A 56,766-nucleotide genomic window follows, 5' to 3' on the forward strand; every position below is an offset into this window, starting at 1 on the left:
GGATGAAATAGGACCCGTCGCCGCGGGTCACGGTATTGGCCGAATAGGTGGCAACATCCCATTCCTTGCTGGTCAGGTGCTCGTCGATGTTGTCAGCGGTGACGATCTTGAAGGTGATCCCGACCTGGCTGGCGGAGTTCTCCATCACCTGGGCGATCTGGGGCAGCTCGGGCCGCGCCACATAGGTGACGATGTTCATGGTGAGGGGCTTGCCCTTGCTGGTCACCTTTCCGTTGCTGACCTCCAGCCCGGCCCGTTGGAAGTACCTGAGGGCCGCCTCCTTGCCGGACGGCCGGGTCACCTGCCCGGGAGAAACGGCGGTCTTGCCGGCGAAGGGATTGTCGGTGGCCTCGCCGTAGCCGCTCATCACGGTCTTGGCGATGGCCCGCCGGTCCAGCAGTGCGTCGATTCCCTGACGGAAGTCCTGCTTCCCCCAGAGTTCGGCCTGGGGGCCCTTGAAGTTGAACAGCAGGTGGTAGACCCGGGTTCCCGTCCGGGTCTCGACGGTGTACCGGTCGTCCTTCTTCAGTCCGTCAAGGGTCTCGGTGGAGGGCCGGTAGATCACGTCGGCCTCGCCGGACTGCAGCGCCAGTAGCCGGGCATTCGCGTCCTGGTTCGCGGTCATCGTGGCCCGCTCCAGCCTGGCCCTGCCATCCCAGTAGCCGTCGAAGCGGCTCAGTTCGGCCGCCCCGGTGGTCGTGAAGCTGTCGAACTTGAAGGGGCCGGTTCCGATGGGCTTCTCGATGCCGGCTTCGGGGTCGATGATGGCGGTGTTGAAATGGACGAACTCGCTCATCAGGCCCGCATAGGGCTTGGTGGTGGTGATCGTCAGGGTCTGACCGTCGGCCTTCATCGACGCGATGGGCAGCAGCGCCTTGACTCCGGGGTTCTTGCTGATGGCCCGCTCGATGTTCTGCTGCACCACCTGCGCGGTCAACGCCTTGCCGTTGTGGAAGGTGACCCCGTCGCGGATGGTGAGCTGCCAGGTATTGCCCTTCTGGGTCCACGCCGTGGCCAGACCGGGACTCAGGGTACCGGTCTTGATGTCCAGCTTGACCAGCGTCTCGACGGTGCCGGAATTGAGGATGAAGGCCGTCTGCACCATGTGCGGGTCGGTGGTGTTGGCCGGGTAGACGGTCACCAGGCGCAGCGTGTGCGCGGCTCCCGTCGATGCTGAGTCATCCTGGATGCCGCATCCAGTCAGGGCAACGGCGGCTGTCGCGAGGGCGACGAGGGTCTTCTTCATGGTGGTTTCTCTCCAGTGTCGTGGATGCCGGGGCACCCGGAAGAGAATCCAGGCAGCAGAACTCGGCCACAGGGCTGACCGATGACCGGCCAACAGTGGCTCGCAGCGGGCACGGGTGTGCGCCCATTCTCGTTCCCTCCATCTGCGTGGATTCCTGAACGAACACGCAGGCAGTTCTCCTGGCTCCAGTTCATTGGCCGCACTCGCCTTCCCAGCCCCGAAGGGCCAGTGGCATCGTGAGTGCGGCCTCCCTGTCACAGTGGCGAGACCGCGCCGGAATCACACCGGCTTCTCTGTTGGGCCCTGACGGGCACCTACGTGTACGTGGCGCAGCGTAGCAACGGGGAGAGCCAACTCGGCGTCGGTCATGGAAGCAGATGTGGTGACGCCGCCCTTGAACTGATCGTACCTACTGTCTATAGTGAATATAGACAGTAGGGGGGATCCATGGACATTGTGCTCTCGAACACCAGCGGCGTGCCGATCTATGAGCAGATCAAGGCCCAGATCAAGGCCGCGATCCTGCGCGGGGAACTCGCGGAAGGCGACGCCCTGCCCAGCATCCGTGGGCTGGCGCGCGACCTGCAGGTCAGTGTGATCACGACCACCCGCGCGTTCAGCGATCTGGCCGCCGAGGGTTTCGTCACCAATGTCCCGGGAAAGGGCAGTTTCGTCCTGCCCCGCGACTCCGAACTGGTCCGCGAGCAGGTGCTGCGTGACGTCGAGGCCCACCTCGGCAAGGCCATCGCGGCGGCACGGCTCGCGTCCCTGACCCCCACCGAGCTCCATCAGGTGCTCGACGCCCTTCTCACGGAGGAATCATGAACCCACTCGTGATGCACGCCATCACCAAGGACTTCCCCGGCTTCTCGCTGGGGCCCATCACCTTCGAGTTGCCCCGCGGCTACGTGACCGGCCTGGTTGGTGCCAATGGGGCCGGCAAGACCACCCTGCTCAAGATCGCCCTGGGGCTGGTGCACCCCACGTCGGGCAGCAGCCAGCTGATCGACCGCGAGCGCGTCGGCGTCGTCTTCGACGTCCCGAGCCTGCCCCGCAACTGGCGGCTCCGCGAGATTGCGCCCGCGTTGAAGCCCTTCTACCCGAACTGGAGCGACGCCACCTTCCAGCGGATCGCGGGCTGGGGTGGCCTGGAGATGGACAAGCGGGTCCACAACCTCTCGCGCGGCATGGGGATGAAGCTGCAACTGGCCATCGCCATGGCCCACGACGCCGAGCTGCTGCTCTTCGACGAGCCCACCAGCGGTCTGGACCCGCTGGCCCGCAGCGAACTGATCGACATGATCGCCGAGTACATGACCGACGAGAACCACACCGTCCTGTTCAGCTCCCACATCACCAGCGACATCGAGAAGATCGCCGATCATCTGGCCGTGATGAGCGCTGGCCGGCTGGTGGCCGGTGGTCCGCTGCAGGAGGTGATCGACGGCTTCCGACTGGTCAAGGGAGGGCGTGATTCCCTCGCCCCGGTTCAGCAGTTGGTGCTTGGTGCTCGCCAGCACGACGCCGGCTGGGACGGCCTCATGCGCACCGAGGACACCGTCGCGCTGCCGGATGGTGTGCTGAGCGAAGCGCCCAGCGTGGAGCAGGTCGTGATCGCCCTGGCCAAGGAGGGGCGACATGCGTGACTTTTCTGCAGACCCTTCCCGCAAGCAGAAAGGCTCGTCCATGATCAAGTTCCTCGTCCTGGACCTACGCATCATGAGGCCGGCGTTCCGGGCGCTCGGCATCATCCTGGGGATCTCGACGCTGGGGCTGGCGGCCGGAAACACCAGCTTCTTCCTCCCCTTCGTCACGGTCTTCGCGGTCATGGCGGTGATGAACCTGTTCGCGACCATCGAGCAGGGCGAGTTGACCCAGTTCCTCGGCGCACTGCCCGCCCGACGGGCCGACGTGATGCGCGGCCACTACCTGTTCGTGCTGGTGGCTGCAGCCGTGACCTTCCTGCCCTGGCTGGTCGCGTGGGTGGTGCACCTCGCCGCACCTGCCTTGGGGGTCGACTCTCCTCAAGTCTTCGGATGGTTCGCGGGGCTCGGCGGGGTGCTGACAATGCTCGCGCTGATGATCCCCTGCATCGTGAAGTGGGGCACTAGCCGGGGTGTTCTTGTCCTGGGGGTGATTGCGGCAGTGGGCATGGGCCTCACCGCGGCTGTCATCAAGGCCCTTGGCCCGCAGGCGCTCGAAATCGCCGACTGGTGGGCACTGGCGGCCTTTGCCGCGGGGCTGGCGGTGCTGGCCATCTCGCTGCCCATCTCAACCAGGATCTACCAACGCCAGGACCACTGAGCCCCGCGGCGTGACCCTGCGGGGCGGTCAGAGGGCGACGAATCTGGCCATGAGCAGGGAGACTGGTGTCATGCCCACGTACACGGTCCAGATGGCCACGACGCGTCTGTCGAGCATCCTGGAGGAGGTGGAGGCTGGGCAGGAAGCGGTCATTGTGCGTGGCCAGCGGCCCATTGCCCGGCTCGTTCCTGCGGTGTCACGCCGCTTTGGCCAGCTGGACTTCCACGTCTCGGACGACTTCGACGCGCCGCTGCCGGATGATGAGTTGGCCGCTTGGGAGTGACGTCCCTCCGGATCAGCGGGCCGCGTACTCGCCGTTCTCGTCGGCCTCCTGGATGGCCCACGTCGCCGCTCGCGCCACTGCTGCGCAGCCTACCTCGCCAGACTAGACCCGCCGCGCGGGGGCGCTCGGCTACCGTGGTTTTCATGACTCTTGCACTCGTCACCGGCGCCTCCGCCGGCATCGGATTCCAGCTGGCCTCGCAACTCGCGGAGCGCGGCTACGACATCGTCGGTGTGGGCGCCAGTGAGCGGATCAACCAGCTCGGTGAGCGGATCAGTGGCGTGGAGGTCTTCCCGGTGCAGGCGGATCTGGCTTCCGCCGAGGGGATCGAGCAGGTCTGGGCCGCCGTGGCGGGGCTCGGGCGTCCGCTCAACGTCGCCTGCCTGAATGCGGGCAAGAGCCTGGGTGGGGCCTTCCTGGACACCGATCTGGACGACGAGTTGCAGATGCTCGCCCTCAACGTCACCGGGCAGGTGCGGTTGGCCAAGCATGTCGTGCGGCACATGGCCGGGCGCAAGGCGGGCCGGATCCTGATCACGACGTCGTGCTCGGCGCTGACCCCGACGCCGTATGAGTCCATCTACGGCCCCACCCGCAGCTTCATGCTGAGCTTCGCCGAGGGGCTGCGCGAGGAGATGAAGGTGCACGGCGTCGGCGTCACGGCGCTGCTGCCGGGGGCCACCGCGACCGAATTCCACCACACGGCCGGCATGGACAACACCTTGTTCGGCTCGAACGACTGGAAGAACGATCCGGCGCTGGTGGCCCGTCAGGGGCTGGATGCGCTGTTCGCCGGCGAGGACCACGTGATCGGCGGGGACCAGGCCACCAAGGACGACGCCGCACTGAACCGCACCTTGAGCGACCCGGTGAAGGCCGAGAAGTTCGCCAGGGCCAGCCGCCCGGATGTGAAAGGAGTCGAGAAGTGACTGAGATGGATCGCATCGTGGACTGGTCGACGGGGGCGTGGACCAATGAGCCGGCTGATGTTCAGCGCGACGGCTCGTCGCTGCTGGTGACCGCCGTCGAGGGCAGCGACGCCTGGCGGACGACGTCCTACGGCTTCGTGCATGACACCGAGCATGGCCTGCTGACCGAGCTCCCGCAGGGTGCCGCCATGGAGGTCACCTTCCGGTTGGACTTCGCCGAACAGTTCGACCAGGCGGGGCTGTTCGTCCGGGTGGATGCCGAGACCTGGACCAAGGCCGGCGTCGAATTCAGCGACGGCGTCGAGGGCCTGGGTGCGGTGGTCACCCGCGGCATGTCCGACTGGTCGCTGGCGCCGGTGCCCGAATGGTCAGGCCGGGATGTCACCATCCGCGGCAGTCGCACGGGCGACGCGTTGACCATCCGCGCCCGCGTGGACGGTGAGGACTGGCGGATGGTCCGGGTCTCTCCCCTGGACCCGGACGCGGACGTGACGGCGGGCCCGTTCTGCTGCGCACCGACTCGCGCCGGACTGACCGTGCGCTTCGTCTCCTGGCGTCTGACCTCGGCCGATGCCAGCCTGCACCCGGAAACCTGAGGTCGGGAAGGCAGTCATTGCCATGGCGCGAGCGTAGAGCCACGGGGAATCAGGCGCTGATCCGCATCCACTTCCCGGAGCCGACGCGGTGCCGGACGATGACGAAGCGCGCCACCTCCTCCAGGCTGAGCAGCCCATAGACCCAGGGCAAGGGGAGGTGAAGAAGGAAGGCGCTGGCGAGGGCGAGGGGCACCCCGACGAGCCACGTGGCGAGGCTTTCGCTGAGCAGCTGGAAGCGGCTGTCCCCACCCGCCGGCAGGATGCCGCCCGAGATGACCTGATTGGACACCTTCACCACCAGATAGAAGGCCAGGATCCGCAGTACTGCCGTGGCCTGCATGGCCGTCGCGCCATCGACGGAGTAGAGGCCGACGTAGTGGGGTGCGAGGGCGAACAGTCCCGCGCCGATGAGAATCGCACCACCCATCCCCATCCGCAGCAGGAGCCGGGCGTCGGCGAGTGCGGCGTCGCGTCGCTGATGACCCAGGTGTTCTCCCAGGATCGGGATGGCGGCTGCCGCCAGGCCACCGGTGAGCCCGAAGATCATGCTCTGCAGGGGATAGGTGAGGGCCATCGCGGCCAGCGACTGTGTGCCGATCCGGCCGTAGACGCCGGTGTAGGTGTTCTCGCTGAGCACCCACAGCAGCTCGGTGGCCACTTGCGGTACGGCTGTCCCGGCGATGGCGCAGCTGGTCCTGCGGGGCAGCAGTGTCCAGCCTGCATGGCCGCCGACGAGGCGCACCAGACTGGCGATCACCAGCCCGAGCTCCAGCAACCGAGCGGACAGCGTGCCAATACCGGCGCCCAGCAGGCCGAGCCGTGGCGCGCCGAACTGCCCGAAGATCAACACCCAGTCCAAACCCAGGTTCACCGCGATCGCCGCCAGCGACGCGTACAGCGGCAGCCGGACGTGACCCATGGAGCGCAGGGCGGCCGTGCAGACGATGGTGAGGGCGGCTGGTAGCAGGGAGAGTGTCAGACAGCGGATGAAGGGTGAACTCACGTCGATCAGCTGGGCGTCATGGGTGAAGGGGCTCATGGCGGCCTGCGGGTTGAGGCTGCCGACCAGGGCCACTGGCAGGGCGAGGGTCAGGGCCGCGGCGGCGGCCAACAGGACGGTTCCCTTGAACTGTTCGGTGCGCCCGGTGGCGTGGTACTGCGCGGCATAGGCACTGAAGGCGGTTCCCAGGGTGGTGACGACGACGGTGACCAACATGCCGAGCTGGGCACCGATCCCCGTGGCGGCGACTGCCGAGCTGCCGAGTTGACCCACCATCAGTTGGTCGGTGAGGGAGAGCATCGCCATCAGCAGGCTCTGCAAGGAGATGGGGATCGCCAGCGCGAAGACGCGCCTCACGGGATCACCCCGTCGGGTGCGGGGCCGGTGCTGGAGCGCACGACCAGCTCGTGGGGGAGGATGATCTGGCGATCGCTGCGGTCCGGGTGCAGCAGCAACTCTCCCAGCAGCCGGCCCTTCTCGCGGATCGGCTGCCGGATGGTGGTCAGGCCCGCAGCGCAGGCGTCCGGCAGGTCGTCGAAGCCGGTGACCGAGACGTCATGGCCGGGGGTGAGGCCCCGTTCGGTCAGCTCGTCGAGCACGCCCAGGGCCAGCATGTCGCTCAGGCACAGCACCGCGGTGGGATGATCTGGACGGTCCAGCACCCGTGAGGCGGCCCGCTGTCCATGGTGGCGGGTATTCCTCGGGACGGTGACCACGTCGACGGACAGCCCGTCCAGCCCGTCGAGCACGCCCTGGTCGCGTCCCCACACCGGGTAGATCCCCTCGTCATCCAGCGCTTGCAGGCCTGCCCGGTAGTCCGCGGTGCTGAGCAGCCTCAGCTCGTGGCTGCCGGGGGCATCGGCGACGATGGTGATGCGCCGGTGTCCGAGGTGGCGCAGGTGGGCGGTGATGTCGAGACCGGCCTGACGGTCGTCGATGCCCACCCATGAGCCGTCCGCTTCCATCGGGTCACTGGTCACGACGCGCAGTCCACGGCGCCTGGCAACCTCCATCATGGGCCCGGTGGCGCAGACGCCCGCGAAGCCGTCGACGCTGGCCCGACGGATCGGGTCGAGGTCACCGTCGGGAATCGCCAGCAGCAGCAGGCTGGCTCCGGCGGGCTCCAGGACGGAGGACAGACCTCCCAGCCAGGTCACCGAGTAGGGATCAGTGAGGGCATGTTCGATGCCGGCGGTGAAGATCACGCCGAAGGCATGGGTGCGCCCGGAGCGCAGCTGGCGGGCTGACGCATTCGGGCCGCCGTAGCCCATCCTCTCGGCCCTCTCCAGGATGCGTTTGCGCAGGTCAGGGGACAGTTGGTCGGGGCGGTTGAAGGCATTGGAGACCGTCATGACGGACACTCCCATCACCTGGGCCACATCCTTCATGGTCACCATGATCGACTCCCCGCAGTGCTCTGTGCCCCGGTGCGGGCGCTCACTCCAGTCTGTTCTTTAACGTTAAAGTGGGCAATCGGGGTCCTCGGGCCCCATCTCCTGTCGAACAGCGGAACCGCGCCGTACTAGGGTCGATGGTCGGCCCCGGGGCACCCTGCGTGGTCCGCATCAGACAGGAGTTCCATGACCACACTGACATCGGGCAGCCCCAGCTGGGCGCTGGGTGAAGGCCCCGCCCGTCTGCTTGGCGACGACGGGCCGGCACGGCTGCGCACCGAACTCATGGGCACGCTCGAGCTGCGCACTGGGTGGCTGGCCTGCGTCGACCCCTACACGATGGATTCGCAGGTGGAGCTGGAGATGCCGGCGGGGGAGCACGAGGTCTACGTCACCGTGGCCGATGTTTCCGAGGAACAGGACGGCAGCCACTGCCGCAATTCCGCGCTCAGTCTGTTGCTGGCGCCCCTGGCGGAGGTCCGGACCTCGACGGCGAGGCTGGACACCCTGCTCGACGAGGACGGGGACGTACAGGCCGTCGGGGTGGATGCCGGGGTGGCCGCCATGATGGAGCGCAGCACCTTCCGGGCTCTCCACGAGTCGGAGCGTGACCACGAGGAGGCCACGGAACGCTGGCTCGAGCTCTCCGAGTCATCGGTTTCCGCAGTGGACGGATTCATCGACGACGTCAGCGGCGCAGGCGTGGTTGGCGTCGGCGCCGGCTGGGGCGACGGGGGCTATGCCGTCGTGCGCGCCTTCGACGCCAACGGACGCCTGCTCGCGGTGCACCTCGACTTCGAGGTCATCGACGGCCTCCGGCCCGAGGAACTGCAGGACGAGGATGACGAGTTCGACGACGTCGACCCCACCTCGCCCACCGCGCAACAGCCGGCCGCCCCCATCTCGGCGTCCGTGCGCGCCGTCGGGGCCGTACTGCTCCTTGCCATGTTCTGCCTCCCCGGCCTGGTGTTCTGGAAGCACGTCCACGGGCGTTCCGGCAGCGGGCTCGCCTGGGTTGCCCTCCTGCCGCCACTCGCGCTGAGCGCGGTGTTGGCCATGGGCCGTCGCCGTCGGGGTGACGACGGACAGGAGGACGACGGCGCCGTCTCCACCATGCTCTGGTTCGCCGGGATCTTCCTGCTGGGCGGAATCCTGCTGGTGGAGGTGTTCTGGCCGGTTCCGGTGCTGTTGCACCTGCTGTCCGGTGGCGCTGCCGGCATGGCCGTGAGCATCCTGCTGGGGAGCCGCGATGGCACCAGGACCAATGTTCCCCTCTGGGCGCACGGCCCCTTGGCGCTGGCTGGCTCATCGCTGCTGCATCTGGCCGCTTGGGGGCGGTTGCCGTGGAGCCCGCAGTTGGGTGCGTGGGCGGCGATCCTGCTGGGTCAGGCCTTGCTGCCTGCGTGGCTTGCCCTGAAGCCGCTGAGTGTCTTTCCGGAGTTCCGCGAGGAGCTGGGTGAGCGTTGGCCAACGGTGGACGGGGTGCATCCCCATGACGCCCTGGTCTGGCACGTGGAGGAGAGCCGGCGTGAGCTGATGGGCATGCGTGCCCTGGTCCTGGCGCTGGTGGGGGCGCTGGTCGTGGTGCCGCTCAGTGTGTCCTGGCCGTGGACAGCGTGGGGATTCCTGGCGGTGGTGCTGGTGGCGACGGTACGGGATCGCCTGCGACTGGGGGCTGCTGAGCGGGCGCTCGGGGAGCGCCGCGCGGCCGTCAGGCAGCAGCTTGCCCGGCTCTACCCGAACCTGCGGGCGCATTCGGTGGTCACGGCCGTCGCCCAGGTGCTCCTCGTGGTGGCCGCCTTTCTCTGCTCGGTCACACCCCTGGCGACGCTGGGGCTCTGTGCCGTCGCGTCGGCGCTGTGGGTGGCGACCCATCTGTGCCTCTCTGTTGAGCCCAAAGCGCTTGCAAAGTGCTAGCATTCCGATCATGACAACCCTCTATATTCGTGAGGTTCCCGAAGCGGTTGCCGAGACATTGAAGACACGAGCCGCTGCACAGGGACAGTCCCTGTCCGCCTACGTGAATGCCCAGCTGACCACCCTTGCGGCCCGGCCCAGCAATGCCGAGATCGCCGCCCGGCTCCGCACTCGAGATCGCAGCGCGGGCGTGTCCACCCAGCGCATCGTCGACGAGGTCCAGGCGGCGCGTCGGTGATCGTGCTCGATGCGTCGGCCATGGTGGAGGCGCTGGTCGGGGCCGCACCATCCGATGAGCTCTTGGGCCTGCTGGAGGGAGACCTTCATGCTCCGCACCTTCTCGATGTCGAGGTGATGTCAGTGCTGCGAGGTCTTGAACTGGGTCGCGCCATCCCCCCAGCAAGAGCGGAGCAGGCGCTGGACGACTACTGGTCGTTCGGCATCGAACGTTACGATCTCGAGCCCCTGGGCGGCAGGATCTGGGAACTGCGTCACCAATTCACCTCGTATGACGCCTCGTACCTCGCGCTGGCCGAGGCGTTGAGGGCACCCGTGGTGACCTGCGACCGCAAGCTACGGACGGGCGGTCACCGCGCAGACATCAGGTTGATGTCTGGTACGACTTGATCTGCGGCTGGCCGGCTCAACCCGGCGAACCCGCCGACGTTCTCACGGAACCCGGTGATCGACCTGTCCCAACCGACCCGCTCAGCCAACACCGTCGCCGGCATGTCCGGGTGGGAGTGATGTACCTCCAGATCAGCGGCCCGCGTACTCCTCGTCGGTGACGTGCTCGGCCCAGGTGACCACCTCGCCGTTCTCGTCGGCCTCCTGGATGGCGACGTGGCTCATGAAGCGCTCGGGGGCGGCGCCGTGCCAGTGGTCCTCCCCGGGTTCGATGTAGACCACGTCGCCGGGGCGGAACTCCCGAACGCCCTCGCGGGTGCCGATCAGTCCGATGCCGTCGGTGACGTAGAGGGTCTGGCCCTTGGGGTGGGTGTGCCAGGCGGTCCGGGCGCCGGGGGTGAAGCGCACGTGGGCGCAGCCGACGGCGGACTGGTCGTCGGGGTTGCGGACACCGTCGATGAAGACAGTGCCGGTGAACCAGTCCTCCGGGCCTCGGACGCTGGTGCCGCTGCTCTGGGTGAACTTCATGGTGCGTCCTTTCGGGGTGTCAGGCCAGGTGGGTACGGAAGAAGGAGTCGATCCGGTCGAAGGGGATCGCGTCGTCCTCGCCACCGTCGTAGAGGTCGCAGTGGTTGGCCCCGGGAATGATGACCAGCTCCTTGTTGTCGCCCTTCAGCAGCTCGAAGGCATCCTCGCCCATGTAGCGGGAGTGGGCCTTCTCGCCGTGGACCACCATCACGGCATTCTCGATCTCGTCGGCGAACTGCAGCAGGTTGGTGTTCATCCACGACAGGTTGGACGTGGCATTCCAGCCGTCGGTGGAGTTGCCGGAGCGCTCATGGAAACCACGCGGCGTCTTGTAGTAGTCGTGGTAGTCGACGACGAACTGCGGGGCGCCCTCGGGCAGCGGGTCCACCACGCCACCGGCCCGCAGGTACTCCCCGGAGGCGTAGTCGGCGGTGCGCTGCTCGGCCAAGGCCCGTCGGGCCTCCATCCGCTTCTCGGCGGAGTCGTCGACGTCGTCGTAGCCCTTGGTGGCGACGCGCGTCATGACGTACGGGGTGGACGCGACGGTGGCCTTGATCCGCGGGTCGATGGCGGCGGCGTTCATGGCGATGCCGCCCCAGCCGCAGATGCCGATGATCCCGATCTGCTCTGCGTCCACCTCATCGCGTGTGGCCAGGAAGTCAACCGCCGCGGAGAAGTCTTCGGTGTTGATGTCCGGCAAGGAGGTGCGGCGGGGCTGTCCACCACTCTCGCCGGTGAAGGACGGGTCGAAGGCGACGGTGAGGAAGCCGCGCTCGGCCATGGTCTGGGCGTACAGGCCCGACGCCTGCTCCTTGACCGCGCCGAAGGGCCCACTGACGGCCAGCGCCGGCAGCGGGCCCGTGGCGTTGACGGGGCGGTAGAGGTCGGCGGCCAGGTCGATGCCGAAGCGGTTGTGGAAGGTGACCTTCTCGTGGGTGACCTGCTCACTGCGGGGGAAGGTCTTGTCCCAGTCGGCGGTCAGTTCGAGGGTGGTTTTCATGGTGGCTCCTGCGTAGGGGTGGATGCCGTACAGTCAGCACTCTAGAAGTTGAAGTGAGCTTGAAGTCAAGGGGTCATGATGGGACACACGATCGGTGAGGTGGCGACGCAGCTGGGGCTGGCCACCTCCACGCTGCGCTACTACGAGGCCGAGGGCCTGCTGCCGAGCGTGGAGCGAAGCGCCGGCGGGCGGCGGCTCTTCTCCCAGCGCGACGTCGAGGCCTGCCGGGTGATCGAATGTCTCAAGGCGTCTGGGCTGTCGATCCGGCAGATCAAGGACTTCATGGACATGGTGGCCGAGGGCGACTCTTCGTTGCCCGCGCGCCTGGAGCTCTTCCGCTCGCGTCGCGAGGCCGTGCGCCAGCAGGTGCGCGAGCTGGAACAGGTGCTGGCCGTGCTCGACTACAAGGCTTGGTACTACGAACAGGCCGTCGCGGCCGGCACGGAGGCCGGGGTCGGCCAGCTGGGGCCCGACGACCTCCCGGCCGAGCACCGAGCAGCCAAGGAACACCTGGGCAGCCAGATCGGCTGAACTCCTGTCAGCCGAGGGTCACGCGACTCTCGGTGCACAACCAGTCACCGCCGACGAGCGTGAACTGCTGAACCGCGTGCAGGGGCCACGCCTGGCCGCAGCCGTCGGCTCGGTGGCCTGTGATGATGTCCCCGGCCAGCTCTGCCCGGTTGCCGTCGACGTGCACGTCAACGCCCTTCTCGATGACCTGGTGGTAGACGAATTCCTGCCGACGGATGCCGTCGAGCCACTCGTCCAGCGGCTGGCGGTAGCCGGTCATGTGGACCAGGACGGCGTCGTCGGTGAAGCACTCCCGCAGCGCCTCGGTGTCGGCCTCGTCCATCGCAACCAGCTGCCGCTTCCAGTTGTCCAGGATCTCGTCGCGTGGCTCGGTCATCCCGGGCTCCTTCCGGTCAGGCTCCACTGTCACCATAGGCCGCGCCGGCCAATCGAGGCGGCCAGCGTTTCCAACGCAGGATTGTGGCCACGTCCAAGATGGCACCAGTAGGTGGGGTTGGCCTCGGCGTCCCTGATCGGCACGCGGACGCGGTGGTCGTCGGCCGCCTCGCCTCCGACGATGTCGGTGATGAAGACCGGAAGGCTGGACTGGCGCACGAGCGTGGCGAGCGCTTGCGGATCCTGCACCAGGAAGTTGGCCCGGGGCATCCGCTCGCGGACCAGGTCCGCCCAGAAGCCGATCTGCGAGTGCAGCAACATGGTCTCGCCGTCGAGCTCACGCAGCCACAGCTCCTTCCGCGTGGCCGCCGGGTGCGCGGGTGGGACGGACAGTTGCAGATGCTCCGCGCCGCAGCGGAAACCCGCCTCGGAGCGAGCCGGAGGCGTGATGGTGATCCCCAGCTGCGCCTCTCCCGACGCGAGCGCCTGCTCCACCTCCGCGACGCCGGTCAAGCGGGACGCGATCGTCATTCCGGGAAGAGCCTGCTCGATGCGGGGCAACAACCGCCACAGCGGAATCGGGGCGCAGGAGACAACGTCGATGGTTCGCTGGCGGCGTTCGATCGCTGCCACCTCGTCGGTCATGGCCTGCACCTGATCCAGTACCGAGCGGGCGTGCTTGGCCACCGTCTGACCCACATCGGTGACCATCAGGGTGTTGGCGGATCGCTCGAACAGTGGCAGCGGGAAGGCACGTTCCAGCCGCTGCATGGAGCGGGAGAGGGCTGGCTGGGTGACGTGCAGTTCATCGGCCGCAGCGGTGAGCGTCCCCCACTCCACGACGGCGAGGAAGTGGCGCAGCTGCTCCAGGGTGACCATGCCTTCATGTTATGCCTTTATGCGCAGGATGCAGTTTTCAAGGGGCGATTGGCGAGCCACCATGGGTGTCATTGAGACCGAGCGTAGGAGCAGACCATGAGCGATGAACAGACTGACAAGCGGATGACCACCCTCAACAATGGGGTGGAGATGCCCCTGCTTGGCTTCGGCGTCTTCCAGGTGCCGGATGCCGCCGAGTGCGAGCGCGTCGTCAGTGAGGCGCTGGAGGCTGGATACCGCCTGATCGACACCGCCGCCGCCTACGGCAATGAGGAGGCGGTTGGCCGGGCCATCGCCGCCAGCGGCATCCAGCGCGACGAGATCTTCGTCACCACCAAACTGTGGGTGCAGGATGCCGGCGAGGCCAATGCCCGCGCCGCCTTCGAGCGTTCGCTGGAGAACCTGGGCCTCGACCACCTGGACCTGTACCTGATCCACCAACCCCTGAATGACTACTACGGCTCCTGGCGGGCGATGGAGAAGTTGAACGACGAGGGCCTGGTGCGCGCCATCGGGGTGTCGAACTTCTATCCGGAACGCCTGGTGGACCTGTGCCTGAACGCCCGCATCATTCCCGCGGTCGACCAGGTGGAGCTGCACCCCTTCTTCCAGCAGGCCGACGCTCTGGCGACGATGGACGAGCTGGGTGTCCGTCCGCAGGCCTGGGGGCCCTTCGCCGAGGGCCAGCACGGGCTGTTCACCAATCCAGTCCTGACCGAGATCGGCCAGGCGCACGACGCGACCGCCGCCCAGGTGGCACTGCGCTGGAACATCCAGCGCGGTGTCAGCGTGCTCCCCAGGTCCGTCAATTCCGAGCGCATCGTCGCCAACATCGACGTCTGGGGCTTCGAGCTCTCCGGCGAGGAGATGTCCCGCATTGGGTCCCTGGACCTGGGGCGCTCGGAGATCGTCGACCACTCGAATCCGAACACCGCTCGGATGCTGAACGGCTTCCGCATCCACGACTGACACCGCACCCAGACCTACGAAGGAATCATCATGACCCACGAGATCGCCGTCCTGATCGGCACCGGAAGCATCGGCGTCGCCATCGCCCGCCAAGCAGCCGTCGGCCGCACCCTGCTGCTCGCCGACCGTGACGAAGAACAACTCCAGGCCCGCGCCGAGGAACTGCGCAACGAGGGCTTCACCGTCGAGACCCAGACCGTCGACGTGTCCGATCGCGACGCGGTCGAGACCCTTGCCCAGAGGGCCGACGAGCTGGGCGCCGTGACCCGCGTGATCCACGCCGCTGGAGTGTCACCCAACCAGGCCAGTCCTCAGCAGATCGTGGCGGTGGACCTGCTGGGCACCGTCTACGTCCTGGAGGCCTTCGGGGCGGTCATCGGCGACCGGGGCTCGGGCATCGTCATCGCGAGTCAGGCGGGCCACATGGGTAGCTTCCCGGCAGAGCTTGAGCGGCAGCTGGCCTTCGCTTCCGCGGATGAACTGGCGCAGCTCCCGGCCCTGGCGGAGGTCTCCGATTCCGGGGCTGCCTACATCCTCGCCAAACGCGCCAATGCGCTGCGCGTGCAGGCCGCCGCCGTCAGTTGGGGAGACCGGCGCGCTCGGGTCAACTGCCTCAGCCCCGGCATCATCTCCACCCCGCTGGGCCGCCACGAGATGGAGGGGCCGCAGGCCGAGGGCTACCGCTTGATGCTCGAGACCTCACCGGCGGGGCGGATGGGCACCCCCGCTGAGATCGGCAACCTGGCCGCCTTCCTGCTCGACGAGCGCGGCGCCTTCATCACCGGCTCGGACATCCTCTGCGACGGAGGTGTCATCGCGGCCATGCGAGCCGGCCGGATCGGCTGACCCGGGCAGACGGCACGACGTTGACCTGTCCGAGCCGCCCGACGGTGGGAGTCCCAGCGGCTTCACCATCAACAGGCAGGGGTTCTGCTCGCCCCACAGGTCGGTCTCCTCCAGCGGTAGGAAGCCCCTCTGCTCGTAGAAGTGCCGGGTGCGGGCGTAGTTCACGTCCGGGTGCGAGGCGCCCAGCGTCTTCACCTCCAGGAGGGTGGCGCCGCGACGACGAGCGTCGTCCTCCACGGCCTGCACGAGGGCGGTACCGACGCCCTCTCCGTGGTGGGCTCGGTCCACCACCATTGGTGGCGAGCGATTTTTCGCCCGTGGCGGCGGCCTCTTCTCCAGCCCCGGCAGCGGGCCAGCAGCGCGCTCTCTTCTCCGCTGCTGCCGGTCAGTGCTGCATGTCCACGAAACGCGAGTAGTGGCCCTGGAAGGCGGTCACCACGGTGTCGGTGCGGCCATTTCGGTGCTTGGCCACGATCAGGTCGGCCTCGCCCGCGCGGCTGGATTCTTTGTCGTACACGTCATCGCGGTGCAACAGGATCACCATGTCGGCGTCCTGCTCCAAGCTGTTGTGGACAATGATGCCGTCGGCAATGAAGTTGTGCGTGCCAAGCACCGTCGCGTCGTAGACCGGTTGCTCTCCCAAGGGCTCGACGCTCTTGATGGCGTCCCAGTAGACGTCGCTCGTCGCGTGCCGATCCAGAACTGGGTCGGCGAGGAGCGTGGCCACCCGGCCGAGACGCTCTCGGCTCGGAGCGTGCTTCCACAACGTCGAACCACAGAATTGGATGTCCATTGCCTGGGCGAAGGCGCGATGGGTCATCCCCTGATCAGTCAGTCGACTACGCACGAGTTCCCAGACGTCGCGAGGCACCGTGTCGAGGTTTGTATTGGCACGCACATTGGCCAAGGCCAGGTAGACCTCATCGCACTTGGCCCCGCGGACGCCGTGTACCCCAATTCGTTCGCAGAAGACCTTCTGTTGCTGAACGCCATTGATGATCACGTGGTAGCCGTCGCGATACCCACTCTTCCGTGCTGTCTTGAGACGGGCCACGATTCCGAAGCGGAGAAGGAGGCGTGCGATGTCATCAGCGAGTCGACGGCTGGTGGTTGCGTAGTAGATCCGTGCTTGGCCAGCCTTGTCATCCCAACGCACAGATCCATCGGTGGCCCACAGGTGCCGCAGGAATGCGGCGACCTGGGCGTTCGGAGTCTGGAAGACCTGAGTGGGAACGAACTTCTCGTGACTCCGCAGGCCGAACAGTCCCAGCTCGTCCAGCCAGACCGCGACGGGGTTGCGCCGACCATGGGTGAGCCGGAAGGGCGCCGGGAGCCGAAGCGTGGTCACCCGGGCGGCCGCATACTCGTCGCGGACGCCCGTGATGCCGAAGCGTCGGGCTGCCGCGTCCGCGACGGCCTGGAGGTTCGCCTTGTCAATCGAGGCGTAGCGAATGGGTTGGCGCTTCACGAAGGAGCCGTCACCGATCAGGTGAGCCAGCAGGACGAGCTCGTCCTCGTCCATTGTCGACGGTTCTAGCGGCTCCGGGGCGAGTCGGGGGGTCGCAAGACGTGCCCCGGGAACAAGTTCTCCCAGCGGCATCCACCCATCCCACGTCAGGAAGGGATGATTTGCCGTCGCCTCGATCACTCGGCCCGACGTCAGCGTCAGCCGGAAGACCGGCTTGGTCCCACTGGGGAAGGCGTGCGTCATGGGAGCAGCAACAAGCTTGTGCTGCTCGTCCAACGACCACACAGGGATGTTCTGGGCCCCTGACTCCAGGAGCTCGCCCATGGTGATCTCGGCACCGGTGTCAGCCCGCAAAACGCGTGTGCTCGCGGTCAGACAGCCCGACTCGCGAAGGTCCGAGAGCATCGGCTTCTTGTCCGTGCGCTGCTCGGGGCCACGGTTCAGCTGGGAGAGCGCGATCACGGGGATCTGCAGCTCCTTGGCCAGCAGCTTGATCTGGCGGGAGAACTCGGAGACCTCCAGCTGGCGGCTCTCCACCTTCTTGCCCGAGGTCATCAGCTGCATGTAGTCGATGATCACGAGCTTCAGGTCATGCCGCTGCTTCAGGCGACGGGCCTTGGCGCGGATCTCCATCATCGTGAGGTTCGGCGAGTCGTCGATGAAGAAGGGCGCCTCGGAGACCTGGGCGGTCTTGCGCACCACCCGGCTCCAGTCCTCCTCGGTCATCTTGCCGCCACGGATGTGGTTCAGTGGCACCTGGGCCTCGGCCGAGAGCAGACGCATCACGATCTCGGTCTGGCTCATCTCCAGGGAGAAGAAAGCCGTTGTCAGCTTGTGTTTGATTGCCGCCGCCCGGGCAAAATCCAGGGCCAGGGTGGAGTTGTGGGTCGGGATCATCGACTCCGACGCCAAGTACAGGTGGCTGGGGTCATCAATCTGGACGCATCGGACGGGCACACTCTCGATGGCTTCGACATCGGTCACGTAACGAGCTGCCAGACTCCTTGCGCTTCGGCGACGTTCTTCGGCTCGAGCCCTCTTGCGTTCAAGCCTGAACGTCTCCGGGGGTGCGGTGAAAGTGAGCACATGAGCGACACTGTGAGCCGCGTCGCGCCCGCGGACGGTCTTGCTGGTTCGACCACAGCGGATCCCAAGGCTGACGATCAGCTCGTAAGCATCTGCGGCAAGCCTCGCGTCCGTGAGCACCAGCTGGAAGCTACCGAAGGGCAGCACCGTGCCGTCGGTGTCCATCAGCCCAGCCAAGAGTGCTCGGCGCTGAGCGGAGGAGCCACGGAGATAGTCGGCGGGAATGTGCTTGGCGCCCAGGACCCCGAGAGTTCGGAGCTGTGCCTGCACCGAAGAGCTTGACTTGCGGCATGTCGCACAGGTGTAGGAGCCGGTGAACGGCTTTCCACACATGCTGCAGAGCGCAGGCGCCGGGGCAGCGATGAAGCGCAGGCGCCCTCCGCACGTTCGTCCGCACGTGCGGACCCCAGCGGTCTTTGGCAGGAACGGTTCTCCACAAACCGCACATTCCCGTTGGATGATCCGCGGGCGGGGGAGAGCCAGACCGTAGAGGTAGCTGCCCTGCGAGGTCACCTGGTAGCCGGCTTCTGCCACGAAACGCGCGATCTCTGGGTCTGCCGACGTGAATCTCGCACTGTCCGTATGCCCATCACCAAGCCAGACGCCCAAGACATACGGATCCACCAAGAGTTCGCGCCCGGGTAGGTCCAAAGGCTTGGTCAACGGGACGGACCAGTTGCAACGGCCATCAGCAAGACGGACCTGCTGCGCCAGTTGCTGAGTGGTGTAGGAAGACGTGTGTGTGGCTCGCTGACTGCCATTGATCGGCTTCGAAGTGTGTTCCCACAGAGCGTTCACCATGACGTCAGAGTCGTAGGTTGGCTTGTTCCACATGTAGGTCCGGCGAGGTCCGATGACGAGCCGCGGCTCCTTGACCGTCGTGCCGACCTGCTTGCCGACCACATGCAGCGGATTCTTGAATTCGGAACCACACACCAAGGTGAGCTCATCAATGGTGAATCGCTTGCTCAGGGAGATGGTCCTGAGTCTGTCGAGGTGTGCCAAGCCGTCGTCACTGTAGTGGTGACGATCTGGACGCCTCTCCGGCTGCCGCCGAAGTGCCCGCGGAGCAGCTGGCCACTCGTGCTCCGCGTCGGCGACGATCTGGGTGCCGTCACTGAAGGTGATCCGGTAGCAGGGGCGATCCGTCATCACCTCGGTCGCAGCCACCACGCGCGTTGGGCGTCCATCGGCGGTCAGCAACTCGTCGCCCACCTGGACCTCGCCCATGGTGGTCCAGCCGGTCGGGGTGGGCAGCTTGGTGTCGAGTGCCAGGGCCTTGCCCACCGCAGGTCGCGCGGCAATGATGATCATCTGGCCGGCGTGCAGGCCGTTGGTCAGGTCGTCGAGCTCGGCGAAGCCGGTGGGCACACCGCTCATCTCGCCACCACGGTTGGCAATCGACTCGATCTCGTCGATCGCGGGTTCGATCAGCATGCTCAGCGGCTTGTAGTCGTCGCTGGTCTTGCCCTCGCTGACCTCGTAGATGGTCTGCTGGGCCGCGTCGACGATGTCGGTGACGTCGCCCTGGCCCTGATATCCCATCTGCGCGATCTTGATCGACGCCTCCACCAGCCGCCGCAGCACCGCCTTGTCCCGCACGATCTCCGCGTAGTAACCGGCATTGGCGGCAATGGAGACGCTGGAGAGCAGGTCGGCCAGGTAGACGTGGCCACCAACCTTGGAGATCTCGCCCCGCTTGCCCAGCTCGTCGGCGACGGTCACCGGGTCGGCCGGCTCGCCCCGGCCATACAGGTCCAGGATGGCGTCATAGATCAGCTCGTGCGCGGGCCGGTAGAAGTCCCGACCCTTCAACACCTCGACGACGTCGGCGATGGCGTCCTTGCTCATCAGCATGGCACCCAGCACGCTCTGTTCGGCGGCCAGATCCTGCGGGGGCGTGCGGTCGATCCCGCCGCCCTGTGGCGGTGCCTCGTACGACGATTCGCTCATCTGGGGCCCCCTCCAGCCGTCCACCGCGACACTGCCGCGCCGGGCCAACCTACCCCCGTCCGGCGTCGCCCACAAGCCGGTCCACAAGAGTTTTCCACAGGCCATGTGGACAACCTGGGGATGCTTGTGGAACACGCCGGGGTGTCGCTGTGGAGAACTGGGGATGAACGGTGGATGCTCGCCTCGGATGGCCGACATAACCGGCCCTGACTAGGTGATTCAAATATTTTCCCGACCTGTCGACAAATTTCCCACAGCGACTTTGATGAACAACCGGGGCGCTCGGGCTGGCTTGACAGATGCCCGACGACGTGTCTGCCGATGCGCCATCCACACCCGTTGTCCACAGGGGGTTGTGGATTGTGCGGCCGGATCCGGCGCTGACTGGGGATGATGCGCCGCCAGTCAATTCCGACGCGAAATGTGGCACCGGGACTTGGGTGGCATACCCAAGGGGGGTACCATCGTCGCCATGGAGCACGTCCATCACGGATACATCGAGAACAAGGATGCCTACCTCAACCGCCTGAAGCGGATTGAGGGGCAGGCGCGTGGGTTGCAGAAGATGGTTGAGGATGAGAAGTACTGCATCGACATCCTCACCCAGATCTCCGCCATGACCAGCGCGCTGGAATCCGTCGCCCTGGGCCTGCTCGACGAGCACCTCACCCATTGCGTGCTGCACGCGGCGCAGGAGGGGGGAGATCAGGCGGATCTCAAGATCAAGGAGGCCAGTCAGGCCATCGCCCGGCTGGTCCGCAGTTGATCTTGCTCGTCAATTCCCACACCACAAGGAGAAAACCATGATCACCAAGTACACCGTCACCGGCATGACCTGTGAGCACTGCGTCAACCACGTCACCGAGGAGGTGGAGGCGCTGGAGGGCGTCCAGGCCGTCGAGGTGACCCTGGAGGGCGGCTCGATGAGCGTCACCAGCGATGCGGAGATCGACTTCGCCGCCATCACCGAGGCCGTCGCCGAGGCCGGCGACTACACCGTCACCAAGAACTGACCCGCACCACTGCGAAAGGCTGCACCCCGTTGACCACCACCATCGAATCCCGCCCGGACGTTCGGCAGTCCGTCGAGTTGGACCTGCAGGGCATGACCTGCGCGTCCTGTGCCGCCCGGATCGAGAAGAAGCTGAACAAGGTCGACGGGGTGCAGGCCAGCGTGAACTACGCCACGGAGAAGGTGCACCTGCTCGCGCCGTCGAGCATCACCGTCCCCGAGCTGATCGACGTGGTGAAGAATGCCGGCTACGGCGCCTCCGTCCCGGTGCCCGACGCCGAACCGGTGGACCATGCGCGGGACCTGAAGCTGCGGATGATCCGCTCCTTCATCTGGTCCATCCCGGTGGTGCTGATGGCCATGGTGCCGCCGCTGCAGGTGCCCGGCTGGCAGTGGTTCAGCCTGGTGCTGGCCACCCCGGTGGTCTTCTGGGCCGGCTGGCCCTTCCACAAGGCCGCCTTCGTGAACCTGCGGCACGGCACCACCACCATGGACACCCTGGTCAGCCTGGGCACGCTGGCCTCCTTCGGTTGGAGCCTGTACTCGCTGTTCTTCAGCTATGCCGGCTACATCCCCTACAAGCACCCCTTCGAGCTGCACCTGGGGCACAGCTCCCCGGCCGGCAACATCTACTTCGAGGGTGCGGTGGCCATCATCAGCTTCCTGCTGCTGGGCCGCTGGATCGAGGCGCAGAGCCGGCAGGAGGCCGGCGCCGCGCTGCGCTCGCTGCTGGAGATGGGCGCCAAGGAGGTCTGCATCCTGCGCGACGGGGTGGAGACCATGCAGCCCATCGCCGCCCTGAAGGTGGGCGACAGCTTCGTGGTGCGGCCGGGGGAGAAGGTGGCCACCGACGGCGTCGTGGTCGACGGCCACAGCTCCGTGGACAACTCGATGATCACCGGCGAGTCCGTCCCGGTGGATGTCAATCCCGGCGACGACGTGATCGGCGCCACCATGAACACCACTGGCCGGCTGGTGGTGCGCGCCACCGCCATCGGCAGCAACACGCAGCTCTCCCAGATCAGCCGGCTGGTGGAGGCCGCCCAGACCGGCAAGACCCAGGTGCAGGCGCTGGCCGACAAGATCTCCGGCGTCTTCGTGCCGATCGTGCTGGCCATCTCCCTGGCCACCTTCGTCGGGTGGCGCCTGTACGAGCGCACCGGCATCGCCTTTGCCTGGTCCGCCGCGGTGGCGGTGCTGATCATCGCCTGCCCCTGCGCCCTGGGCCTGGCCACCCCTGTTGCCCTGCTGGCTGGCACCGGCCGCGGCGCCCAACTGGGCGTGGTGATCCGGGGCCCGCACGCTTTGGAGCAGGCCCGCTCCATCGGCACCGTGATCATGGACAAGACCGGCACCATCACCACCGGCCAGATGAATGTGGCCGACGTGCACCCCGCCGCCGGGACCGACCCCGACGAGCTGCTGCGGATGGCGGGGGCGCTGGAGGCTCACTCCGAGCACCCGATTGGCCAGGCCATCACCCGGCGCGCCGTTCAGCTGGGCGGGGACCAGCCGTCGGTCACTGACTTCGCCAGCCAACCCGGCAACGGGGTCCGCGCCCGGGTGGCCGGGGTGGAGGCGCTGGCCGGGAACCCCGCCCTGCTGGCCAACGCGGGAATCACCATCCCCGAGGAACTGGCCCGCGCCGTCGACGAGGGCAGCGCCCTGGGGCGGACAGTCGTCCTGGTGGCCTGGGATGGCCGGGCCCGCGGCGCCATCGCCGTCAGCGACACCATCAAGCCCACCAGCAAGGCCGCCATCGCCGAGATGAAGAAGCTCGGGCTGCGCACCGTGATGCTCACCGGGGACAACGAGCGGGCAGCCCGTGCGATGGCCGACGGCCTGGAGATCGACGAGGTGCATGCCGGGGTGCTGCCGGCGGACAAGGTGGCGGTGGTGGAGGCGGCCCAGCGCGACGGCCGCCAGGTGGCGATGGTGGGCGACGGGGTGAACGACGCCGCCGCCCTGGCCCAGTCCGACCTGGGGATCGCGATGGGCTCCGGCACCGATGCCGCGATCGCCGCCGGCGACGTCACGCTGATGCGCCCGGACCTGATGCTGGCGGTGGACGCCATCCGGCTCAGCCGCCGCACCCTGGCCACCATCAAGCAGAACCTGTTCTGGGCCTTCTTCTACAACCTGGTCTCCATTCCGGTGGCCGCGGCGGGCTACATGAACCCGATGTTCGCGGGGGCTGCGATGGCGCTGAGCTCGGTCTTCGTCGTGCTGAACAGCCTCCGGCTCCGGACCTTCCGGCCGCTGGCGGGCTGACGCCGGCGTCACCCGCCGCCGTCACCCCGGTCACCCGGACAATCACCCAGATGTCTCAGGAGCTGACCGGACACAGTGACACGATGGAAGTGTTGCGGGGCCTCGGGGCTGCTCGGGGGAGTGGCGAGTCCCCGTGACGCACACCGGCCGGGCCAGCTCCTTGGGGAGCGGCCCGGCCGTCGTGTCTTCCGGTGGGGCAGTGGATCAGCGGCCGTAGGTGGCCTTGGCCTTCTCCAGCGCCGCCACATAGCCGGCCCGCTCGTAGGCCTCGGCCTCGACGTCCGCCGGGATGGCCAACAGCCCACGGGCCTGCTCCAGGGTGAGCTCCTTGCGCTTGAGCCAGCTGGCCAGGCCGGCATTGAGCTGGGCCGCGTAGCCCGCCCCGTGCCGCACCAGCGCGGAGGTGGTCATCACCACGTCGGCGCCGGCCAGCAGGTACTTCACCACGTCGTCCGCGGTCTCGACGCCCGTCGTCGCCGCCAGGCTGGCCTGCACCCGGCCCCGCAGCGCGGCAATCCAGGTGCGCGGTAGGCGCGCCTCCGACGGCTGGGAGAGCTCCAGCCCGGCGACGACCTCCAGCTTCTCGATGTCCACGTCGGGCTGCAGGAAGCGGTTGAACAGCACCAGACCGTCGGCGCCCGCCTGGTCCAGCTCGACGGCCAGGTGCCCGAAGGAACTGAAGTAGGGGGAGAGCTTCATGGCCACCGGCACGCTCACCGCCTGCTTGACGCCCTGCAGGATCTCCAGGTGGCGCTTCTCCACGTCGCTGCCGGGGGTGGTGACGTCACCGGGAACCAGGTAGACATTCAGCTCGATGGCCGCGGCGCCGGCATCCTGCATCCGCCTGGCGACGTCCACCCACCCGCCGTGGGTGGCCCCGTTCACCGACGCAATCAGCGGGATGTCCAGTGCGTTGGCACCGGCCTCCAGCAGCTCCAGGTAGCGGCTGGTCAGCCCGCCGACATTGGAGGCCGGGGTGGGGAAGTAGGTCTGCGCCTCGGAGAAGCTCTCCTCGTGCAGGGCGGTCATCGCCTCCGCCCGGGCGGCCTCGTGGCGCAGCTGCTCCTCGAACAGCGAGTACATCACGATGGCGCCCACACCGCCGTCGGCCAGCTGCTGCATCCCGTCGACGCTCTGGGAGAGCGGTCCGGCCGAGGCCACCACCGGGCTGCTGAGCTGCAACCCGAGGTAGCTCGTGGTCAGGTCCACCCCGTCGACGCTCGGCGCCGGGGCCCCGGGCTCGGGGGTGTGCTGGGTGGGACGGATGGGCACCACGCCGGGGCGCAGCTGGTCCGTCGCATTGGACCCCGCGGCCGCCTTCGCGGCGGCGGAGGCGATCGCGGCCTTGAGGGCCTCGTCCATCTCGGGCATGTCAGGCGTCCTTCCGGGCATCGGCGGCGAATTCGGAGGCATGGCGGGTGGCCATCCGCTCGTAGTCGGTCCAGCGGCGCTCCACCTGCTCCTGGGCCAGCTCCAACAGGCGCTCGGCCTCGTCGGGGTCGGCATTGAAGAGCATCTTGAAGCGCAATTCCTTGGAGTGGTACTCCTTCAGCGTGAACCGCGGGCGGGGGGAGTCCAGCAGGAAGGGGTTGCCACCCTCGTTGCGGACCACCGGGTTGTAGCGCATCAACGGCCAGTGGCCGGAGTTGACGGCCATGTACTGCTGGTCCAGACCCTTGCGGATGTCGATGCCGTGGGCGATGCAGTGGCTGTAGGCGATGATCAGGCTGGGGCCGTCATAGGCCTCCGCCTCCCGGAATGCCTTCAGCGTCTGCTGCGGATCCGCGCCCATCGCCACCCGAGCGACGTAGACATTGCCGTAGGCGATGGCCTGCATGGCCATGTCCTTCTTGTTGGTGACCTTGCCGCCGGAGGCGAACTTGGCCACCGCGCCCATCGGGGTGGACTTGGAGGACTGGCCGCCGGTGTTGGAGTAGACCTCGGTGTCCAGCACCAGGACGTTGACATTGCGTCCCGACGCCAGCACATGGTCCACGCCCGAGGAGCCGATGTCATAGGCCCAGCCGTCGCCACCGACGATCCACACCGAGCGGCGCAGCAGGTGGTCGGCGACGCTGGCAAGATCAGCAACCTTGGGTCCGCTCATCGCCGCCAGCTTCTCCTGCAGCCGCTGCAGCCGCTCCGCCTGTCGAGCAAGATCAATCTCCTGTAGCTGCGGGGCGTTCAGCAGACCGTCCACCAGCTCGTCGTCGGCCAGCTCGGAACGCAGCTCCTCCAGCCGGGTCCGGGCCAGATTGGTGTGGAAGTCGGCCGCCAGTCGCAGGCCCAGGCCGAACTCGGCATTGTCCTCGAACAGCGAGTTGGACCAGGCCGGCCCACGGCCCTGGGCATTCTTGGCCCACGGGGTGGTCGGCAGGTTTCCGCCATAGATCGAGCTGCAGCCGGTGGCATTGGCCACGCTGGTCCGGTCACCGAAGAGCTGGGTGAGCAGCTTCAGGTAGGGCGTCTCGCCGCAGCCGGAGCAGGCGCCGGAGAACTCGAACAGCGGCTCCAGGAACTGGGTGCCGCGCACGGTGCCGAAGTCCACCCGGGAGCGGTCGTTGACCGGGATGGTCTCGAAGAAGTCGACATTCTTCTTCTGCTCCGTGCGGTCCAGCACCGGCGCCAGGTTGATCGCCTTGCGGTTGGGCTGGCCGATCGGGGTGACCGGGCAGGCCTCCACACACAGGCCGCAGCCGGTGCAGTCCTCGGCGTAGACCTGCAGGGTGTAGCGGGTGTCCGGCAGGCCGGCCGCGTCCAGCTCGACGGTCTCGAAGCCGTCGGGCTTGCCCTCCAGCTCGTCGGGACCGTAGTACTTGGCGCGCAGCACGGCGTGCGGGCAGACGAAGGAACAGTTGCCGCACTGGATGCAGGCCTCCGGGTCCCAGACGGCAATCAGGTCGGAGATGTTGCGCTTCTCATACTTGGTGGTGCCCGACGGGTAGGAGCCGTCCACCGGCAGGGCCGAGACCGGCAGATCATCGCCGCGGCCGGCCAGCATGGGGGCGGTCACCTGCTGCACGAACTTGGGCGCGTGCTCCGGCACCGGTGCCAGCAGCCCGTGCTCGGAGGTGGCCCGGCCGGGAACCTCCAGGTGGTGCAGGTGCTCGATGGACTTGTCCACGGCCTTGTGGTTCTTGGCGACGATCTCCATCGACTTCTTGGAGTAGGTCTTGGTGATCGCCTTCTTGATCTTCTCGATCGCCAGCTCCCGGGGCAGCACTCCGGAGATGGCGAAGAAGCCGGTCTGCAGCACGGTGTTGGTGCGGCCGCCCAGCCCGGCGTCGCGGGCCACGGCATTGGCGTCGATCACGTAGACGTCGACACCAAGATCAATGATCTTGGTCTGCAGGGGTTCGGGCAGCTTGTCCCAGACCTCGTCCACCGGGTAGGGCGAATTGATCAACAGTGTGGTGCCCTGGCGGGCGAATTCCAGCACGTCCACCCGCTCCAGGATGGACCAGTGGTGGCAGCCGATGAAGCCAGCCTTGCTGACCAGGTAGGGCGCCTTGACCGGGTTCGGGCCGAAGCGCAGGTGGCTGACCGTCCGGGAGCCGGACTTCTTGGAGTCGTAGACGAAGTAGCCCTGGGCGAAGGTCTCGGGATCCGAGCCGAGGATCTTGATGGTGTTCTTGTTGGCGCCCACCGTGCCGTCGGATCCCAGACCGTAGAAGACCGCGCGCAGCGTGGCCGGGTCCTCGATGTCCAGCTCCGGGTCATAGGGCAGGCTGAGGTGGGAGACGTCGTCATTGATCCCGACGGTGAACCGCGGCCGGGGGTGCTCCAGACCCAGCTCGTCGTAGATCCCCACCACCATGCCGGGGGTGAACTCCTTCGAGGAGATGCCGTAGCGTCCGCCGATCACCAGCGGCATGGTCTGCCGCTGGCCGCGGCTGAGTGCCTCGCCCAGCGCGGTGACCACGTCCAGGAAGAGCGGCTCGCCACCGGCGCCCGGCTCCTTGGTGCGGTCCAGCACCGCGATCCGACGCACGCTGTCCGGGATCGCGGCCAGCAGCTGCGCGGTGGGGAAGGGGCGGTAGAGCCGGATCTGCAGCACGCCCACCTTGCGGCCCTGCTTGACCAGGTGGTCGACGGTCTCGCGCACCGTCTCGGCGCCCGAGCCCATCACGATCACCAGCTGCTCGGCCTCGGGGTCGCCGTAATACTCCACCAGGTGGTACTGCCGACCGGTGAGCTTGGCGAAGTTGTCCATCACCTTCTGGGTGACCGACGGGGCCCAGGTGTAGAAGGGGTTGGCGGTCTCCCGGGACTGGAAGTGGGTGTCCGGGTTCTGCGCCGTGCCGCGGATGAAGGGATTGGCCGGGCTCAGGGCCCGGGCGCGGTGCTCCTGCACCAGCTTCTCCGGCACCATGGCGCGCAGCACGTCGTCGCTCAGCCGTTCCAGGGTGTTCAGCTCGTGGCTGGTGCGGAAACCGTCGAAGAAGTGCACGAAGGGCAGCCGGGTGTGCATGGTGGCCACCTGGGAGACCAGCGCCATGTCATGCGCCTCCTGCACCGAGGCCGAGCTGAGCATGGCGACGCCGGTCTGGCGCACCGCCATCACGTCCTGGTGGTCACCGAAGATGCTCAGGCCCTGGGTGGCCAGGGAACGCGCGGCGACGTGGAAGACCGTGGAGGTCAGCTCGCCGGCGATCTTGTACATGTTGGGGATCATCAGCAGCAGGCCCTGGGAGGCGGTGAAGGTGGTGCACATGGCACCGCCCTGCAGGGCGCCGTGCATGGCGCCGGCGGCGCCACCCTCGGACTGCATCTCCACCACGGTGGGCACCTGGCCGAAGATGTTGGTCCGGCCGTGGCTGGCCCACTCGTCGGCCAGCTCCGCCATGGTGGAGGAAGGGGTGATCGGGTAGATGCTGCACAGCTCGTTCAGCCGGTAGGCGACGTCGACCGCCGCCTCATTGCCGTCGACGATCAGCCGCTCGCCGGGCTCCACCGGCGACGGGTCGTGGCCGCCGGGCATGCCATAGGGGGCGGTGACGCTCTCCGGCATCGGGGGGACGAAGGCGCCGATGCCGCTGCGCTGGTCCCGGACCGGCTCCTGGGGGAACAACTTGTAGGACTTCTGCTTGTGGATCATGCGTCAGTTCTCCGGAATCATCTCGATGGCGTGCACGGGGCACTGGTCGTAACACGTCGCGCAGCCGGTGCACTTGGAGTAGTCGAAGCGGTAGCGGTGGTCCTTGCCCAGCTTGATCACGGCATCCTCCGGGCAGGCGCCCAGACAGCCGTCGCACTCGAAGCAGTTGCCGCAGGACAGGCAGCGCTTGGCCTCGAACAGGGCCTGGTCCGGGGTGAGGCCGCCCACCACCTCGTCGAAGCTGCCGCGGGCATCCTCGGCCAGCTCCGGCTGTTCCCGACGGGTGTGACCCGCCCCGAAGTACCACAGGTGCAGGTCCTGGAAGCCGACCACGGGGTGCTTGATCTTGGGATCCCCGACGAACTGGTTCAGCCACAGGTCGATCTGCTTGGCGGCCTTCTTGCCGTGCCCGACGCCCACGGTGACGGTGCGCTCGCTGGGCACCGCGTCGCCGCCGGCGAAGATGCCGGGGACGTCGGTCATCAGGGTGTCCGGGTTGACGTTGACCACGTCGCCGTCGAAGGTCATCCCGGGGATGCCCTGCAGGAAGCGGGTGTCGGACTCCTGGCCGATCGCCAGGATCACGGTGTCGGCCTCCAGCTTCTCGAACCGGCCGGTGCCGCGGGCCTTGCCGTTCTCGTCCAGCTCCATGATCTCGACGGTCAGGTCTGCCTCGTCCATCGAGGAGATGGTGCGCAGCCAGTTCATCTTGACGCCCTCGCGCTCGGCCTCGCTGGCCTCCTCCTGGTGCGCGGGCATCTGCTCCTTGGTGCGACGGTAGACGATCACCGATTCCTCGGCGCCCAGCCGTCGCGCCACGCGGGCGGCGTCCATCGCGGTGTTGCCGGCGCCGTAGACCGCCACCTTGCGGCCGATCACCGGCCGCTCGCCGCTGGCCACATCCCGCAGGAAGCTGACCGCGTCCACCATCCGGGAGGCGTCCTGGTTGGGGATGTCCACCCGCTTGGACAGGTGCGCCCCGACGGCCACGAAGACCGCGTCGAAGCCGCCCTCGTTGCGTTCCTTCTCCAGGTCCTCCACGGTGTGGTTCAGGGTGATGGTCACGCCCATGTCGGTCAGGCGCTTGACCTCGGCGTCCAGCACATTGCGCGGCAGCCGGTATTCCGGGATGCCCCAGCGCATCATGCCGCCCGGCTTGTCCCCGGAGTCGCGGATCTCCACCTCGTGCCCCAGCCGGGTCAGGTGGTAGGCGGCGCTCAGCCCCGAGGGGCCGGCGCCAATGACCAGCACCTTGAATCCGGTGTTGTTGCGTGGCTTCTCGAAGGCCCAGCCCTTCTCGATCGCGGTGTCACCCAGGAAGCGCTCCACCGAGTGGATGCTGACCGAACCGTCCAGCTCCACCCGGTTGCAGACATTCTCACAGGGGTGGTAGCAGACCCGGCCGTGGATGGCGGGGAAGGGGTTGTCCCGGGTGAGCTGGCGCCAGGCGGCCTCCTCCTGACCGTGCTTGATCAGCCGCAGCCACTCCTGGATGTTCTCGCCCGCGGGGCAGCCGGCATTGCAGGGCGGCAGCAGATCGACGTAGACGGGCATCCGGGTGCGCACCGGGCCGACGCGGCCGGCAGCGCTGGCCAAGTCCGGGAGCTGCGTGATGTCGCGCGCGGCGCTCTCGCCCTGGGGATCGGTTACTGGCTGGGTCATGCGTGAATCCCTTCCGCGGGGGACGCCACCGGTTGCGTCCACTACAGGCGATAGTAACCGCCGATTCCGGAGGAATTGGGCTAAGGGTTGCCTTACCCGGGGCGACGGGAGGGGCTCGGGAGCCGCCCGGCAGGCTCAGGCCTGCGCGTCCAGCGCGGCCTCCAGCCGGTCCAGCTTGGCCGTCATCTCCCCGGTGCGGCCCGGGCGGATGTCGGCCTTGAGCACCAGCGCCACCCGGCTGCCGTACTCGCCAACGGCCTCGGTGGCCCGCTTGACCACGTCCATCACCTCATCCCAGTCACCCTCAATGGTGGTGAACATGGAATCGGTGCGGTTGGGCAGGCCGGACTCACGCACGATCCGGACGGCGGCCGCGACGGCGTCGTGCACGGATGCGTCGGGATTCTCCCCGCCCTTGGGGCCGACGCCGGACGGGGCAACGCTGAAGGCTACGAGCATGCCCCGAGCCTATGCCCGACGGGATCCTCAGCCCCGCAGGCCCAGGATCCGGGCCCGCTCGATGGCCTCCTCCCGGTTGGCCACCCCCAGCTTCTTGTAGATCCGGCGCAGGTGGGTCTTCAGGGTGTTCAGGGAGATGAACAGCTGGTCCGCCGTCTCACCCAGGGTCCGGCTGGAATCCAGGCTGGCCAGCACGGTGCGCTCCGCCTCGGTCAGCGGGATCTTGGGGCGGCTGCCGGCAATCCGGGTGTGCCGCGCATTGGTGGCGTCCAGCCCCAGCCGGGCCGCCAGCACGCTGGCCCGTTGGAAGGCCTTGGTGGCCTCCTCCCGTCGGTGCAGCTGGTCCGCGGCGGTGCCGAAGACCATCAGCGCAAACAGGGTGTACTTGGCGTGGTCGTGCAATGGCCGGTTGCTGCCGGCCAGGGGCGCCAGCAGCTGATGGGCCTGCTCCGGCCGGCCCTGGGCCAGCGCCAGCCGGGCCTGCGGCACCACCAGGCTGGGCAGTCGCTCGCCCAGCGGCTGGGCCAGCAGGTCCGTCAGCTCCTGGCCGGCGGCGCCGAGGTCGTCGTCGGCCATGAAGGCATTGAAGGCCGCCATCCCGGTCACCAGTTGGTCCAGCGGGGAGGCCGGCGGGTGCGGCTGGTCCCGGTAGGCGTTGACGAGGTCCCGGGCGCGGCCGGGCTCGTCCCGGGCAATCTCATGGAGGGCCAGCACGTGGGTGCGGATCGCGTCGGTCTCCCGCGGGTGCCCGGTGCGAGCCTCCAGGCGGTCCACCCAGTGGCGGGCGGCGGCCAGGTTGCCGGTGTCGACGGCCACCAGCACCTTGGCCAGCAGCGCATACTCGGTGACTGCCTCGGTGGAGAAGTCCGTCTGTTCGCCGTGCTCCAGTGCCTCGTCGGCCAGCAGGGCCGCCTGGGCGGTGCTGCCCTGTTCGGCGTGGATGAAGGCCAGCGCGGACAGTGCGGTCACCAGCACCCAGGGCACCTGCACCACCCGGGCCAGGCCCAGCGCGGTGAGCAGCACGTCCTGGGCCTCCGCCATCCGGCAGTGGTGCAGCAACCACAGGCCACGCTCCAGCCGGACGGCGGCCAGCTGGGCCTGGTGCAGCTCGTGCAGGTCCTCGTCCTCCACCTGCTCGGCCAGGCGCATCGCGGAGCTCACGTCGATGTCGGCCGGGTAGCCGGCACGTCGCACGGTGCCCAGGGCCAGACAGACATGCCCCAGCCGCCCGGTCAGGTCCCCGGCCGACAGGCTGGGGCCCAGGGCCGCCACCTGGGCAATCATGGCGGCCGGGTTCACCAGCCCCGCGGAGACGGAGCGCACCGCGTCCATCTCCCAGCCGGGCGGGATCAGCTCGGTCAGCCGCGGCAGCGCCTCGTCCAGGCGGTCCCGGTGGAGGTTGACGGTGAGGAATTCCGCGGCCAGCTGCCAGGCCAGCGGCAGCATCCGCGCCTCGACGGCCAGTGCCACCGCGTCCAGGTAGCGGCCGCGGTTGCGCAACCACAGGGTCGCCCGTTCGGTCAGCCGTTCGCCGAGTTCCGGGTCCTCGCGGACCAGTCGACGGGTGAGGTGTTCCCGCAGCACGGGATTGAGCCGGATGGAGTTGTCCGCCCCCCAGGTGATCGGCAGCCCGTGGGACTGCAGCCGGGTGAGCTGGGCCGCGGCGTCGCCGCGGCCCGTCAGCCAGGTGGCCGCCAGCGGATCCAGCTCGGGCAGGGCTGCCAGCTGGTGCAGCAGTTCCAGGTCATCGTCGTCGAGGCCGGCCAGCACCTCGTCGCTGACATAGCTGTCCACCAGCCGGGTGATCCGGTCCGCGGCGGACCAGTCCAGCTCCTGCTGCGCCAGGATCCGCACGATCGCCGGCCACCCCCGGGTCATGGTCACGATGGTCTCCAGCGCCTGCTCGGACAGGTCCGGGCTGTGGGGGGCCAGCTCGTCGGCCACCTCCTGCCGGGTCCAGGCAAGCTGGCTGCCGTCCAGGTCCACCAGCTGGCCGCGGGCCGCCAACGAGCCCAGCGGAGCCTCCGGCCGGCGACGTCCGACGAACAGGATCCGCACCTGGGGATGGGCTTCGGACAGGGCCAGGGATCGGGTCACCGCCGTCGTGTCCGCCAGGATCTCCTCCCCGGCCAGCACCAGCACCAGCAGCCGCTCGTCGTCGCCCGCGGCCAGGGTCTCGGCGGCCGCATCCAGTTCCCGGGCCGAGCCGATGCAGCGGTGCCGGAGCTCCGGATGGGCGCCCAGCCAGGCCCGGACCAGGCTCTCCTTGCCGTGCCCGGCGGGTGCCGAGATCACCGCCACCCGTCCCGCCAGCAGCCGGTCGAGCTGACCGATCAGCCGGGCCGGTGCCGTGTCCGGCCGTGCACAGTGGACCTGTTCCACCTTTCCACCTCCCCCGAGAAGAAAAGAGCCACCGCAATGGTCAGTTCTGCTGACCCGATGGTGAAATCAGGCTAGTCGGGGGCATGGGCCATGTCACCCGTCAGATCATCCCGGGGGTGACCTCGATCTGAGCGGGGCCGCCGCCTCGGCGGAGATGCAGGATCTTGTTGCAGGACGAGACAACCGCGGGGTCATGGGTCACCACCAGAATCGGTGAATTTCCGCAGGTGCGCCACAGGTCGGCCATCAGGGCATCTGCAGTTTCACGATCAAGGTGTTCGGTGGGCTCGTCCAGCACCAGCACCTGGGTGTCGTCGGCCACCAGCACCCGGGCCAGCGCGATGCGCCGGATCTCGCCGCCGCTGAGGGTGGCGCCCCGCTCGCCCACCACTCGCGTGGGGTCCATCTCCAGACCGGCCCGACGCAGGGCGTCGGCCACCTGCTCGTCGCTGGCCTCCTTGTTGCCGATCCGGACATTCTCCGCCACGGTGGTGGCGAAGATGTGGGCATCCTGCGCCAGGTAGGCCACCGGGCCGCTGCTGGACACCTGGCCGGCCAGCGGCGGGATCAGCCCCATCACGGTGGCGGCCAGGGTGGTCTTGCCCACCCCGGAGGGGCCGGTCACGGCCAACCGGTCACCCGGACGCACCGTCAGGTCCAGATCGCTGACCAGGGCCTCACCGCCGGGCCAGCCGACGGTCACCCCGGTCAGCGTCAGGCCGGGATCCTCGGTCCGGGTGGCGGGGGGCCGGTCACCCCGGCCCACCGGCGGCTGGTGCAGCAGCTCGGCCACCCGGCCCAGGCTGGTGCGGGCACGGGTCCAGGTCTGGGCGGCCCTGGTGAAGCTGGTCAGCACCTCGTGCAGCGCCAGCGGGGTGAGCGCCAGCACGGCCAGGTCCCGGCCCAGCAGCCGCCCGTCGGCCACCGCGTGGGCGCCGATCCACAGCGCGCCCAGCACGGCCACGCCGGCGGCCAGCAGCTGCCCGGCGGTGGCGACGCCGCGGGTCCACGCCGCGCGCCGGTCCGCCCGCTCCAGGCGCCGCTGCACGGCGGCCTGGCGGGCCAACGCCTGCTCCTGCCGTCCGCAGGCCACCAGGTCCATCGCATGGTGGGAGAGCCGGTCCATGGCGACGGCGAGCTCGGCGCGGGCGGTGACCGCCTCGGCGTCCGCGGCGCGGCTGAGCCGCTGCGCCACCCAGGGCAGGCCGATCCCAGCCAGCAGGGCGCTGGTCAGCAGCACCGCGGCCGCCCCGGGGCTGAAGAGGGCCAGCATCACCGAGGTGCCCAGCATCACGATGCTGGCCGAGCACAATGGGATGGCCACCCGGACCACCACGTCCTGGATCGCCTCCACGTCGGCCACCAGCCGGGTCAGCAGGTCACCCCGGCTGCGGCCCAGCAGCGTGGTGCGGCTCAACCGGCGGTAGGCGTGCAGCCGCAGGGCCCCCTGCATCCGCAGCGCCAGGCCATGGCCCACCAGCCGTTCGGCGTAACGGGCGACGCCGCGCAGGATGCCGAAGAAGCGCACCCCGACGGCCGCCGCCTCCAGGTAGAGCACCGGCGGGTGCTCCGCGGCCCGGCTGAGCAGCCATGCCGAGACCCCCATCAGCGCCACCGAGGCGCCCGAGGCGAGGGTGGCCAGCAGCAGGGACAGGGCGAACCGCCACCGGCCGTGGGGCACGACGTCGAGCATCTGGCGCACCAACCTCATGCGGCACCCCCGAGCGTGACCACCCGGTCCGCCATCGCCAGCATGGCCGGCCGATGGCTCACCACCAGGGCGCCGGCGCCGCTGGCCCGCACGGCGTCGATCACGGCGGCCTCGGCGTCGGCATCCAACCCGGCGGTGGGCTCGTCCATCACCAGCAGCGAGGCCCCGTCGCGCAACCGCAGCAGGGCCCGGGCGATCGCCACCCGGCGTCGTTCCCCGGCCGAGAGGCCCTCGGCGTCGTCGCCCACCCGCCGGTCCAGCTCCAGGTCCGGGCCCCCGGCCAGGTCCAGCAGCTCCCGAAGCTCCACGCGGGAGACCTCCCGGGCGGCGCCCATGGCGATGTTGGCGGCGATGGACTCCTCCGGCATCCCGGGATCCTGGCTCACCCAGGCCAGGTCCCGGCGCCGCGCCCCGAGCACCCGGCCGGAGTCCGGGGCCACGAAACCCATCACCACCGCCAGCAGCGTGGACTTGCCGCCGCCCGAGGGGCCCTGCAGCGCGACGACCTCCCCCGGGGCGACGCCCAGGCTCACGTCGTCCAGCACCGGGCAGGGTGCCCCCGGCCAGGTCAGGGTGATGTGTTCCAGCACGATCCCCGGGCGGGCCGACGGGGGCCCGACGGGCTCGGCCGTCGGGTCCTGGGCCGCCGCGATGAACTCCAGCGCCTGGTTCGCGGCGGCCATCCCGTCGGTGGCGTCGTGGTAGTGGGTGCCCACCTGGCGCAGTGGCAGGTAGGCCTCCGGGGCCAGGATCAGCACGAACAGGGCGGTGCGCAGGTCCATCGTCGCGAAGACCACCCGGAAGCCCACCGTGACCGCCACCACCGCCACGCTCAGGGTGGCCAGCAGCTCCAGGGCAAAGGAACTGAGGAAGCTGACCCGCAGCGTCTTCATGGTCTCGTCCCGGTTGCGGCCCTCGGTGATCCGCAGGCCCTCCGCCTGGCCACTGGCCCGGCCGAAGACCTGCAGGGTGGCCAGGCCCGTCACCAGATCGGCGAAGTGGTTGGCCAGCCGGGTCTGCACCCGCCAGCGTCGCGCCACCTGCTGCTGGGTGGTCCAGCCGATCAGCGCCATGAAGACCGGGATCAGTGGCAGGGTGAGGGCGATGATCACCGCGCTGGCCACGTCCTGGGTGGCAATCACGCCGCCCACCACCAGCGGCACCACCACCGCCAGCACCAGTTGGGGCAGGTACTTGGAGTAGTAGCCGTCCAGGGCGTCCAGGCCCTGGGTGGCCAGCGTGGCCAGCGTCGACGAGCTGACCGTGGGGTCGGCCGGGCGGGCCAGCCGGGCGCGTGCCAGGTCCGTGCGCAGCCCCGCCTTCACCCGGGCCGACGCGTGGTGGGCCAGGCTCTCCGAGGCCCAGCCCAGCAGGGCCCGGACGACGAAGACCGCGGCCAGGGCCGCCAGCCAGCCCCGCGGCCCACCCAGACCGTCCAGCCGATGGGTGGCGAAGACCGCGGAGATGGCGTCGGCCAGCAGCCGGGCCTGCGCCACGATGGTGACGGCCTGCACCAGCCCCACCACGGCAAGGGCGACCAGGAAGATCCTGGTCGCCCTTCCTCGCCGCACCAGGCGGCTGTCGATGGGGCCTGCCACGCCGCCAGCCTAGGCGGGCAGGTTCTTGGTGCTGAGCCGCTTGCGGAAGACCCAGTAGCTCCAGGCCTGGTAGCCGAGCACCACGGGCACGGCGCAGGCCGCAGCGATGGTCATCAGCTTCAGCGTGTAGGGGGAGCTGGCGGCCGTCGTCATGTCCAGCGGCTTGGCGGCATCCAGGCTGATGAAGCCCAGGTTGCCGTACATCTTGGCGAAGATGTCCACCACCAGGAAGGCGATCGCCAGGCCGGTGAAGGTGAAGGCCCAGCCATCACGCTCCTTCTTGACCATCACGAAGGCAATCACCAGGTAGGCCGCGGCCATCAGCCCGAAGACCCAGCACAGCGCGGTCGCAGTGGTGCCCAGCCAGGAGGTCTCCCCGGCCGGCCACGCCACGTTCTGCCAGACCACGAAGGCGGCCATCAGCACGGCGCTGGCCAGGGTCGCCTTCAGGGCGAAGGCATTGGCCTTGATGCGGATCTCGCCCTTGGTCTTGAGGGCGATGAAGACGGCGCCGTGGGCCAGGAAGAGCACCACGAACAGCACGCCGCCCAGCAGGGCGAAGGGGCTGAACAGGCTCCAGAAGCCCTGGGCGATCAGCTGGTCCGAACCCACCCGGATGCCCTTGACGAAGTTGGCGAAGCCGACGCCGAAGACCAGCGAGGGCAGGAAGGAGCCGATGGTGGCGCACCAGTCCAGGCCGGACTTCCACTGCGCGCTGTCCCGCTTGGCCCGGTACTCGAAGGCGACGCCGCGCATGATCAGGCCGGCCAACACCAGGAAGAGCGGCAGGTACAGGCCGCTGAACAGCGACGCGTACCACCCGGGGAAGGCGGCGAACATGGCACCGCCGGCGGTCAGCAGCCACACCTCATTGCCGTCCCAGACCGGCCCGATGGTGTTGATCATCACCCGTCGGTCCTGGGGGTCACGGCCGAGGATCGGGAAGAGCATCGCGACGCCGTAGTCGAAGCCCTCCAGGAAGAGGTAGCCGAGCCAGAGCACGGCCGAGAGGAAGAACCAGACCATCTGCAGCGTGGTCGGCTGGGTCTGGAGCAGGGTCAGCATCTCAGGATCACTTTCCTCAGTACGCGAAGGACAAGGGGGCGTCCTCGTCCTCGATCAGCTCGACGGGGGCAACCTCGGGCAGCCCGGCCCGGTTCCACTTCAGGATCAACCCCAGCTCGACGACGGCCAGGATCCCGTAGATCAGGGTGAACAGCACCATGGTGGTGATCGCCTCGCCCTTGCTGACCGACGGGGAGACCGCGCTCCAGGTGGGCAGCACGCCGGCCACGATCCACGGCTGGCGGCCCATCTCGGTGAAGATCCACCCGAAGGAGTTGGCGAAGACGCTCAGGAAGGGCAGCACGCACATGGCCGTGGTCCACAAGGGGCTGGGCAGGGGGTTGCGGCCCTTGCGCAGGGCCCACAGGATCCACAGCGAGATCCCCATCCCGGCGAAGCCCAGGCCCATCATGATCCGGAAGGTCCAGTAGCTCATCATCACATTGGGCGCGGAGTTGACCGGCATGGTCTTCAGCACCTCGGCGTACTGCTTCTGCAGCTCGGTCTGGCTGCCGTCGTCGCGGATGAAGCCCTTGGCGGCGTACTGCTCGTTCAGGTCATTGATGCCCTGCACCTGGGAATCGAAGTTGCCGTGGGCCAGGAAGGCCAGCAGCTTGGGCACCTTCAGGGACCAGACCTCCTTGGAGCCATCCAAGGAGCCGACGGTGACGATGGAGAAGTCCGGGCTGTCCTCGGTCTCGTAATGGGCCTCGGCCGCGGCCATCTTCATCGGCTGGACGGTGGTCATCACCTTGCCCTGCAGGTCCCCGGAGCCCATCACGGCCAGCGAGGCCACCAGCAGCACCAGGGCGCCGAACTTGGTGGCCCAGCGCCAGGTGGTGAGGTCGCGTTCGATGTGCTCAGCCTTCACGACGGTGCCGGTGTAGTGCAGGTCCTGCCCCTCGGCGGCATTGCGACGGGCCTTGTGCAGCCGGGCCAGGTGCCAGCCGCCCAGCCCCGCAACCAGGCCGCCGCCCACCATGTAGGAGGCGCTGATCTGGTGCGGGAAGGTGACCAGGAAGACCGGGTTGGTCAGCACGGCGCCGAAGTCCACCAGCTCGGCCCGGCCATTGCGGTAGACGGCCCCGACAGGATTCTGCATCCAGCTGTTGGCGGCCAGGATGAACACGGCGCTCAGCATGGTGCCGATCGCGGCCAGGTAGATCGAGGCCAGGTGGATCTTCTTGGGCAGCCGGTCCCAGCCGAAGATCCACAGGCCAAGGAAGGTGGACTCCAGGAAGAAGGCCAGCAGGGCCTCCAGCGCCAGGGGCGCACCGAAGACGTCGCCCACGAAGCGGGAGTATTCGGACCAGTTCATCCCGAACTGGAACTCCTGCACGATGCCGGTCACCACGCCGGCCGCAAAATTGATCAGGAAGAGCTTTCCGAAGAATTTCGTCAAGCGGAGAAAGTTGTCATTCCCGGTGCGATACCAAATTGTTTGGAGCACCGCGACCAGCATCGACAGCGAAATGGTCAGCGGCACGAACAGGAAGTGGTAGACCGTGGTGATCCCGAATTGCCATCTGGCAATGACCTGAGCGTCCATGAGGCGGAGGTTACTACCAGTTGTCGTAGGTGGCCATTCGGGTTCTAGACTGCCCCCATGGCCATTCTGGGCGAACTCGAGACCCGAATCATGGAGAACCTTTGGCAGCAAGGGAAACCCGCGTCTGTCCGTGAGATCCATGAGAATTTGCTGAACGAGAAACCCTTGGCCTACACCACCGTGATGACGGTTCTTGACCGGTTGGCAAAAAAGGGCGTCGTGCACCGGGAGAGGTCGGGCCGGGCCTGGCTGTACACCCCCGCCCGCACCCGCGCCGAGCTGGTAGTCACGGCCCTCGTTGAGGCCCTGGCCGACGCGCGCGACGAGCAGGCCGACGCCCTGGCCGGCTTCGCGGGTGCCCTGACCGATTCCCAGCGCGCCCAGCTGCGACGCATCCTGGGCTGACTCAGGCCGACGGGAGGCTGCGGTAGCGCCCCCGCAGATGGTGCAGTGGTGCCGGGTCTGCCCCGGCGTGGGCCTCGTCGACGGTGAAGACCAGTTGGCGGGACCAGCCCAGGGTGGCGGCCGACTCCAGCGTGAGCAGCGCCCAGTTCTCGGCCCCGGCCAACCGCGGCCCGTGGGTGCTCTGTTCCCAGTCGGCCAGCCGGAAGGGCCCGCCGGGGGCGGGTGCCAGGCCGGCGAAGGCATCGGCCAGGTACTGCTGGCCGTCGCTCAGCAGGTGCAGGGCGCAGCGGGTGGTGCTCTCGGCCAGCTCGCACAGGTCACTGTCCGGATCCACCAGTGCCAGCACCCGCCACGGGTCGCCGTCGACGATCAGCGCCGCGCTCACCGTCCAGCCGGCGCGTTGGCCGGGCCCGCCCGCGGTGAGCAGGCAGACCCGCGAGCCCAGCCGGCCGCGGAGCTGGCGGGCGGCCTCGCGTCTGCCGTCGTCAAAGGGATGCTGGCTGTGGATGGTCATCCGGTGGTCCCGTTCTCCATGAGCCAAACCTTAATTCGTTTCTCATCCATTTCTCATGCAAGACTGGTGCCGCCTTCCCCGGACCGATTTGTCGCATCCCGAGAGAGACCACCCCCCGTGACCGCAGCCCAGCGCCCCGTCCTGCTCCGTTCCACCGTCGGCCTCCTGGCCAGCCTGACCCTGGCTGCCGGCCTCCAGTTGCCGGCCCAGGCCCCCGCCGAGGCGGCCCCCGCCGACATCACCCACGCCCAGCTCAAGGCCATGTTCGGTTCCCGGGTCTCCAAGCACCCGCGCGTCGCCCAGAATCTGGGCAGCCTCAATCGGGAGATGCGCGCGGCCGGGATCACCACCCCGCAGCGCCAGGCCGCCTTCCTGTCCACCTTGGTCAACGAGAGCCGGATGGACCCAGCCGCCAATGAGCGGGGCGTGCGGAGCCGGTACAAGGGCCGGGGCTACATCCAGCTGACCGGCGCCTGGAACTACCGCGCCGCCGGTCGGGAGATCGGGGTCAACCTCAGCCGCAACCCGGCCGCGGCCGCCTCGCCCCGCTACTCCGCCCGGATCGCCACCTGGTACTGGGCCGATCTGCGCCCCGGCAGCAACCGCGCCGCAGACCGGTTCGACATGGGCCGGATCAGCCGCAACGTCGGCTACGCGTACAGCGCCCGCGAGGATCGCGAGCGCTGCGCGGACTTCAAGCGGGCCTACAAGGTGCTCAGCGGCAAGAACGCGCCCCGCCAGACCGTCTGCGCGCGTCACTGACCCACCCGGTCAGGTGGCGTCCTCGGCCGGGGCCGCGAACTGGCTCTGGTAGAGCTCGTGGTAGTGGCCTCGGGCCGCCAGCAGCTCGTGGTGGCTGCCCTGCTCCACAATCGCACCGTCCGCCATCACCAGGATCAGGTCGGCGTCGCGGATGGTGCTCAGCCGGTGGGCGATCACGAAGCTGGTGCGGTTGGCTCGCAGCGCCGTCATGGCGTGCTGCACCAGCACCTCCGTGCGGGTGTCGACGGAGCTGGTGGCCTCGTCCAGGATCAGCATCGCCGGGTCGCTGAGGAAGGCCCGGGCGATGGTTATCAGCTGCTTCTCGCCCGCCGAGACATTGGACCCCTCCTCGTCGATCATCGTGTCGTAGCCGTCGGGCAGCGAGTGCACGAAGCGGTCCACATAGGCGGCGGTGGCGGCCTCGACGATCTCCTCTTCGGAGGCGCCGGGGCGGCCATAGGCGATGTTGTCCCGGATAGTGCCGCCGAACAGCCAGGTGTCCTGCAGCACCATGCCCATCCGGTCGCGCAACTCGCGTCGAGGCACGGTGGAGATGTCCACCCCGTCCAGGGTGATCCGGCCGCCCTGCAGCTCGTAGAAGCGCATCAGCAGGTTCACCAGGGTGGTCTTGCCGGCACCCGTCGGCCCGACGATGGCCACGGTCTGGCCCGGCTCGGCCACCAGGTTGAGGTCCTGGATCAACGGCCGGTCCGGCAGGTAGCGGAAGTCGACGTGGTCGAAGACCACTCGGCCCTGGGTGGGGGTGACCAGGCTGCCGTTGGCCTCCGCGGACTGTTCCGGGGCGTCCAGCACCTGGAAGACCCGCTCCGCGGAGGCGACGCCGGACTGCAGTAGGTTGCTCATGCTGGCCACCTGGGTGACCGGCTGGGTGAACATCCGGGAGTACTGGATGAAGGCGGTGACGTCACCCAGCCGCATGGAGCCCGAGGCCACCTTCAACCCGCCGATCACGGCGATGGCCACGTAGTTCAGGTTCCCGACGAAGAACATCACCGGCATGATGATGCCGCTGATGAACTGGGCCCCGAAGGCGCTGCGGAACAGGCCGTCGTTGTGCTGCGCGAAGACCGCCTCCACCTCCTTCTGGCGGCCGAAGGTCTTGACCAGGGCATGCCCGGAGTAGGCCTCCTCGATGTGGCCGTTCAGTTCGCCGGTGGACTTCCACATCTGGGCGAAGAGCTTCTGTGAGCGCTTGCCGATCACGCCGGCCAGCACCCCGGAGATCGGGATGATCAGCAGCGTGACCAGGGCCAGCTGCCAGCTCACCCAGAACATCATCACCAGCACACCCACCAGGGTGAGCAGCGCGTTCAGCAACTGGGAGAGGGTCTGCTGCAGGGTCTGGGAGACATTGTCGATGTCATTGGTGACCCGGCTGAGCAGCTCGCCACGGGGCTGCTTGTCGAAGTAGCTCAGCGGCAGCCGGTCCAGCTTGGCGCTGACCTCCTGGCGCATGCGGTAGATCGAGCGCTGCACCGCGCCATTGAGCAGCCAGCCCTGCAGGAAGCCCAGCAGGGAGGCCGCGACGAACAAACCCAGCGCCAACAGCAGGATTCGGCCCAGCCGGTCGTAGTCGATCCCCTGGCCCACCACCACGTTCATCGTCTGCACCATGTCCGCCATGTCACCCTGGCCGGCGGCGCGCATCTTCTCCACAATCACGCCGATCGGGGTGCCGGCCGGGGCCTGCGCACCCAGCGCCTTGCCCAGCACGCCGGCGAAGATCACGTCGGTGGCCCGGCCCAGGATCTTGGGGCCCACCACATTGGCCAGCACGCCGACGGCAGCCATCAGCACGGTCAAGCCGATCAGTGTGCGCTCGGGACGCAGGTGGCCCAGCAGGCGCTTCAGGGAGACACCGAAGTTGACCGGCTTCTCCCCGCCGATCTGCATTCCCATCGGCCCCTGCGCGCGGCCGCCGTGTTTGGGGCGCTGGGGGGCGGCCTGGTTGTCCACAGCCAGGGCCGCTTGCTGGTCCGCGTTCAGGGTCTCGTCGTCTTCGGGTGCGTCGACCTGCGCGCGCTTGCTCATGCTGCCTCCTCGGCGCTCAGCTGGGAGTCGACGATCTCGCCATAGGTGGGGCAGCTCGCCAGGAGCTCGTCGTGGGTGCCGCGGCCGACGATCCGGCCGTCCTCCAGCACCAGGATCTGGTCCGCCTCGCGGATGGTGCTGACCCGCTGGGCGACGATCAGCACCGCCGCCTCCCGGGTTCTGCTGGCCAGCGCGGCCCGCAGCCGGGCGTCGGTGGCGACGTCCAGGGCGCTGAAGGAGTCGTCGAAGACATAGATTCCGGGCTCCTTGACCAGCGCCCGGGCAATCGAGAGGCGCTGCCGCTGGCCGCCGGAGACATTGGTGCCGCCCTGGCTGATCGGGGCCGCCAGCTGGCCGTCCATCTGCCGCACGAAGTCCGCGGCCTGGGCGGTCTCCAGAGCCTGCCAGAGTTCCTCGTCGGTGGCGTCGGGCTTGCCGTAGCGCAGGTTGGAGGCGACGGTGCCGCTGAACAGGTAGGGCTTCTGCGGCACCAGGCCGATCCGGGCCCACAGGGTGTCCGGGTCCAGCTCCCTGACGTCGACGCCGTCCACCAGCACCTGGCCGCCGGTGGCGTCGAAGAGCCGGGGGATCAGGTTGACCAGGGTGGACTTGCCGGAGCCGGTGGAGCCGATGACGGCGGTGGTGCGGCCGGGGGCCAGGGCGAAGCCGATCTGGCTCAGCACCGGGGCCTCGGCCCCGGGGTAGGTGAACTCCACGTCGCGCATCTCCAGCACGCCGCGGCCGGCCAGCTGGGTGATGCCGTTGGCCGGGGGCACGACGGTGCTCTCGGTGGTCAGCACCTCCATGATCCGGCCGGCGCAGACGGCCGCGCGGGGCGCGAAGACCAGCATCATGGTGGCCATCATCACGCTCATCAGGATCTGCATCAGGTAGGTGAGGAAGGCGGTCAGCTGGCCCACCTGGATGTGCCCGTCGGCAATCCGGTGCCCGCCGAACCACATCACGCCCACCGAGCCCAGGTTCATGATCAGCATCACGAACGGGAACATGACGGCCATGTGCCGGCCCAGGCTGGTGGTGGTGCTGGTCAGCTGGGCGTTGGTGCGCTCGAACCGGGCCGCCTCGTGCGGCTCGCGGACGAAGGCGCGCACCACCCGGATGCCGGTGATCTGCTCCCGCAAGACCCGGTTCAGGTCGTCGATCCGCCGCTGCTGGATGCCGAACAGCGGGGTGACCCGCCAGATCAGCAGGCTGACCCCGGCGCCCAGGGCCAGCACGGCGGCCACGATCAGCCAGCTCATCCCGGGATCCTCCCGGACCGCCATGAAGACACCGCCGACCATGGTGATCGGGGCGCTGATCATCATCACGCAGGTCATCAGCACCAGCTGCTGCACCTGCTGCACGTCATTGGTGGTGCGGGTGATCAACGACGGGGCGCCGAACTGGTTGAGCTCGCGGGAGCTGAAGCCCAGGACGCGGTGGAAGACGGCGTCGCGCACATCGCGGCCGAACTGCATGGCGGCACGGGCCCCGAACCAGGTGGCGGCCACCTGGGCCAGCACCTGGGCCAGGCTCACGCCCAGCATCCAGACACCATGCACCCAGATGTAGTGGGTGTCGCCGCGGGCCACGCCCTGGTCGATGATCCTGGCGTTCAGGTTGGGCAGGTACAGCGAGGCAATGGTGGCGACGAGTTGCAGCACCAGCACCACCGCGATCAAGCCCCAGTAGGGCTTGATGTAGCGGTTGATGAGTTTGATCAGCACAACCGCCAAGGGTACGCGCTACTTCACCAGCCCCATGCCGTAGAGACCCACCGAGATCTTCTCCGCCAGGTCCACCGTGCGGATCGACGGGGTGAGGTCGGCCCCCTGCACCGTGACGAACTGCTCCTGGGTGACCGCCTTCATCCTGGCGGTGGAGGAGTTCTTCATCAGGGTCGAGATCTTGCCGGGTGCGAACTCCTCCGGCTCACCCTTGCGGTCCAGGCTGGCGATCACGATCACGTCCGGGTTCTTCTTGGCGATCTCCTCCCAGCTGGCCGTGACCCACTGCTCCTTGCGGTCGCCGTAGACATTGGTCAGGCCCAGGTGGTCGCTGACGAACTGGGCGGGCCCGGTGCCACCCGCCACCCGGGGCTCGTCGCTGCCGGAGAACCAGAACAGCACCGTGGGCTTCTTGCTGGCGTCGGCCTTGACCACCGAGTCCAGTCGCTTGGTCAGGTCGGCCACCAACTCGGTGCCCCGCTGCGGCACACCATGGATGGTGGCCAGGTCATTGACCTCCTGGTAGACCTCCTTCATCTGGAATTTGGTCTTCCGGGGGCCCGACGCCGATTCGCCATTGGGATTCTGCCCGCCCTGGCAGCCGGTGGAGGAGAGGTAGACCGGCACCTTCTTGGCGGCGTACTGCCGCAGGGTGCCGCCGGTCTCCGCGCTCAGGCTCTCCGCGAAGGAGGCGGTGACCAGGTCCGGCTTCTTGGCCAGCACGGCGCTCATGGTCGGCGTCTCCCGGCTCAGCCGCGGCACGGACTGGTTGTCCTTGGCGACGGGGGACAGCACAGTGTCGGTCCACCCGCCGGTGCCGACCATCCGGTCTGCCAGACCCAGGGTGAGCAGCAGCTCCGCCGAGGCCTGATCCAGGGCAACGGTGCGCTGCGGGGGCTTGGTGACCCGCAGCGGAAGCCCGCAGAAGGTGACGGTGGCCGGGTAGCGGGTCTTGGCCTGCGGCGTCGAGGCATTGACGGTATCCGGAAGCCCGGTCGAGGAATTGGTTGGCAGCCGGGTGGCGTCGGAGGAGCAACCGGCCAGGGCGAGACCGCCGGTGAGGCCGAGCGCGGTGAGGAGTCGAACGGAGCGGAGCATCTGGTTCTTTCGGTGGGCACGGACGCGGATACGAGCTCGATTCGGGGGTACCCGCAGGCTACCGGATTCCAGGTCACACGCAGACCGCCGCCAAGGGGGCCCGAAGGGGGCCTCCCTGGCGGCGGGATGGTGAGTGTGGGGTGGGTGGCTCAGTACTGCTGCCGGTCAAGACCGGTCTGGACAGCACCGTCCTCAGTGCCCAAGTGGTTGCCGTCAGAATCGCGGCCGTGGTCCCCGCGGACCTCGAACTCGCCCTCACCCAGCTCGACCTCGCCGCCCTCGCGCTGCTGGTAGGGGTTGATCGGGATCTGCGCGGTGTCGGTGACCGGCTCGCTCTGGCCCGGCTCGTCGCGCCCGAAGTCGCTGGCGCTCTCCCGGGCTTCGACGGTCACCGCGGCGTCGCGGACGCGGTCGGCCTGGCTGTCGTCCTGCCGCGGCTCGCCGACCGACTCGATCGGGTCGGGCGCGATGTCGTCGCCGGTGGGCTGGGCGTCCAGGTTGGGGGCAGTCTCCGGGGTCGGATCCTGGTCCGCGTCGGGCGCGAAGCTGTTGTTGTCGCTCATGGTTCTTCCTCCTGGCAGATGGCTGGTGAAGCGTGGAGCTCCCTCCACGCTAGGAGAGCCGGCGCGGGCCCGGACAGTCTTTACGCGCTTCGCGGAATGTCGGGGCGGGCGGATAGGCTGTGCCGGTGAGCCAGAACAACCAGCCCCAATCCGCCAGCCCCGCCGTCGAGGGCCCCTCCGTCTCCGAGCAGGTGCAGGTCCGGCGGGACAAGCGGGAGCGCATCCTGGCCGCCGGGCACCAGGCCTACCCGGCCGACCTCCGCCGTAGTCACACCCTGGCCGAGGTGCGCGAATGGGAGCAGAAGCTGCCCGAGCCCGGCGATGCGGACCACGAGACCGAGGTCACCATTGGCGGCCGGGTGGTCTTCATCCGCAACACCGGCAAGCTGGCCTTCGCCACCCTGCAGGACGGTTTCACCCACGACAACTCCGGCGAGCGTCTACAGGTGATGCTCAGCCTGGCGGAGGTTGGGGAGGAGGCGCTGGTCGCCTGGAAGAGCGACGTCGACCTGGGGGACTTTGTCTGGGTCCGCGGCCGGATCGAGCGTTCCCGGCGCGGTGAGCTGTCCGTGATGGCCGCCGAGTGGCGGATGGCCGCCAAGGCGCTGCGTCCGCTGCCCACCCTGCACAAGGAGCTGTCCGAGGAGGCCCGGGTCCGGCAGCGCTATGCCGACCTGGTGGTGCGCCAGGAGGCGCGGGACATGGTGCGCACCCGGGCCGCCATCTACCAGGCCATCCGGAGCACCCTGGACGGGCAGGGCTTCCTGGAGATCGAGACCCCGACCCTGCAGCTGGTGCACGGCGGCGCGGCGGCCCGTCCGTTCAACACCCACCTCAATGCCTTCGACATCGACATGACGCTGCGGATCGCGCTGGAGCTCTACCTCAAGCGCGCCATGGTGGGCGGCGCGGACCGGGTCTACGAGATGGGCCGGATCTTCCGCAATGAGGGGATCGACTCCTCGCACTCGGCCGAGTTCAGCATGCTGGAGGCGTACATGAGCTGGGGAGACCAGTTCACCATCGCCGACGTCATCAAGGACGTCATCATGGCCGCCGCCGAGGCCACCGGTATCCACCAGATCGAGACCGACAAGGGCACCATCGACCTGGACGGCGAGTGGCGCTGGCTGAGCTTCTACCCGGGACTGTCCGAGGCGCTGGGGGAGACGATCACCGTCGAGACCCCGGCGGAGCGGCTGATCCAGCTGTTGGAGGAGCGGGAGATCGATCACGACCCGAAGTGGGCTCCCGGCAAGCTCGCGATGGAGCTCTTCGGTGAGGTGGTGGAGCCGACGCTCATCAACCCCACCTTCGTCTGCGACTACCCGGCCATCGCCCAGCCGCTGGCCCGTCCGCACCGCAGCGAGCCCGGCCTGGTGGAGGCCTGGGACCTGATCATCGGCGGCATGGAGCGGGGGACCGGCTTCACCGAGCTGGTGGACCCCGTGGTGCAGCGGGAGGTGCTCACCGCGCAGTCACTGGCCGCCGCGGCCGGAGACCCCGAGGCGATGCAGCTGGACGAGGACTTCCTCAATGCCCTGGAGTTCGGTTGCCCGCCGATGGGCGGCCTGGGCCTGGGGATCGACCGGCTGGTGATGCTGTTCACCAATGCCGGGATCCGGGAGACCATCCTCTTTCCGCTGCTGAAGCCGCAGGGCTGAGCCTGGGGAGTCGTGCGAGCGGAGGCGTAGCCGCAGCGAGCCCGTGTGTTTACTTCCACATGGTGGCGATGCCGAAGGCCGACATCATCAGGGCCATCCCGATCAGCACATTCCAGTTGCCCAGCTCCCGCATCCCCGGGATCTTGTCCCCGGCGATGTAGAAGACCACCAGCCAGGCGACGCCCAGCAGGCCGGTGATGCAGAAGGCCCACGGGACCCAGGCGGTGCTGCGGGTGGCGGTGTACCGTTCGCGGTCCCGACGGCTGGCGGCCAGTTCCTGCTTGGCCTCCACCTTCTGCTTGGTGGCGGCGGATTTGCGAACCTTCGACTCGGGCAAGACCTTCTCCTGGGCTGATTTCGGCTGATCGGCGGGGGCCGATCCACTGCCGGTAGCCTAGTTCACGTGCCGCCCAAAGCCCCAGCCCGCCGCCGCAGCCTGCCGATGCGGCTGGCCACCCTCGCGGTGATGATGGTGGTGGGGCTGATGATGGTGGTGGGCGCGCAGGTCAGCGGCGGCCGGGACCTGCGGCCGGACCGCAATGATGACCTGGCGGGTCTGGTGCGCAGCCAGTCGCAACGCAATGTGGAGCTGACCCGGGCGGTGACCGCCCAGCGGGCCGAGGTGGAGGAGCTCTCCGTCCGGGAGGCAGCCGCCTCGGACACGGACCGGGACCTGTTGACCGCCGCGGCCCAGGTGGCGGCCCTGACCCCGGTGAAGGGACCGGCGGTCCGGGTGACGCTCACCGACGCCCCGCTGAGCGTCAAACCGCTCAACCTCGACGAGGACCTGCTGGTGGTGCACCAGCAGGACATCCAGATGGTGGTCAACGTGCTCTGGTCCGCGGGGGCGGAGGCGATGACCATCCAGGGGCAGCGGGTGAGCTCGCTCACCGGGATCAAGTGCGTCGGCAACACGGTGGTGCTGCGCGGCGTGCCCTATGCCCCGCCCTATCAGATCACCGCCATTGGGGACCCGCAGCGGCTGACCGCGGCGCTGGCCGACAGTCACGAGGTGGCGGTCTACCAGCAGTACGTCGACGCCTACCGGCTGGGCTGGAAGCAGGAGCGTCTGGCCAGCGTCACCATGCCCGGCTACTCGGACGCCCTGGATCTCAACCGGGCGACGGTGGACCGGTGAGCCCGGCGGGTCGGCCAGAATGGTCGGCATGGCCCGCATCCTGGTGATCGACAACTACGACAGCTTCGTCTACAACCTCGTGCAGTACCTGGCGCAGATCGGCGCCGAGGTGGAGGTCTGGCGCAATGACGACCTGCGCTTCTTCGTCGACGGCGTCTTCACCGACGCGTGGGCCGAGGGCTTCGACGGGGTGCTGCTCTCGCCCGGGCCGGGCACCCCACAGGAGGCCGGGGTGTGTATCGACGTGGTGCGTCGGCTGGCCGGCCGCAAGCCGATCTTCGGGGTCTGCCTGGGGCTGCAGTCGATGGCGGTGGCTTTCGGTGGCTCCGTCGGGCCCGCCCCGGAGCTGCTGCACGGCAAGGTGAGTCAGGTCTTCCACCAGCACGACGGCGTGTTCGCGGACCTCGACAGCCCGATCGCCTGCACCCGCTACCACTCGCTGGCCATCCAACCGGAGACCCTGCCGGACTGCCTGGCGGTCACGGCCCGCACCGAGTCCGGCGTGATCATGGGCGTGCGGCACCGGGAGTTCGCCTGCGAGAGCGTGCAGTTCCACCCCGAGAGCGTGCTCACCCAGGGCGGCCACCAGATGCTGGGCCGCTGGCTGGCCGAATGCGGGGACACCGACGCCCCGCACCGGGCGGCGGGACTCAGCCCCCTGATGAGGCTGGCCGGCTGATCAGGGGGTCTTGCTGGCGGTGGCGGCGGGCGGAGCGCTGCTGGCCGTGCTGCTCGGCTTGCTGCTGGGCGCCGTCGACTCCGCCACGTACTTGCCCACCCCGATCGCGACGGTGCTGCCCCACGGGGCCTGGCCACCGGCCGGGTTCTGGTTGAGCACCTTGCCCTGCTCGGCCTGGTTGTGGGTCTCGGCCTGGTTCACCTGCACCGCGAAGCCGGCGGCTTCCAGGGCGGCCTTCGCGGCCGCCTGGTCCTGGTTGGTGACATTCGGCACGTCCACCAGGTCTTCGGCCGGCGTCTCGGACTGGGTGGCCGACGGGCTGGCGCTGGCGGAGCTGGCGGTCTGGGTGGGGGCCGGCACCGGCTCCGGCTTGACGTACTCGCCGATGGTGATGGTGACCGTCGCGGTGCGGTCGGCCTGCTGACCGGCTGTCGGATCCTGCCGCTGCACCTTCTGGTCCTGGGACTGGTCGGTGACGTCGATCTTCTCGACCGTGACGTCCTTGAAGCCGGCCGCGGCGGCGGCCTTCTTGGCCTCCTCCTCGGTCAGGCTGCCCAGGTTCGGCATCGTGGACTTGCCGGTGGCCAGGAAGAGCACCACCTTCTGCTCCGCGGGCACGACGTCGGCTCCGGGCGCCGGGTTGGAGGTGACCACCTGACCCTTGGTGAAGTCCAGGTGCTCCTTCTCCTGATCGGCGCTGGCCGTCTTGGCGGAGATGTTGCCGGCGGTGAAGCCGGCCTCGGTCAGGGCCTTGCGGGCCTCGTCCTCGGTCATCCCCGTGATCGCGGTGGGGATCTTGTTGGTCTGCGGGCCGTCGTTGACGGTGATGGTGACGGTGGAGCCCTTGCGGGCCTCCTGGCCCTGGTTCGGGTCCTGCTCGGTCACCTGGCCGATGGTGGTGGTGTCCTTGAGGTTGGTGTGCACGGCCTTGGCCTGGAAGCCGGCGGTGCTGAGTTCCTGGGTGGCCGATTCCTCGGTCTGGCCGGTGACCTGGGGCACCGCGGCCATGTCCGGATCGGTGGGATTGCGCAGGAAGACATAGGCGCTGATCCCGCCCAGGGCCAGCAGGGCCAGCAACAACAGGGCGATGATCCAGCCCACCAGCGAGCGCTTCTTCGGGTCCTCCTCCACCACTTCCTCGTCGACGGGGTCCTCGACGGGGGTGGCGCTGGCGGCGCTCGCGGCCGAGGTGGCGCTGGTGGCCGTGGACGGGGTGGGCACCAGCTCGGTGGCGGCATTCGGGTCCACCGTCGTGGCCGGTACCACCGGCACCGGGGGCACCATCGCCTGGACGGTCTCCCCATTCAGCAGGCGGGCGATGTCGTCGCGCATCTCGCGCGCGGTCTGGTAACGGTCCGCCGGGTCCTTGGCCAGGGACTTCAGCACGATGGCGTCCATTGCGGGCGTCAGCTCCGGGTCCAGCGTCGACGGCGGCACGGGGGCCTCGCGGACGTGCTGGTAGGCGACGCTGACCGGCGAGTCCCCGGTGAAGGGTGGCCGGCCGCAGAGCAGCTCGTAGAGCAGGCAGCCCGACGAGTAGATGTCGGAACGGTTGTCCACCGTTTCACCGCGGGCCTGCTCGGGGGAGAGGTACTGCGCGGTGCCGATCACGGCCGCGGTCTGGGTCATGGTGGCCGAGGTGTCCGCGACGGCCCGGGCGATGCCGAAGTCCATCACCTTCACCTGGCCGGTGGGGGTGAGCATCACATTGGCGGGCTTGATGTCGCGGTGGATGATGCCGGCCTTGTGGCTGGTGCCCAGCGCGTCCAGCACCCCTTGGGTCCACTCGAAGGCCTTCTCGGGGCGGATCGGCCGGTCGGCCCGCAGCAGGTCTCGCAGGGTGTGGCCCTCCACCAGCTCCATCACGATGTAGGGCACCGCGACGCCGGTCTTCTGGTCGGCTTCCTCGCCGGTGTCGTAGGTGGAGACGATGTTGGGGTGGTTCAGGCCCGCCGCGGACTGCGCCTCGCGGCGGAAGCGGGCCTGGAAGGTGGGGTCGGTGGCCAGGTCAACCCGCAGCCGCTTGAGCGCCACCTCGCGCCCGAGCCGCACGTCCATGGCCCGCCAGACCTCGGCCATGCCGCCGCGCCCGATCACCTGGTCGAGCTGGTATCGCCCGCCGAGCACCGTGCCGTGCTGGGTCATCGGGACATTCCTTTCGGTCGGTCGGCATGAGGGACGTCAGAACAGGCAGGCCACCATTGTGCCGCGCCAACCTGACCGTGGCATGAGAACGCACTCATCTCAGGGCCTCCACCACCTGGGCGAAGACCGGCCCGGCCAGGGCGCCGCCCGCGATGTCGCTGCGCTGCACCTGGGCGTCCTCGATGAACACGGCGATCGCCACGTCGGGGTCCTGCGCGAAGCCGACGAACCAGGCATAGGGCGGGCGCTTGGGATCGGACTGGGCGGTACCGGTCTTGCCGCCGATGGTGACGCCGCTGACCTGGGCGCGACGGCCGGTGCCGTCCTCCACCACGTGCACCATCATCTGCTGCAGCGCCTTGGCATTCTCCTCGCTCATGGCCCGCTGCAACTTCTTGCCGTCATTGCTGGTCAGCACCGACAGGTCCGGGTTGCGCACCTCCTTGACCAGGTAGGGCTGCATCACCTGGCCGTCGTTGGCGATGCCCGCGGCCACCACCGCCATCTGCATCGGCGACGCAGCCACCTCGAACTGGCCGATCGCGCTCATCGCGGTCTGCGGCTTGTCCGGGTTGGCGGGGAAGCGGCTGGCCACCGGGTTGAGGTCGCCCTCCAGCGACGCGTCGAAGCCGAACTTCTGGGCCTGGCTGCGCAATGCGTCGGCGCCCAGCTCCAGCCCGAGATTGGCGAAGGCGGTGTTGCAGGAGACCTGCAGCGCGTGGTCGATGGTGGAGTTGGCGCCGCCGCAGTCCACCTCGTTGGTCAGCCTGGTGGAGCTCTGCGGCAGGGTCAGCGACGCCGGGGAGGCCACCCGGCTGTCCGCAGCCTTGCCGGCCTCCAGCGCTGCGGCAGCGGTGACCAGCTTGAAGGTGGAGCCGGGCGGGTAGACCTCCTTGGTGGCCCGGTTGCTCAACGGCCGGGAGCTGTCCGCATTCAGTTTCTTCCACGCGGTCTGCGCGGCCTTGAGGTCCGTGGTGGCCAGCTCATTGGGGTCATAGGTGGGCTTGCTGACCAGGGCCTTGATGGCGCCGGTGCGGTAGTCGATGGCGACGACGGCGCCGGTGCGGCTGCCCAGGGCCTCACTGGCGGCCCGCTGGGCCTTGGCGTCCAGAGTGGTCTGCAGGGAACCTCCGGCGGGCTTGGAACCGGTCAGGCTGTCCATCAGCCGGGTGAAGAACTGGCTGTCGTCGGTGCCGGAGAGCTGGGTGTTGTAGCTGGACTCCAGCCCGGCCCGGCCGAAGTCATAGGAGTAGTAGCCGGTCACCGGGGCCCACAATGGCCCGTCGGCATAGCTGCGCTTGTACTTGAAGCGGCCGCTGTTGGGCTTGGTCTGGGCAATCGGGCCGTCGCCCACCAGGATCGCACCGCGCTCCATGGCGAACTCGGCGTCCCGGGTGCGACGGTTGCGTGGATCCGCGTCCAGGGAGTGGTCCCGGGCCACGGTCAGGTAGCTGGCATTGGCCAGCAGCGCGAAGAACATCAGGGCGGCCACCAGCGCCACCCGTCGGATGGGACCGTTCATGCCTGCCCCCTGGTGACCGGGATCTGCAAGGTGTCCTCGTTCTCGAAGCTGGCCTCGAAGCCGTCGACGCTGGTGGGTGGGGCGGTCACGCCGGGGCGGCGGGCCTGGTGGCTGATCACCAGCAGGATCCCGACGATCACCCAGTTGGAGATCAACGCGCTGCCGCCCTGGCTCATGAAGGGCGTGGTCAGGCCGGTCAGCGGCAGCAGCCGGGTGACGCCGCCGATGATCGCGAAGACCTGCAGCGCAAAGACGAAGCCCAGGCCGCAGGACAGCAGCTTGCCGAAGGCCTCGTGCGCGGCCAGCGCCATCCGCAGGCTGCGGAAGACGATGACGGCATAGATCATCACGATCCCCATCAGGCCGATGATGCCCAGTTCCTCGCCCAGGGCGCCGGCGATGAAGTCGCTCCAGGCCAAGGGGGTCTGGCCGGGGCGGCCCAGCCCCCACCCGCGGCCGGTCAGCCCGCCCCAGGCGTAGCCGAACTGGGCCTGGATCACCTGGTAGTTGGCCTCGTAGTCCTCGAAGGGGTGCAGCCAGGAACCCACCCGCACCTTGACGTGTCCGGTGAACTGGTAGGCCAGCAGGCCGCCGACGCCGATCATCAGGATGCCCAGCACCGCCCAGCCGGCCTTCTCGGTGGCGATGTAGATCATCACCACGAACAGGCCGAAGAAGAGCATCGAGGTGCCCAGGTCATTCTGGAAGACGAGCACCGCCAGGGCGGCCAGCCACATGATGGCGATCGGCCCCAGGTCTCGCAGCCGGGGGAAGTCGATCCCGGCGAAGCGTCGGCCGGCCAGGGCCAGCACCTCCCGGTGGTCGGTGAAGTAGCCGGCGAAGGCGATGGCCAGCACCACCTTGGCAACCTCGGCCGGCTGGAAGGAGTAGCCCGCCACCCGGATCCAGATCCGCGCGCCGTACTGGGACACGCCCAACCCGGGCACCAGCGGCAGCAGGAGCAGCACCAGACCGGTCAGGAAGAGCAGGTAGGGGAAGCGTTGCAGGCGTCGGTGGTCCCGTAGCCAGACCACCACGACGGTGAACAGGATCATTCCCAGGACGGTCCACATCACCTGGGTGTCGGCCCGGTGCAGGGCCGGCTTCTCCGGCAGCGGGATCTGGTCGATCCGATGGATCATCGCCAGGCCCAGCCCGTTCAGGGCCAGCACACACGGCAGGATCAGCGGGTCCGCATAGGGCAGCTTCCAGCGCACGACGAGGTGCAGCGCCAAGCCCAGGCCAACCCAGCCGCCCACCACCACCGGCCAGTTGGCCGGTATGGAGCCGGTGAGGTTCAGGTGGGTGAGGGCCCAGCCCGCCAGCCCGAAGGTCAGGGCGAACAGGTCCATGAAGAGTTCGACATTGCGCCGGCGTCGGTAGACATAGCGCACGGTGTTCAGGCCGTCGCGAACTTCGGCGCTCATCAGCAGCCCTCCAGTTCGGCCGGGGCGGACGCGGAGGGGCTGGCGCTGGCGCTGGCAGGGGCGGTGGCGCTGGCCGAGAGCGAGGCGGCGGGGGCGGTGGGTTGGGTACTGGCCTGGGCGCGCTTGCGGATGCACGCGTCGGCCCGCGCCTGCAGCTGCGCGACGGTGGTGTGCGCGGCCTCCAGGTCAGCGACGGGGATGGTGGTGCGCACCTGTTGCTGGAAGAAGACCGGCAGGTCGGTCACCCGGATGGTGGACGGCTCGGCCACCTCCCCCAGCTGGACACCCAGGATCTCGCCGGGCAGGCCGCGGAAGATCGCCACCTGGTCATCCTGCTCGCCGACGAAGTACTGGGTGCGGCTGTACTGCCAGGCACCGTAGCCGCCGCCACCCAGCAGCAGCGCGATCCCGGCCAGCAGGCCGACCCCGGTCAGGATCGGCTTGCGGATGCCACCCTTGGGGGCATAGCGGTGGGCCTCGGCCTCGCTCAGCACCCGTCGGTCCGGTTCTTCCACGACGCGTTCCCCGGTGGCGTGCGGCTCGGGGACCAGGTCCTGTTCGTCCAGCACCAGACCCACCAGGGTGTGCTCCTCGATCTCGGGCACCTCGCCGTCCAGCGCCGCGCCCACCACCACCGAGTCCCCGGCCGCCAGCACCGGGTCCTCGGGTGCGACGTCGGCCAACAGGATGGTGATGTTGTCGGCGCCGCCGCCGCGGTGCGCGGCCAGGACCAGCTCGGACATCGCCTCGTCCAGGTCCGGGCACTCCACCAGGATCTCGCGGATCACCTCGTCGGGGACGAAGCCGCACAGCCCGTCGGAGCAGAACAACAGGCGGTCATCCAGCTGCAGGTCCACCCGGTCCAGGTCCGGCTCGTGGGTGCCCTGGCCGTTGAGCACCTTCAGCAGCAGCGAACGGTGCGGGTGGTGGGCCGCCTCCTCGGGGGTGATCTTGCCCTCGTCGATCAGGGACTGCACCCAGGAGTGGTCATGGGTGAGGCGGTGCAGGACGCCGCCCCGCAGCAGGTAGCCGCGGGAGTCGCCCAGGTGGATCAGGCCCAGCTCGGTTCCGGTGAACAACCCGCCGCAGACCGTGGTGCCCATCCCGTCCAGCGCCGGATCGGCCTGCACCAGGTCCGCGATGGTGTGGTTGGCCCGGCTGAGCGCGCCCGCCAGCACCTCGGCGGTGTCCTCGATCGGGTGGTGGCCGTCGGACTTCAGGATCTCCCGGATGGCGACGGTGGAGGCCAGGTCCCCGGCCGCCGCACCACCCATCCCGTCGGCCACCATCAGCATCGTGGGGGAGGCGTAGCCGGAGTCCTGGTTGTTGCGGCGGACCAGGCCGACTTCGGAATGCGCACGGAAGTCGAGCGAGAAGGTCATCTCAGGGCTCCAGCCTCAACTGGGTCCGCCCGATCCGGATCAGGTCGCCCGGGCCAACCCGGGTGGGCTGGGTGATCTGCACCGCGTTCACATAGGTGCCATTGGTGCTGTTCAGATCTTCCAGCACCCAACTGCCGTCGGCATCCGGACGCAGGATGGCATGCCGGGAGGAGGAGAAGTCGTCGTCGATGACGATGGTGGAGCTGGGGGCGCGCCCGATGCCCATCACGCCCTCCAAGGGGCAGATCGTGCCCTTGCTGCGGCCCTCGGTGATCACCAGTTGCCGGGCGATCTCGGGCCGGCCGGGCCCGGGGGCGGTCTGGGCGGCGGAACGCTGTTTGCGCCCGAACCGACGGCGTCCCGGGGTGGCCTCGGACTGGGGACGCTCACCGAAGATGTCGGTGCGGATCACACCGGCGGCCAGCGCGATGAAGACCCAGATCAGGGCCAGGAAGCCGATTCGGAGGGTGGCGACGAGGAATTCTGGCAAGAGTCACGCCCCAACCGGCGAGTGCACCAGCATCCGGGTGGAGCCGATCTCGATCCGCGAGCCGTCGTCCAGCTGGGCCTGCTTCACCTTGGAACCGTTCACGATGATGCCATTGGTGGAACCCAGGTCCTCAATGCTGATCTCGATGTCGTCGCCGGTGCCACGGACGTGGATCTGGGCATGCCGACGGGAGACGCCCGGGTCATTGATCCGCAGGTCGGCCTCGGAGCCGCGGCCGATCAGCAGGCCGGGGGCGGTCAGCGGGTGGCGCACCCCGTTGACCTCCAGCACCAGGGTGGAGCGGCGGATCATGGTGGTGGACGCCGGGCCGTCGGCCTGCTGGATCCCCGCCACGGCGGCGCTGCTGACGGTGAACCGACCGGTGGGCAGTTGAGGCGCCAGCTCGTAGGCGATGGAGATCGGGCCGTTGAAGACATAGTGCCGGTCGGCGGCGTGC

Annotated in this window: 49 protein-coding genes, 1 pseudogene and 1 riboswitch (2 of these 51 running past the window's edge); of the genes and pseudogenes, 20 read left to right on the forward strand and 30 right to left on the reverse strand. The window is 68.6% G+C overall.

Annotated elements, in window-relative coordinates:
• A protein-coding gene (locus AAEX60_RS02220) for an ABC transporter substrate-binding protein (protein WP_342100850.1) crosses the window boundary here: on the reverse strand, window positions 1-1,246 show its 5' portion. The gene continues 275 nt to the left of window position 1, outside the view; the window shows 1,246 of its 1,521 coding nt (coding positions 1-1,246); it begins with the start codon at window positions 1,244-1,246; its stop codon lies off the left edge, out of view.
• A gap of 152 nt (window positions 1,247-1,398) precedes the next feature.
• A riboswitch (cobalamin riboswitch) is annotated at window positions 1,399-1,579 on the reverse strand.
• Between the two features lie 114 nt (window positions 1,580-1,693).
• On the opposite strand from AAEX60_RS02220, the gene AAEX60_RS02225 reads away from it, so the two are divergent.
• The 6 genes from AAEX60_RS02225 to AAEX60_RS02250 all read left to right on the forward strand — a co-directional run bounded on the left by AAEX60_RS02225 (window position 1,694) and on the right by AAEX60_RS02250 (window position 5,358).
• A complete protein-coding gene (locus tag AAEX60_RS02225) occupies window positions 1,694-2,071 on the forward strand; it encodes a GntR family transcriptional regulator (protein ID WP_342100851.1) in 378 nt (125 codons plus the stop codon).
• Window positions 2,068-2,892 (forward strand): ABC transporter ATP-binding protein, encoded by an 825-nt coding sequence (locus AAEX60_RS02230; RefSeq protein WP_342100852.1) that lies wholly within the window; start codon window positions 2,068-2,070, stop codon window positions 2,890-2,892. Before AAEX60_RS02225 ends, AAEX60_RS02230 begins: the two co-directional genes overlap by 4 nt.
• A 40-nt stretch (window positions 2,893-2,932) precedes the next feature.
• Complete coding sequence (locus tag AAEX60_RS02235) at window positions 2,933-3,550, forward strand: ABC-2 transporter permease (RefSeq protein ID WP_342100854.1); 618 nt, start codon at window positions 2,933-2,935, stop codon at window positions 3,548-3,550.
• A gap of 70 nt (window positions 3,551-3,620) precedes the next feature.
• Window positions 3,621-3,833: a type II toxin-antitoxin system Phd/YefM family antitoxin gene (locus AAEX60_RS02240; RefSeq protein ID WP_342100855.1), complete on the forward strand. Its 213-nt coding sequence runs from the start codon at window positions 3,621-3,623 to the stop codon at window positions 3,831-3,833.
• A 143-nt stretch (window positions 3,834-3,976) separates the two neighbouring features.
• Window positions 3,977-4,762 (forward strand): SDR family NAD(P)-dependent oxidoreductase, encoded by a 786-nt coding sequence (locus AAEX60_RS02245; protein WP_342100856.1) that lies wholly within the window; start codon window positions 3,977-3,979, stop codon window positions 4,760-4,762.
• 5 nt (window positions 4,763-4,767) lie between these two features.
• Window positions 4,768-5,358 (forward strand): DUF1349 domain-containing protein, encoded by a 591-nt coding sequence (locus AAEX60_RS02250; RefSeq protein ID WP_342100946.1) that lies wholly within the window; start codon window positions 4,768-4,770, stop codon window positions 5,356-5,358.
• A gap of 49 nt (window positions 5,359-5,407) precedes the next feature.
• On the opposite strand, the gene AAEX60_RS02255 is transcribed toward AAEX60_RS02250, so the two are convergent.
• Both AAEX60_RS02255 and AAEX60_RS02260 read right to left on the reverse strand, forming a co-directional pair.
• Complete coding sequence (locus AAEX60_RS02255) at window positions 5,408-6,715, reverse strand: MATE family efflux transporter (protein WP_342100857.1); 1,308 nt, start codon at window positions 6,713-6,715, stop codon at window positions 5,408-5,410.
• Complete coding sequence (locus tag AAEX60_RS02260; protein ID WP_342100859.1) at window positions 6,712-7,755, reverse strand: LacI family DNA-binding transcriptional regulator; 1,044 nt, start codon at window positions 7,753-7,755, stop codon at window positions 6,712-6,714. Before AAEX60_RS02260 ends, AAEX60_RS02255 begins: the two co-directional genes overlap by 4 nt.
• Before the next feature lie 183 nt (window positions 7,756-7,938).
• Here AAEX60_RS02260 and AAEX60_RS02265 point away from each other — a divergent pair, with 183 nt between their 5' ends.
• The 3 genes from AAEX60_RS02265 to AAEX60_RS02275 are packed head-to-tail and all read left to right on the forward strand — an operon-like array spanning window position 7,939 to window position 10,296.
• Window positions 7,939-9,669 (forward strand): DUF4241 domain-containing protein, encoded by a 1,731-nt coding sequence (locus AAEX60_RS02265; RefSeq protein ID WP_342100861.1) that lies wholly within the window; start codon window positions 7,939-7,941, stop codon window positions 9,667-9,669.
• 10 nt (window positions 9,670-9,679) lie between these two features.
• A complete protein-coding gene (locus AAEX60_RS02270; RefSeq protein WP_342100863.1) occupies window positions 9,680-9,907 on the forward strand; it encodes a FitA-like ribbon-helix-helix domain-containing protein in 228 nt (75 codons plus the stop codon).
• Window positions 9,904-10,296 (forward strand): type II toxin-antitoxin system VapC family toxin, encoded by a 393-nt coding sequence (locus tag AAEX60_RS02275; protein ID WP_342100865.1) that lies wholly within the window; start codon window positions 9,904-9,906, stop codon window positions 10,294-10,296. The genes AAEX60_RS02270 and AAEX60_RS02275 overlap by 4 nt, the downstream gene beginning before the upstream one ends.
• 132 nt (window positions 10,297-10,428) lie before the next feature.
• On the opposite strand, the gene AAEX60_RS02280 is transcribed toward AAEX60_RS02275, so the two are convergent.
• Together AAEX60_RS02280 and AAEX60_RS02285 are read right to left on the reverse strand one after the other, a co-directional pair.
• On the reverse strand, window positions 10,429-10,824 hold the full coding sequence (locus AAEX60_RS02280) for a (R)-mandelonitrile lyase (protein WP_342100866.1): 396 nt from the start codon (window positions 10,822-10,824) through the stop codon (window positions 10,429-10,431).
• Between the two features lie 19 nt (window positions 10,825-10,843).
• Window positions 10,844-11,824 (reverse strand): alpha/beta hydrolase, encoded by a 981-nt coding sequence (locus AAEX60_RS02285; RefSeq protein WP_342100868.1) that lies wholly within the window; start codon window positions 11,822-11,824, stop codon window positions 10,844-10,846.
• A gap of 78 nt (window positions 11,825-11,902) precedes the next feature.
• Here AAEX60_RS02285 and AAEX60_RS02290 point away from each other — a divergent pair, with 78 nt between their 5' ends.
• On the forward strand, window positions 11,903-12,355 hold the full coding sequence (locus AAEX60_RS02290) for a MerR family transcriptional regulator (RefSeq protein WP_342100869.1): 453 nt from the start codon (window positions 11,903-11,905) through the stop codon (window positions 12,353-12,355).
• 7 nt (window positions 12,356-12,362) lie between these two features.
• On the opposite strand, the gene AAEX60_RS02295 is transcribed toward AAEX60_RS02290, so the two are convergent.
• Together AAEX60_RS02295 and AAEX60_RS02300 are read right to left on the reverse strand one after the other, a co-directional pair.
• Window positions 12,363-12,731, reverse strand: coding sequence for a nuclear transport factor 2 family protein (locus tag AAEX60_RS02295; protein ID WP_342100871.1), 369 nt, complete (start codon window positions 12,729-12,731; stop codon window positions 12,363-12,365).
• Window positions 12,732-12,760: 29 nt separating this feature from the next.
• Window positions 12,761-13,609: a LysR family transcriptional regulator gene (locus tag AAEX60_RS02300; protein WP_342100872.1), complete on the reverse strand. Its 849-nt coding sequence runs from the start codon at window positions 13,607-13,609 to the stop codon at window positions 12,761-12,763.
• A gap of 96 nt (window positions 13,610-13,705) precedes the next feature.
• Here AAEX60_RS02300 and AAEX60_RS02305 point away from each other — a divergent pair, with 96 nt between their 5' ends.
• On the forward strand, window positions 13,706-14,578 hold the full coding sequence (locus AAEX60_RS02305) for an aldo/keto reductase (protein WP_342100874.1): 873 nt from the start codon (window positions 13,706-13,708) through the stop codon (window positions 14,576-14,578).
• Window positions 14,579-14,608: 30 nt separating this feature from the next.
• Window positions 14,609-15,424, forward strand: a complete 816-nt coding sequence (locus tag AAEX60_RS02310; protein WP_342100876.1) for an SDR family oxidoreductase — start codon at window positions 14,609-14,611, stop codon at window positions 15,422-15,424.
• Window positions 15,425-15,556: 132 nt separating this feature from the next.
• Here AAEX60_RS02310 and AAEX60_RS02315 read toward each other — a convergent pair.
• Both AAEX60_RS02315 and AAEX60_RS02320 read right to left on the reverse strand, forming a co-directional pair.
• Window positions 15,557-15,718: pseudogene (locus tag AAEX60_RS02315) on the reverse strand (GNAT family N-acetyltransferase); the annotation flags it as partial.
• A 91-nt stretch (window positions 15,719-15,809) separates the two neighbouring features.
• Window positions 15,810-20,129, reverse strand: a complete 4,320-nt coding sequence (locus AAEX60_RS02320; RefSeq protein ID WP_446721232.1) for a replicative DNA helicase — start codon at window positions 20,127-20,129, stop codon at window positions 15,810-15,812.
• Window positions 20,130-20,403: 274 nt separating this feature from the next.
• On the opposite strand from AAEX60_RS02320, the gene AAEX60_RS02325 reads away from it, so the two are divergent.
• From AAEX60_RS02325 to AAEX60_RS02335, 3 genes are read left to right on the forward strand one after another with little or no spacing between them, the layout of a single operon-like run.
• The gene (locus tag AAEX60_RS02325; protein ID WP_342100881.1) at window positions 20,404-20,697 is read left to right on the forward strand and encodes a metal-sensitive transcriptional regulator; all 294 of its coding nucleotides are present in this window, start codon (window positions 20,404-20,406) and stop codon (window positions 20,695-20,697) included.
• A gap of 37 nt (window positions 20,698-20,734) precedes the next feature.
• A complete protein-coding gene (locus tag AAEX60_RS02330) occupies window positions 20,735-20,944 on the forward strand; it encodes a heavy-metal-associated domain-containing protein (protein WP_342100884.1) in 210 nt (69 codons plus the stop codon).
• Window positions 20,941-23,214, forward strand: a complete 2,274-nt coding sequence (locus AAEX60_RS02335) for a heavy metal translocating P-type ATPase (RefSeq protein WP_446721235.1) — start codon at window positions 20,941-20,943, stop codon at window positions 23,212-23,214. Before AAEX60_RS02330 ends, AAEX60_RS02335 begins: the two co-directional genes overlap by 4 nt.
• Before the next feature lie 204 nt (window positions 23,215-23,418).
• On the opposite strand, the gene AAEX60_RS02340 is transcribed toward AAEX60_RS02335, so the two are convergent.
• From AAEX60_RS02340 to AAEX60_RS02380, 9 genes are all read right to left on the reverse strand, one after another.
• On the reverse strand, window positions 23,419-24,585 hold the full coding sequence (locus AAEX60_RS02340) for a dihydroorotate dehydrogenase-like protein (RefSeq protein ID WP_342100885.1): 1,167 nt from the start codon (window positions 24,583-24,585) through the stop codon (window positions 23,419-23,421).
• Between the two features lies 1 nt (window position 24,586).
• Window positions 24,587-28,195, reverse strand: a complete 3,609-nt coding sequence (gene nifJ / locus AAEX60_RS02345; protein WP_342100951.1) for a pyruvate:ferredoxin (flavodoxin) oxidoreductase — start codon at window positions 28,193-28,195, stop codon at window positions 24,587-24,589.
• 120 nt (window positions 28,196-28,315) lie between these two features.
• Window positions 28,316-29,974: an NAD(P)-binding protein gene (locus AAEX60_RS02350; protein ID WP_342100887.1), complete on the reverse strand. Its 1,659-nt coding sequence runs from the start codon at window positions 29,972-29,974 to the stop codon at window positions 28,316-28,318.
• Window positions 29,975-30,109: 135 nt separating this feature from the next.
• Window positions 30,110-30,433, reverse strand: a complete 324-nt coding sequence (locus AAEX60_RS02355) for a thiamine-binding protein (RefSeq protein ID WP_342100890.1) — start codon at window positions 30,431-30,433, stop codon at window positions 30,110-30,112.
• A gap of 27 nt (window positions 30,434-30,460) precedes the next feature.
• Window positions 30,461-32,815 carry a LuxR C-terminal-related transcriptional regulator gene (locus AAEX60_RS02360; RefSeq protein ID WP_342100892.1) on the reverse strand — a complete coding sequence of 785 codons (2,355 nt, stop codon included), beginning with the start codon at window positions 32,813-32,815 and terminating at the stop codon, window positions 30,461-30,463.
• Between the two features lie 100 nt (window positions 32,816-32,915).
• Entirely contained in the window at window positions 32,916-34,526 is a 1,611-nt protein-coding gene (cydC, locus tag AAEX60_RS02365; RefSeq protein ID WP_342100894.1) for a thiol reductant ABC exporter subunit CydC, read from the reverse strand.
• Complete coding sequence (cydD, locus tag AAEX60_RS02370; protein ID WP_446721236.1) at window positions 34,523-36,052, reverse strand: thiol reductant ABC exporter subunit CydD; 1,530 nt, start codon at window positions 36,050-36,052, stop codon at window positions 34,523-34,525. The genes cydC and cydD overlap by 4 nt, the downstream gene beginning before the upstream one ends.
• Before the next feature lie 81 nt (window positions 36,053-36,133).
• Window positions 36,134-37,189, reverse strand: coding sequence for a cytochrome d ubiquinol oxidase subunit II (gene cydB / locus AAEX60_RS02375; RefSeq protein WP_342100896.1), 1,056 nt, complete (start codon window positions 37,187-37,189; stop codon window positions 36,134-36,136).
• A 16-nt stretch (window positions 37,190-37,205) separates the two neighbouring features.
• A complete protein-coding gene (locus tag AAEX60_RS02380; RefSeq protein WP_342100898.1) occupies window positions 37,206-38,738 on the reverse strand; it encodes a cytochrome ubiquinol oxidase subunit I in 1,533 nt (510 codons plus the stop codon).
• A 57-nt stretch (window positions 38,739-38,795) separates the two neighbouring features.
• On the opposite strand from AAEX60_RS02380, the gene AAEX60_RS02385 reads away from it, so the two are divergent.
• Window positions 38,796-39,143 carry a BlaI/MecI/CopY family transcriptional regulator gene (locus AAEX60_RS02385; protein WP_342100900.1) on the forward strand — a complete coding sequence of 116 codons (348 nt, stop codon included), beginning with the start codon at window positions 38,796-38,798 and terminating at the stop codon, window positions 39,141-39,143.
• A gap of 1 nt (window position 39,144) precedes the next feature.
• On the opposite strand, the gene AAEX60_RS02390 is transcribed toward AAEX60_RS02385, so the two are convergent.
• On the reverse strand, window positions 39,145-39,657 hold the full coding sequence (locus tag AAEX60_RS02390; protein WP_342100901.1) for a flavin reductase family protein: 513 nt from the start codon (window positions 39,655-39,657) through the stop codon (window positions 39,145-39,147).
• 117 nt (window positions 39,658-39,774) lie between these two features.
• Between AAEX60_RS02390 and AAEX60_RS02395 the strand changes: the two genes are divergently transcribed.
• Window positions 39,775-40,419, forward strand: a complete 645-nt coding sequence (locus AAEX60_RS02395) for a glycoside hydrolase family 19 protein (RefSeq protein ID WP_342100902.1) — start codon at window positions 39,775-39,777, stop codon at window positions 40,417-40,419.
• Between the two features lie 9 nt (window positions 40,420-40,428).
• Here the strand turns inward: AAEX60_RS02395 and AAEX60_RS02400 are convergent, their stop codons facing one another.
• The 4 genes from AAEX60_RS02400 to AAEX60_RS02415 form a co-directional block, all read right to left on the reverse strand.
• Window positions 40,429-42,471 (reverse strand): ABC transporter ATP-binding protein, encoded by a 2,043-nt coding sequence (locus tag AAEX60_RS02400; protein ID WP_342100904.1) that lies wholly within the window; start codon window positions 42,469-42,471, stop codon window positions 40,429-40,431.
• Window positions 42,468-44,201 (reverse strand): ABC transporter ATP-binding protein, encoded by a 1,734-nt coding sequence (locus tag AAEX60_RS02405; RefSeq protein WP_342100906.1) that lies wholly within the window; start codon window positions 44,199-44,201, stop codon window positions 42,468-42,470. The genes AAEX60_RS02400 and AAEX60_RS02405 overlap by 4 nt, the downstream gene beginning before the upstream one ends.
• An 18-nt stretch (window positions 44,202-44,219) precedes the next feature.
• A complete protein-coding gene (locus AAEX60_RS02410) occupies window positions 44,220-45,299 on the reverse strand; it encodes an ABC transporter substrate-binding protein (protein WP_342100908.1) in 1,080 nt (359 codons plus the stop codon).
• Window positions 45,300-45,448: 149 nt separating this feature from the next.
• Window positions 45,449-45,862, reverse strand: coding sequence for a hypothetical protein (locus AAEX60_RS02415; RefSeq protein ID WP_342100911.1), 414 nt, complete (start codon window positions 45,860-45,862; stop codon window positions 45,449-45,451).
• A gap of 191 nt (window positions 45,863-46,053) precedes the next feature.
• Between AAEX60_RS02415 and lysS the strand changes: the two genes are divergently transcribed.
• Window positions 46,054-47,526, forward strand: a complete 1,473-nt coding sequence (gene lysS / locus AAEX60_RS02420; RefSeq protein ID WP_342100956.1) for a lysine--tRNA ligase — start codon at window positions 46,054-46,056, stop codon at window positions 47,524-47,526.
• Window positions 47,527-47,575: 49 nt separating this feature from the next.
• Here lysS and AAEX60_RS02425 read toward each other — a convergent pair whose 3' ends face one another.
• Window positions 47,576-47,863, reverse strand: a complete 288-nt coding sequence (locus AAEX60_RS02425) for a cell division protein CrgA (protein ID WP_342100913.1) — start codon at window positions 47,861-47,863, stop codon at window positions 47,576-47,578.
• Window positions 47,864-47,929: 66 nt separating this feature from the next.
• On the opposite strand from AAEX60_RS02425, the gene AAEX60_RS02430 reads away from it, so the two are divergent.
• Together AAEX60_RS02430 and AAEX60_RS02435 are read left to right on the forward strand one after the other, a co-directional pair.
• Entirely contained in the window at window positions 47,930-48,664 is a 735-nt protein-coding gene (locus tag AAEX60_RS02430; protein WP_342100917.1) for a DUF881 domain-containing protein, read from the forward strand.
• Between the two features lie 28 nt (window positions 48,665-48,692).
• Complete coding sequence (locus AAEX60_RS02435; RefSeq protein ID WP_342100920.1) at window positions 48,693-49,343, forward strand: aminodeoxychorismate/anthranilate synthase component II; 651 nt, start codon at window positions 48,693-48,695, stop codon at window positions 49,341-49,343.
• Here AAEX60_RS02435 and pknB read toward each other — a convergent pair whose 3' ends face one another.
• From pknB to AAEX60_RS02465, 6 genes are all read right to left on the reverse strand, one after another.
• Window positions 49,344-51,488, reverse strand: coding sequence for a Stk1 family PASTA domain-containing Ser/Thr kinase (gene pknB, locus AAEX60_RS02440; RefSeq protein ID WP_342100921.1), 2,145 nt, complete (start codon window positions 51,486-51,488; stop codon window positions 49,344-49,346).
• Window positions 51,489-51,582: 94 nt separating this feature from the next.
• Window positions 51,583-53,010 carry a peptidoglycan D,D-transpeptidase FtsI family protein gene (locus tag AAEX60_RS02445; RefSeq protein ID WP_342100922.1) on the reverse strand — a complete coding sequence of 476 codons (1,428 nt, stop codon included), beginning with the start codon at window positions 53,008-53,010 and terminating at the stop codon, window positions 51,583-51,585.
• Window positions 53,007-54,362 (reverse strand): FtsW/RodA/SpoVE family cell cycle protein, encoded by a 1,356-nt coding sequence (locus AAEX60_RS02450; RefSeq protein WP_446721237.1) that lies wholly within the window; start codon window positions 54,360-54,362, stop codon window positions 53,007-53,009. Before AAEX60_RS02450 ends, AAEX60_RS02445 begins: the two co-directional genes overlap by 4 nt.
• A 74-nt stretch (window positions 54,363-54,436) precedes the next feature.
• The gene (locus AAEX60_RS02455; RefSeq protein WP_342100925.1) at window positions 54,437-55,819 is read right to left on the reverse strand and encodes a PP2C family protein-serine/threonine phosphatase; all 1,383 of its coding nucleotides are present in this window, start codon (window positions 55,817-55,819) and stop codon (window positions 54,437-54,439) included.
• A gap of 1 nt (window position 55,820) precedes the next feature.
• The gene (locus AAEX60_RS02460) at window positions 55,821-56,309 is read right to left on the reverse strand and encodes an FHA domain-containing protein FhaB/FipA (protein ID WP_342100926.1); all 489 of its coding nucleotides are present in this window, start codon (window positions 56,307-56,309) and stop codon (window positions 55,821-55,823) included.
• A 3-nt stretch (window positions 56,310-56,312) separates the two neighbouring features.
• Window positions 56,313-56,766, reverse strand: partial view of a DUF3662 and FHA domain-containing protein gene (locus AAEX60_RS02465; protein WP_342100927.1) — the 3' portion only. The gene runs 260 nt beyond the window's last position; the window shows 454 of its 714 coding nt (coding positions 261-714); its start codon lies off the right edge, out of view — the gene reads right to left on this strand; it ends in the stop codon at window positions 56,313-56,315.

The sequence above is a fragment of the Luteococcus sp. H101 genome (assembly GCF_038433155.1).
Classification (GTDB): domain Bacteria; phylum Actinomycetota; class Actinomycetes; order Propionibacteriales; family Propionibacteriaceae; genus Luteococcus.

Bases quoted from the DNA above. Each gene is read 5' to 3' on its own strand.
- AAEX60_RS02230 (WP_342100852.1), top strand. From the start codon at position 2,068: ATGAACCCACTCGTGATGCACGCCATCACCAAGGACTTCCCCGGCTTC.
- AAEX60_RS02250 (WP_342100946.1), top strand. From the start codon at position 4,768: ATGGATCGCATCGTGGACTGGTCGACGGGGGCGTGGACCAATGAGCCG.
- AAEX60_RS02260 (WP_342100859.1), bottom strand. From the start codon at position 7,755: ATGGTGACCATGAAGGATGTGGCCCAGGTGATGGGAGTGTCCGTCATG.
- AAEX60_RS02305 (WP_342100874.1), top strand. From the start codon at position 13,706: ATGAGCGATGAACAGACTGACAAGCGGATGACCACCCTCAACAATGGG.
- AAEX60_RS02390 (WP_342100901.1), bottom strand. From the start codon at position 39,657: ATGACCATCCACAGCCAGCATCCCTTTGACGACGGCAGACGCGAGGCC.
- AAEX60_RS02445 (WP_342100922.1), bottom strand. From the start codon at position 53,010: ATGAACGGTCCCATCCGACGGGTGGCGCTGGTGGCCGCCCTGATGTTC.
- AAEX60_RS02325 (WP_342100881.1), top strand. From the start codon at position 20,404: ATGGAGCACGTCCATCACGGATACATCGAGAACAAGGATGCCTACCTC.
- AAEX60_RS02285 (WP_342100868.1), bottom strand. From the start codon at position 11,824: ATGAAAACCACCCTCGAACTGACCGCCGACTGGGACAAGACCTTCCCC.
- AAEX60_RS02295 (WP_342100871.1), bottom strand. From the start codon at position 12,731: ATGACCGAGCCACGCGACGAGATCCTGGACAACTGGAAGCGGCAGCTG.
- AAEX60_RS02450 (WP_446721237.1), bottom strand. From the start codon at position 54,362: ATGGACCTGTTCGCCCTGACCTTCGGGCTGGCGGGCTGGGCCCTCACC.
- AAEX60_RS02320 (WP_446721232.1), bottom strand. From the start codon at position 20,129: ATGTCGGCCATCCGAGGCGAGCATCCACCGTTCATCCCCAGTTCTCCA.
- AAEX60_RS02225 (WP_342100851.1), top strand. From the start codon at position 1,694: ATGGACATTGTGCTCTCGAACACCAGCGGCGTGCCGATCTATGAGCAG.
- AAEX60_RS02245 (WP_342100856.1), top strand. From the start codon at position 3,977: ATGACTCTTGCACTCGTCACCGGCGCCTCCGCCGGCATCGGATTCCAG.
- AAEX60_RS02340 (WP_342100885.1), bottom strand. From the start codon at position 24,585: ATGCCCGAGATGGACGAGGCCCTCAAGGCCGCGATCGCCTCCGCCGCC.
- AAEX60_RS02240 (WP_342100855.1), top strand. From the start codon at position 3,621: ATGCCCACGTACACGGTCCAGATGGCCACGACGCGTCTGTCGAGCATC.
- AAEX60_RS02455 (WP_342100925.1), bottom strand. From the start codon at position 55,819: ATGACCTTCTCGCTCGACTTCCGTGCGCATTCCGAAGTCGGCCTGGTC.
- AAEX60_RS02280 (WP_342100866.1), bottom strand. From the start codon at position 10,824: ATGAAGTTCACCCAGAGCAGCGGCACCAGCGTCCGAGGCCCGGAGGAC.
- AAEX60_RS02350 (WP_342100887.1), bottom strand. From the start codon at position 29,974: ATGACCCAGCCAGTAACCGATCCCCAGGGCGAGAGCGCCGCGCGCGAC.
- AAEX60_RS02385 (WP_342100900.1), top strand. From the start codon at position 38,796: ATGGCCATTCTGGGCGAACTCGAGACCCGAATCATGGAGAACCTTTGG.
- AAEX60_RS02415 (WP_342100911.1), bottom strand. From the start codon at position 45,862: ATGAGCGACAACAACAGCTTCGCGCCCGACGCGGACCAGGATCCGACC.
- nifJ (WP_342100951.1), bottom strand. From the start codon at position 28,195: ATGCCCGGCGGCCACGACCCGTCGCCGGTGGAGCCCGGCGAGCGGCTG.
- AAEX60_RS02380 (WP_342100898.1), bottom strand. From the start codon at position 38,738: ATGGACGCTCAGGTCATTGCCAGATGGCAATTCGGGATCACCACGGTC.
- AAEX60_RS02235 (WP_342100854.1), top strand. From the start codon at position 2,933: ATGATCAAGTTCCTCGTCCTGGACCTACGCATCATGAGGCCGGCGTTC.
- AAEX60_RS02400 (WP_342100904.1), bottom strand. From the start codon at position 42,471: ATGAGCAAGCGCGCGCAGGTCGACGCACCCGAAGACGACGAGACCCTG.
- pknB (WP_342100921.1), bottom strand. From the start codon at position 51,488: ATGACCCAGCACGGCACGGTGCTCGGCGGGCGATACCAGCTCGACCAG.
- cydC (WP_342100894.1), bottom strand. From the start codon at position 34,526: ATGAGGTTGGTGCGCCAGATGCTCGACGTCGTGCCCCACGGCCGGTGG.
- AAEX60_RS02310 (WP_342100876.1), top strand. From the start codon at position 14,609: ATGACCCACGAGATCGCCGTCCTGATCGGCACCGGAAGCATCGGCGTC.
- AAEX60_RS02330 (WP_342100884.1), top strand. From the start codon at position 20,735: ATGATCACCAAGTACACCGTCACCGGCATGACCTGTGAGCACTGCGTC.
- AAEX60_RS02300 (WP_342100872.1), bottom strand. From the start codon at position 13,609: ATGGTCACCCTGGAGCAGCTGCGCCACTTCCTCGCCGTCGTGGAGTGG.
- AAEX60_RS02435 (WP_342100920.1), top strand. From the start codon at position 48,693: ATGGCCCGCATCCTGGTGATCGACAACTACGACAGCTTCGTCTACAAC.
- AAEX60_RS02410 (WP_342100908.1), bottom strand. From the start codon at position 45,299: ATGCTCCGCTCCGTTCGACTCCTCACCGCGCTCGGCCTCACCGGCGGT.
- AAEX60_RS02290 (WP_342100869.1), top strand. From the start codon at position 11,903: ATGGGACACACGATCGGTGAGGTGGCGACGCAGCTGGGGCTGGCCACC.
- cydB (WP_342100896.1), bottom strand. From the start codon at position 37,189: ATGCTGACCCTGCTCCAGACCCAGCCGACCACGCTGCAGATGGTCTGG.
- AAEX60_RS02355 (WP_342100890.1), bottom strand. From the start codon at position 30,433: ATGCTCGTAGCCTTCAGCGTTGCCCCGTCCGGCGTCGGCCCCAAGGGC.
- AAEX60_RS02270 (WP_342100863.1), top strand. From the start codon at position 9,680: ATGACAACCCTCTATATTCGTGAGGTTCCCGAAGCGGTTGCCGAGACA.
- AAEX60_RS02265 (WP_342100861.1), top strand. From the start codon at position 7,939: ATGACCACACTGACATCGGGCAGCCCCAGCTGGGCGCTGGGTGAAGGC.